Annotated in this window: 50 protein-coding genes and 1 tRNA gene (2 of these 51 only partly in view); 25 read left to right on the forward strand and 26 right to left on the reverse strand. The window is 63.7% G+C overall.

The annotated features are described in order from the left end of the window. The 7 genes from PJE01S_RS01785 to PJE01S_RS01815 all read right to left on the reverse strand — a co-directional run. Positions 1–1,226: the 5' portion of a ribonucleotide-diphosphate reductase subunit beta gene (locus PJE01S_RS01785; protein ID WP_068831409.1), read on the reverse strand. Its footprint begins 10 nt before the window's first position; 1,226 of the gene's 1,236 nt are visible here — the first part of the coding sequence; its start codon is at positions 1,224–1,226; the stop codon falls past the left edge of the window. 134 nt (positions 1,227–1,360) lie between these two features. After that, positions 1,361–4,270, reverse strand: coding sequence for a ribonucleoside-diphosphate reductase subunit alpha (locus tag PJE01S_RS01790; protein ID WP_068831410.1), 2,910 nt, complete (start codon positions 4,268–4,270; stop codon positions 1,361–1,363). A gap of 443 nt (positions 4,271–4,713) precedes the next feature. Beyond that, positions 4,714–5,316: a 1,6-anhydro-N-acetylmuramyl-L-alanine amidase AmpD gene (gene ampD / locus PJE01S_RS01795; RefSeq protein WP_068831411.1), complete on the reverse strand. Its 603-nt coding sequence runs from the start codon at positions 5,314–5,316 to the stop codon at positions 4,714–4,716. Beyond that, on the reverse strand, positions 5,303–6,757 hold the full coding sequence (locus tag PJE01S_RS01800) for a sigma-54-dependent transcriptional regulator (RefSeq protein WP_068831412.1): 1,455 nt from the start codon (positions 6,755–6,757) through the stop codon (positions 5,303–5,305). The genes ampD and PJE01S_RS01800 overlap by 14 nt, the downstream gene beginning before the upstream one ends. A 4-nt stretch (positions 6,758–6,761) precedes the next feature. After that, on the reverse strand, positions 6,762–8,480 hold the full coding sequence (locus tag PJE01S_RS01805) for a sensor histidine kinase (RefSeq protein WP_157090192.1): 1,719 nt from the start codon (positions 8,478–8,480) through the stop codon (positions 6,762–6,764). Continuing rightward, entirely contained in the window at positions 8,481–8,723 is a 243-nt protein-coding gene (locus tag PJE01S_RS01810) for a PP0621 family protein (RefSeq protein WP_068831413.1), read from the reverse strand. After that, entirely contained in the window at positions 8,720–9,520 is an 801-nt protein-coding gene (locus PJE01S_RS01815) for a cytochrome C assembly family protein (protein WP_068831414.1), read from the reverse strand. Before PJE01S_RS01815 ends, PJE01S_RS01810 begins: the two co-directional genes overlap by 4 nt. A 79-nt stretch (positions 9,521–9,599) precedes the next feature. On the opposite strand from PJE01S_RS01815, the gene ffh reads away from it, so the two are divergent. Then, positions 9,600–10,958: a signal recognition particle protein gene (ffh, locus tag PJE01S_RS01820; protein ID WP_068831415.1), complete on the forward strand. Its 1,359-nt coding sequence runs from the start codon at positions 9,600–9,602 to the stop codon at positions 10,956–10,958. A gap of 108 nt (positions 10,959–11,066) precedes the next feature. On the opposite strand, the gene mdoH is transcribed toward ffh, so the two are convergent. The 9 genes from mdoH to PJE01S_RS01865 form a co-directional block, all read right to left on the reverse strand. Further along, positions 11,067–13,037, reverse strand: coding sequence for a glucans biosynthesis glucosyltransferase MdoH (gene mdoH, locus PJE01S_RS01825; protein WP_245660535.1), 1,971 nt, complete (start codon positions 13,035–13,037; stop codon positions 11,067–11,069). Continuing rightward, complete coding sequence (locus tag PJE01S_RS01830; protein WP_245660536.1) at positions 13,034–14,614, reverse strand: glucan biosynthesis protein G; 1,581 nt, start codon at positions 14,612–14,614, stop codon at positions 13,034–13,036. The genes mdoH and PJE01S_RS01830 overlap by 4 nt, the downstream gene beginning before the upstream one ends. 214 nt (positions 14,615–14,828) lie before the next feature. Then, the gene (locus PJE01S_RS01835; protein WP_068831417.1) at positions 14,829–16,217 is read right to left on the reverse strand and encodes a sigma 54-interacting transcriptional regulator; all 1,389 of its coding nucleotides are present in this window, start codon (positions 16,215–16,217) and stop codon (positions 14,829–14,831) included. 4 nt (positions 16,218–16,221) lie between these two features. Further along, on the reverse strand, positions 16,222–16,926 hold the full coding sequence (locus PJE01S_RS01840; protein ID WP_068831418.1) for a hypothetical protein: 705 nt from the start codon (positions 16,924–16,926) through the stop codon (positions 16,222–16,224). Beyond that, positions 16,910–18,331 carry a sensor histidine kinase gene (locus PJE01S_RS01845; protein WP_068831419.1) on the reverse strand — a complete coding sequence of 474 codons (1,422 nt, stop codon included), beginning with the start codon at positions 18,329–18,331 and terminating at the stop codon, positions 16,910–16,912. The genes PJE01S_RS01840 and PJE01S_RS01845 overlap by 17 nt, the downstream gene beginning before the upstream one ends. Before the next feature lie 29 nt (positions 18,332–18,360). Further along, on the reverse strand, positions 18,361–19,704 hold the full coding sequence (miaB, locus tag PJE01S_RS01850; RefSeq protein WP_068831420.1) for a tRNA (N6-isopentenyl adenosine(37)-C2)-methylthiotransferase MiaB: 1,344 nt from the start codon (positions 19,702–19,704) through the stop codon (positions 18,361–18,363). 77 nt (positions 19,705–19,781) lie between these two features. After that, positions 19,782–20,246 carry a hypothetical protein gene (locus PJE01S_RS01855; protein WP_068831421.1) on the reverse strand — a complete coding sequence of 155 codons (465 nt, stop codon included), beginning with the start codon at positions 20,244–20,246 and terminating at the stop codon, positions 19,782–19,784. Positions 20,247–20,316: 70 nt separating this feature from the next. Then, positions 20,317–20,393 (reverse strand) — tRNA-Met (locus tag PJE01S_RS01860). 36 nt (positions 20,394–20,429) lie between these two features. Further along, entirely contained in the window at positions 20,430–21,218 is a 789-nt protein-coding gene (locus PJE01S_RS01865) for an enoyl-CoA hydratase (protein WP_068831422.1), read from the reverse strand. Between the two features lie 132 nt (positions 21,219–21,350). Here PJE01S_RS01865 and PJE01S_RS01870 point away from each other — a divergent pair, with 132 nt between their 5' ends. Further along, the gene (locus tag PJE01S_RS01870; RefSeq protein WP_157090193.1) at positions 21,351–21,911 is read left to right on the forward strand and encodes an enoyl-CoA hydratase-related protein; all 561 of its coding nucleotides are present in this window, start codon (positions 21,351–21,353) and stop codon (positions 21,909–21,911) included. An 11-nt stretch (positions 21,912–21,922) separates the two neighbouring features. Here the strand turns inward: PJE01S_RS01870 and PJE01S_RS01875 are convergent, their stop codons facing one another. The 3 genes from PJE01S_RS01875 to PJE01S_RS01885 form a co-directional block, all read right to left on the reverse strand. Further along, complete coding sequence (locus tag PJE01S_RS01875; RefSeq protein WP_068831423.1) at positions 21,923–23,734, reverse strand: M61 family metallopeptidase; 1,812 nt, start codon at positions 23,732–23,734, stop codon at positions 21,923–21,925. A gap of 160 nt (positions 23,735–23,894) precedes the next feature. Next, the gene (locus PJE01S_RS01880; protein WP_068831424.1) at positions 23,895–24,614 is read right to left on the reverse strand and encodes a DsbC family protein; all 720 of its coding nucleotides are present in this window, start codon (positions 24,612–24,614) and stop codon (positions 23,895–23,897) included. A 35-nt stretch (positions 24,615–24,649) separates the two neighbouring features. Continuing rightward, positions 24,650–25,762, reverse strand: coding sequence for an FAD-dependent monooxygenase (locus PJE01S_RS01885; protein ID WP_068831425.1), 1,113 nt, complete (start codon positions 25,760–25,762; stop codon positions 24,650–24,652). A 122-nt stretch (positions 25,763–25,884) separates the two neighbouring features. On the opposite strand from PJE01S_RS01885, the gene PJE01S_RS01890 reads away from it, so the two are divergent. From PJE01S_RS01890 to PJE01S_RS01900, 3 genes are all read left to right on the forward strand, one after another. Beyond that, complete coding sequence (locus tag PJE01S_RS01890) at positions 25,885–26,781, forward strand: MOSC domain-containing protein (RefSeq protein ID WP_245660538.1); 897 nt, start codon at positions 25,885–25,887, stop codon at positions 26,779–26,781. A 282-nt stretch (positions 26,782–27,063) separates the two neighbouring features. Further along, a complete protein-coding gene (gene ychF / locus PJE01S_RS01895) occupies positions 27,064–28,155 on the forward strand; it encodes a redox-regulated ATPase YchF (RefSeq protein ID WP_068831427.1) in 1,092 nt (363 codons plus the stop codon). Positions 28,156–28,302: 147 nt separating this feature from the next. Continuing rightward, positions 28,303–29,022, forward strand: coding sequence for an rRNA pseudouridine synthase (locus PJE01S_RS01900; protein ID WP_068831428.1), 720 nt, complete (start codon positions 28,303–28,305; stop codon positions 29,020–29,022). Here the strand turns inward: PJE01S_RS01900 and PJE01S_RS01905 are convergent. After that, entirely contained in the window at positions 29,019–29,501 is a 483-nt protein-coding gene (locus PJE01S_RS01905) for a YqaA family protein (protein ID WP_068831429.1), read from the reverse strand. The genes PJE01S_RS01900 and PJE01S_RS01905 overlap by 4 nt on opposite strands. 140 nt (positions 29,502–29,641) lie before the next feature. Between PJE01S_RS01905 and dusB the strand changes: the two genes are divergently transcribed. The 8 genes from dusB to PJE01S_RS01945 all read left to right on the forward strand — a co-directional run bounded on the left by dusB (position 29,642) and on the right by PJE01S_RS01945 (position 37,915). Next, the gene (dusB, locus tag PJE01S_RS01910) at positions 29,642–30,712 is read left to right on the forward strand and encodes a tRNA dihydrouridine synthase DusB (RefSeq protein ID WP_068831430.1); all 1,071 of its coding nucleotides are present in this window, start codon (positions 29,642–29,644) and stop codon (positions 30,710–30,712) included. Next, positions 30,709–30,945, forward strand: a complete 237-nt coding sequence (locus tag PJE01S_RS01915; RefSeq protein ID WP_068831431.1) for a Fis family transcriptional regulator — start codon at positions 30,709–30,711, stop codon at positions 30,943–30,945. The genes dusB and PJE01S_RS01915 overlap by 4 nt, the downstream gene beginning before the upstream one ends. A gap of 60 nt (positions 30,946–31,005) precedes the next feature. Further along, positions 31,006–32,577: a bifunctional phosphoribosylaminoimidazolecarboxamide formyltransferase/IMP cyclohydrolase gene (gene purH, locus PJE01S_RS01920; RefSeq protein WP_068831432.1), complete on the forward strand. Its 1,572-nt coding sequence runs from the start codon at positions 31,006–31,008 to the stop codon at positions 32,575–32,577. 392 nt (positions 32,578–32,969) lie between these two features. After that, positions 32,970–33,749, forward strand: coding sequence for a putative hydro-lyase (locus PJE01S_RS01925; protein WP_245660553.1), 780 nt, complete (start codon positions 32,970–32,972; stop codon positions 33,747–33,749). Between the two features lie 70 nt (positions 33,750–33,819). Further along, positions 33,820–35,076: an MFS transporter gene (locus PJE01S_RS01930; RefSeq protein ID WP_068831433.1), complete on the forward strand. Its 1,257-nt coding sequence runs from the start codon at positions 33,820–33,822 to the stop codon at positions 35,074–35,076. Beyond that, a complete protein-coding gene (gene pxpB / locus PJE01S_RS01935) occupies positions 35,073–35,855 on the forward strand; it encodes a 5-oxoprolinase subunit PxpB (protein ID WP_068831434.1) in 783 nt (260 codons plus the stop codon). The genes PJE01S_RS01930 and pxpB overlap by 4 nt, the downstream gene beginning before the upstream one ends. Before the next feature lie 112 nt (positions 35,856–35,967). Continuing rightward, entirely contained in the window at positions 35,968–37,020 is a 1,053-nt protein-coding gene (locus PJE01S_RS01940; RefSeq protein ID WP_068831435.1) for a 5-oxoprolinase subunit C family protein, read from the forward strand. Continuing rightward, positions 37,013–37,915, forward strand: coding sequence for a LamB/YcsF family protein (locus tag PJE01S_RS01945; RefSeq protein WP_245660539.1), 903 nt, complete (start codon positions 37,013–37,015; stop codon positions 37,913–37,915). The genes PJE01S_RS01940 and PJE01S_RS01945 overlap by 8 nt, the downstream gene beginning before the upstream one ends. A 124-nt stretch (positions 37,916–38,039) precedes the next feature. Here the strand turns inward: PJE01S_RS01945 and PJE01S_RS01950 are convergent, their stop codons facing one another. From PJE01S_RS01950 to thiD, 3 genes are all read right to left on the reverse strand, one after another. After that, on the reverse strand, positions 38,040–38,918 hold the full coding sequence (locus PJE01S_RS01950) for a LysR family transcriptional regulator (RefSeq protein ID WP_068831566.1): 879 nt from the start codon (positions 38,916–38,918) through the stop codon (positions 38,040–38,042). Between the two features lie 73 nt (positions 38,919–38,991). Continuing rightward, positions 38,992–40,329: a glutamate-1-semialdehyde 2,1-aminomutase gene (gene hemL / locus PJE01S_RS01955; protein ID WP_068831436.1), complete on the reverse strand. Its 1,338-nt coding sequence runs from the start codon at positions 40,327–40,329 to the stop codon at positions 38,992–38,994. After that, positions 40,310–41,275 carry a bifunctional hydroxymethylpyrimidine kinase/phosphomethylpyrimidine kinase gene (gene thiD / locus PJE01S_RS01960; protein ID WP_068831437.1) on the reverse strand — a complete coding sequence of 322 codons (966 nt, stop codon included), beginning with the start codon at positions 41,273–41,275 and terminating at the stop codon, positions 40,310–40,312. The genes hemL and thiD overlap by 20 nt, the downstream gene beginning before the upstream one ends. An 82-nt stretch (positions 41,276–41,357) precedes the next feature. Here thiD and PJE01S_RS24240 point away from each other — a divergent pair, with 82 nt between their 5' ends. The 6 genes from PJE01S_RS24240 (at position 41,358) to PJE01S_RS01985 (ending at position 51,490) form a co-directional block, all read left to right on the forward strand. After that, the gene (locus PJE01S_RS24240; protein ID WP_084389300.1) at positions 41,358–41,531 is read left to right on the forward strand and encodes a rubredoxin; all 174 of its coding nucleotides are present in this window, start codon (positions 41,358–41,360) and stop codon (positions 41,529–41,531) included. A 75-nt stretch (positions 41,532–41,606) separates the two neighbouring features. After that, entirely contained in the window at positions 41,607–42,005 is a 399-nt protein-coding gene (locus PJE01S_RS01965; protein WP_068831438.1) for a response regulator, read from the forward strand. Beyond that, positions 42,005–42,370 carry a response regulator transcription factor gene (locus PJE01S_RS01970; protein ID WP_068831439.1) on the forward strand — a complete coding sequence of 122 codons (366 nt, stop codon included), beginning with the start codon at positions 42,005–42,007 and terminating at the stop codon, positions 42,368–42,370. The genes PJE01S_RS01965 and PJE01S_RS01970 overlap by 1 nt, the downstream gene beginning before the upstream one ends. A gap of 20 nt (positions 42,371–42,390) precedes the next feature. Then, the gene (locus PJE01S_RS01975) at positions 42,391–42,921 is read left to right on the forward strand and encodes a chemotaxis protein CheW (RefSeq protein ID WP_068831440.1); all 531 of its coding nucleotides are present in this window, start codon (positions 42,391–42,393) and stop codon (positions 42,919–42,921) included. 30 nt (positions 42,922–42,951) lie between these two features. Further along, positions 42,952–45,246: a methyl-accepting chemotaxis protein gene (locus PJE01S_RS01980; protein ID WP_068831441.1), complete on the forward strand. Its 2,295-nt coding sequence runs from the start codon at positions 42,952–42,954 to the stop codon at positions 45,244–45,246. A gap of 55 nt (positions 45,247–45,301) precedes the next feature. Then, positions 45,302–51,490, forward strand: a complete 6,189-nt coding sequence (locus tag PJE01S_RS01985; RefSeq protein ID WP_068831442.1) for a hybrid sensor histidine kinase/response regulator — start codon at positions 45,302–45,304, stop codon at positions 51,488–51,490. 130 nt (positions 51,491–51,620) lie between these two features. Here the strand turns inward: PJE01S_RS01985 and PJE01S_RS26255 are convergent, their stop codons facing one another. Continuing rightward, positions 51,621–51,722 carry a hypothetical protein gene (locus tag PJE01S_RS26255; RefSeq protein ID WP_369406091.1) on the reverse strand — a complete coding sequence of 34 codons (102 nt, stop codon included), beginning with the start codon at positions 51,720–51,722 and terminating at the stop codon, positions 51,621–51,623. Positions 51,723–51,756: 34 nt separating this feature from the next. After that, positions 51,757–51,858 carry an FAD-binding domain-containing protein gene (locus PJE01S_RS26260; RefSeq protein WP_339374658.1) on the reverse strand — a complete coding sequence of 34 codons (102 nt, stop codon included), beginning with the start codon at positions 51,856–51,858 and terminating at the stop codon, positions 51,757–51,759. 113 nt (positions 51,859–51,971) lie between these two features. Here PJE01S_RS26260 and PJE01S_RS01990 point away from each other — a divergent pair, with 113 nt between their 5' ends. From PJE01S_RS01990 to PJE01S_RS02015, 6 genes are read left to right on the forward strand one after another with little or no spacing between them, the layout of a single operon-like run. Then, on the forward strand, positions 51,972–52,559 hold the full coding sequence (locus PJE01S_RS01990; protein WP_068831443.1) for a YqgE/AlgH family protein: 588 nt from the start codon (positions 51,972–51,974) through the stop codon (positions 52,557–52,559). Beyond that, complete coding sequence (ruvX, locus tag PJE01S_RS01995) at positions 52,556–52,972, forward strand: Holliday junction resolvase RuvX (protein WP_068831444.1); 417 nt, start codon at positions 52,556–52,558, stop codon at positions 52,970–52,972. Before PJE01S_RS01990 ends, ruvX begins: the two co-directional genes overlap by 4 nt. Continuing rightward, entirely contained in the window at positions 52,969–53,475 is a 507-nt protein-coding gene (gene pyrR / locus PJE01S_RS02000; RefSeq protein WP_068831445.1) for a bifunctional pyr operon transcriptional regulator/uracil phosphoribosyltransferase PyrR, read from the forward strand. Before ruvX ends, pyrR begins: the two co-directional genes overlap by 4 nt. A 51-nt stretch (positions 53,476–53,526) precedes the next feature. Continuing rightward, entirely contained in the window at positions 53,527–54,489 is a 963-nt protein-coding gene (locus PJE01S_RS02005) for an aspartate carbamoyltransferase catalytic subunit (RefSeq protein WP_068831446.1), read from the forward strand. Next, positions 54,486–55,784, forward strand: a complete 1,299-nt coding sequence (locus tag PJE01S_RS02010) for a dihydroorotase (RefSeq protein WP_068831447.1) — start codon at positions 54,486–54,488, stop codon at positions 55,782–55,784. The genes PJE01S_RS02005 and PJE01S_RS02010 overlap by 4 nt, the downstream gene beginning before the upstream one ends. Positions 55,785–55,799: 15 nt before the next feature. Next, complete coding sequence (locus tag PJE01S_RS02015) at positions 55,800–56,537, forward strand: lysophospholipid acyltransferase family protein (protein WP_068831448.1); 738 nt, start codon at positions 55,800–55,802, stop codon at positions 56,535–56,537. A gap of 59 nt (positions 56,538–56,596) precedes the next feature. Here PJE01S_RS02015 and PJE01S_RS02020 read toward each other — a convergent pair whose 3' ends face one another. Then, positions 56,597–56,829: the final stretch of an ABC transporter ATP-binding protein gene (locus PJE01S_RS02020; protein WP_068831449.1), read on the reverse strand. Its footprint extends 865 nt past the window's final position; only the last 233 of its 1,098 coding nucleotides appear in the window; the start codon falls outside the window, past its right edge — the gene reads right to left on this strand; the stop codon is at positions 56,597–56,599.

Here is a 56,829-nt window from a genome sequence, read left to right on the forward strand (position 1 = left end):
GAAAGGGCACCACCGGACTGGTACTCGATCACACGGGTTTCAAAAAAGTTGCGCTCTTTTTTCAGGTCGATCATTTCGCTCATCCACGGGAATGGATTCTCCTCGTTGGGGAAGAGAGTTTCAAGTCCAATTTGCGTGGCGCGGCGATTGGCAATGTAGCGAAGGTAGCCTTTGAACATGGATGCATTGAGGCCCAGCACGCCGCGAGGCATGGTGTCTTCGGCGTAACGGTATTCGAGTTCCACGGCTTTCATGAACAGGGCCTTGATCTCCGCCTTGAACTCTGCGGTCCAGAGGTGCGGGTTCTCCAGCTTGAGCTGGTTGATCAAATCAATGCCGAAGTTGCAGTGCATGGACTCGTCGCGCAGGATGTACTGGTACTGCTCGGCGGCACCCGTCATCTTGTTCTGGCGGCCCAGAGCCAGGATCTGCGTGAAACCGACATAGAAGAACAGGCCTTCCATCAGGCAGGCGAAGACGATCAGGGACTTCAGCAGGGTCTGATCGGCTTCGGTGGTACCGGTCTTGAAGTTGGGGTCGGAGATGACTTCAATGAAAGGAATCAGGAACTGGTCCTTGTCCTTGATGGACTGCACTTCGTTGTAGGCGTTGAAGATCTCGCCCTCGTCCAGGCCCAGCGATTCGGTGATGTACTGGTAGGCGTGGGTGTGGATGGCTTCTTCGAAAGCCTGGCGCAGCAGGAACTGGCGGCATTCGGGCGCCGTGATGTGGCGGTAGGTTCCCAGCACGATGTTGTTGGCTGCCAGCGAGTCGGCCGTCACAAAGAAGCCCAGGTTGCGCTTGACCAGGCGACGCTCGTCTTCGGTCAGGCCGTTCGGGTCTTTCCACAGCGCGATGTCGCGCGTCATGTTGATTTCCTGCGGCATCCAGTGGTTGGCGCAGGTGGCGAGGTATTTTTCCCAGGCCCATTTGTATTTGAAGGGCACCAGCTGGTTCACGTCAGTCTGGCCGTTGATGATGCGTTTGTCGGCGGCCCTGACGCGCTCTGCCCTGGCAGGCGCTGCGGCGGCGGACGGGGTGTTGCTCGTGGCGGCCGGTACGGCGGTGGCTTCAGCCTGCGAGATGGCGCCATCGTGCAGCATGCGCGCTTGCGTCTCGGGCTGCGCGGAAGGAACAGGCGGAAGGTCCATCGAGCGGCTGTCTGGCAAGCCGCTGGTGAGAGATGTTTGCAACGATGGTTTGACTTCTTCGTCCCAGGTCAACATAGAGATATCCAATTCTTTGGGATTATGAAAGCAGCGATACAAAATGAAAAGTGTTCATTCACATCGCTACAAGTTAGTGTTGTTCAATAGCATCGAATCGTGCAATGAATTTCATCGCACGATTCGATTATTTTTTATTGGCAGGCCTCGCAACCCGGATCATCGATCGCGCAAAACTTGATGTCGGTGGCGGGTGCTGCATTCATCTGAGCCTGTGCGGCCGCGGCCGCTGCCTCCAGTGCGCTCACGCCGCCCGCAACTTCAGGGCCTGATGACACCGAGTTCAGCTTGCCGGCCTGCACGGTGGATTTCTCGGCATGTGTCGCGCCCATGGTGCGCAGGTAGTAGGTGGTCTTCAGTCCACGCACCCAGGCCAGCTTGTAGGTATCGTCGAGCTTCTTGCCCGAAGCGCCCGCCATGTAGATGTTGAGTGACTGCGCCTGGTCAATCCATTTCTGGCGACGGGCAGCCGCTTCCACGATCCATGACGTTTCCACCTCAAAGGCGGTCGCGTACAGCGCCTTGACGTCCTGCGGAACGCGGTCAATCGGGCGCAGCGAGCCGTCAAAGTGCTTGAGATCCACCACCATCACCTCGTCCCAAAGGCCGAGGCGCTTGAGGTCACGCACCAGGTAGTGGTTGATGACGGTGAATTCACCAGACAGGTTGGACTTGACCGAGAGGTTGCCGAAGCAGGGCTCGATACAGGCGTCAACACCAATGATGTTGGAGATGGTGGCCGTCGGGGCAATGGCGACGCAGTTGGAGTTGCGCATGCCATCCTGGGCAATCTTCTTGCGCAGGGCCTCCCAGTCGAGCGTGGCGGAGCGGTCGACTTCCACATAACCGCCGCGCTCTGCGGCCAGCAGGTTCAGCGTGTCCAGCGGCAGGATGCCTTTGTCCCAGAGCGAGCCCTTGTAGCTGGCGTACTGGCCGCGCTCTTTGGCCAGTTCGGTGGACGCCCAGTAGGCGTGGTAGCAGACCGCTTCCATGGACTTGTCTGCAAATTCCACCGCCGCCTGGGAAGCGTAGGGCACGCGCAGTTCGTACAGGCAGTCCTGGAAGCCCATGATGCCCAGCCCGACAGGGCGGTGGCGCATATTCGAGTCGCGGGCTTTCTGGACGGCGTAGTAATTGATGTCGATCACGTTGTCCAGCATGCGCATGGCCGTGGTGATGGTCTTCTTGAGCTTGTCGTGGTCAACCGCGCCGTCCTTCAAATGCTGGACCAGATTGACCGAGCCGAGGTTGCACACGGCCGTTTCGGTCTCGCTGGTGTTGAGCGTGATCTCGGTGCACAGATTGGACGAGTGCACGACGCCGGCATGCTGCTGCGGCGAGCGGATATTGCAGGCATCCTTGAAGGTGATCCAGGGGTGGCCGGTTTCGAACAGCATCGACAGCATCTTGCGCCACATGTCGGTCGCCTGCAGTTTGCGGGAAGGCTTAAGCTCGCCGCGCTCGGCCCGGGCTTCGTAGGCCGTATAAATCTTTTCGAATTCCTTGCCGAACTTGTCGTGCAGGTCGGGCGTGTCAGAGGGGGAGAACAGCGTCCAGGTGCCCTTTTCCATCACGCGGCGCATGAAGAGGTCGGGAATCCAGTTGGAGGTATTCATGTCGTGCGTGCGGCGACGGTCGTCACCGGTGTTTTTGCGCAGTTCCAGGAATTCCTCGATATCGAGGTGCCAGGTCTCCAGATAGGCGCAGACCGCTCCCTTGCGTTTTCCGCCCTGGTTCACCGCCACCGCGGTGTCATTGACCACTTTCAGGAAAGGCACCACGCCCTGGGATTCACCGTTGGTGCCCTTGATGTGGGCGCCCATGGCGCGCACCGGCGTCCAGTCGTTGCCGAGGCCGCCGGCGAACTTGGACAGCAGGGCGTTTTCCTTGATGGCGTCGTAAATGCCGCCCAGGTCGTCGGATACCGTGGTGAGGTAGCAGGACGACAGCTGCGAACGCAGGGTACCGGCATTGAACAGCGTCGGCGTGCTCGACATGAAGTCAAACGAGGAGAGGATTTCGTAGAACTCGATGGCCCGCTCTTCACGGTTTTTCTCATTCAGCGACAGCCCCATGGCCACGCGCATGAAAAACGCCTGCGGCAGTTCAATGCGCTGCTTGCGCACGTGCAGGAAGTAGCGGTCGAACAGGGTCTGCAGGCCGAGGTAGTCAAACTTCAGGTCGCGTTCCGGCTTGAGCGCCGCACCCAGGCGAGCCAGGTCAAACTGCTGCAGCTTTTCGTCGAGCAGTTCATTCTTGATGCCTTTGGCGATGAACTCCGGAAAGTAGGTCGCATAGCGGGTCGCCATTTGCGCCTGATTCACTTCTTCGCCCAGCACTTCCCGGCGAATGGTGTGCATCAGCAGGCGTGCAGTGGCGTAGGTGTAGTCCGGGTCTTTTTCAATCAGGGTGCGGGCCGCCAGGATGGAGGCCTTGTAGACCTCGTCGATGGGAACGCCGTCGTACAGGTTGCGCATGGTTTCCGCAACAATCGGGTCGGGTTTGACATCGGCGCCCAGGTTGGCGCAGGAGGCCTCAATCAGTGCCTGCAGGTTGCGAACGTCCAGTGCCACCTTTTTGCCGCCATCCAGCACATGCAGCAATGGCGCAGCTGGCGTCTGGGTTTGCGGCTGGCTGGCGCGTTCCTGGTTGCGCTTTTCGCGGTACAGCACATAGGCACGGGCAATCTCATGGTGGCCACCGCGCATCAGGCCCAGCTCAACCTGGTCCTGTACATCTTCGATATGGAAGGTGCCGCCGCTGGGACGCGAGCGCATCAGGGCGCGAATGACCGCCTGGGTCAAGTCGTCGACCGTTTCGCGAACGCTTGCCGAAGCCGCGCCCTGCGTGCCATGCACGGCCAGAAAGGCCTTCATCATGGCGACTGCGATCTTGTTGGGTTCGAACGGAACCACGGCGCCATTGCGGCGAATGATCTGGTAATGGGCGAGCGGGCTGGGCTGCGCGTTGGTGTCGCTGGCGGCCGGGTTGCTGGCCAAGACGCTGGATGTAGCGGGCACTGCCGCCTGTTGTGCTGTTTGCATGACTTCCTCTCTGCTTTGTTGGAATGGCGTGTTTGATGTGCGGTTCGGGGCTGTCTGAATCTGCCGAAGAGCGGTTGGGTCTATGAACTGATTCCTTCGTTCCTGGCCCGAATTGCATCAAACTGAATTAGGGCTAAGACACTATACCTAGGGTGTTTGGGGAACACAAGCCACTACCGGTAGTGTATCGCCGACTGAGTCCCCTGTTACGTTTGGGTGGCTTTCCGACCCCATTTCAGGGCCCAGATCGGACGGGTTACAGCCCGTCAAATTAGCGCCAAAGCCTTGTTGGTTCAGCCTTTAAAAAGAAAAATCCAGAGCGGATGCGGTTTAGCGCAGACTTCCTTGGGCCAGGCCTTGCTGCGGCTGGTTCCGGGAAAATTTTCAGTATTTTTTCACCCGTGAACCTGCCCAGCCCGTAGGCGTGGCGGATCTGAAACAGCTCAGGTGACTGCGGGAAAGTACTGAGTCGGGCAAGCCAGCGAATCCCGCAGCAAGGGCCAGTCAAAACCCGGTCCCGGGTCTTGCTTGCGCCCAGCCGCGACGTGTTCGTGCCCGGCAATGTAGGCGATGGGATAGGCCTGAAGAATCGCCGCGCACAGTCCCGTCAGGGTTTCGTACTGAGCCGCTTCAAAGATGCCGCCCTCCAGTCCTTCCAGCTCGATGCCAATGGAGTCGTCATTGCAGTTGCTGCGGCCACGGTAGCTGGATGTGCCGGCATGCCATGCCCGTTCACTGCAAGCTACAAATTGCCACAATTTGCCTGAGCGGGTGATGAAAAAGTGCGATGACACCTGCAGGCCCCGGATGCCCTGGAAATAAGGGTGTGCTTCCCAGTCGAGCTGATTGGTGAAGAGACGCTGCACGTTGCCGTTGTCAAACTCCCCCGGTGGCAGGCTGATGGAGTGAATGACGATCAGGTCAATCTGCGAACCGGCGGGGCGTGGGCCGAAGTTGGGGGAGGCCAGCGCGCGGGCATAGCGGTACCAGCCGTCTTGCCACAGGGTGGTGCTGGCCGTCAGGCCCTGCTGCTCAGGTGGGGTCATCGGCGGCGCCGGCTGTGTCGGGGGCGTCATCGTTGCCCGGTGTCACGATGTTCAGGCGGGCAATGCGGTAGCGGATCTGGCGCAGGCTCAAACCCAGCTTGGCCGCGGCGGCCGTTCGGTTAAAGCCGGTTTCCTGAAGCACCTTTGTCAAAATGTTTCGCTCCTGCTGGTCCAGGAAATCCTGCAAATTCTCCGGAACGACAACATAGTCTTCGGACGGGGTATCGAAATGCAGTTCGCTGCCTTCTCCAAGCGCCACGGCGCGGTACAGCGTGTTTTCCAGCTCCCTGATATTGCCATTGAAAGCGCGTGAGCGTAGTTGCTCCATGACGGAATCCGCCAGGGCCGGCACGCGGAATCCGGACTCCTGGCAAATTCTTGAAAGCAGGGCATGGCACAGCGCCGGCAAGTCTTCGCGCCGCTCGCGCAGTGGCGGCACCGCAATCTCGATCACGTTGAGCCGGTAATACAAATCCTGGCGAAATGTTCCGGCCCCGACGCCCGCCGCCAGGTCCTTGTGCGTGGCGCTGACGATGCGCACGTCTACCGTGTCTTCCTGCGGCGAACCCAGCGGGCGCACGGTGCGTTCCTGGATGGCCCGCAACAGTTTGGATTGCATGGCCAGCGGCAGGTCGCCGATCTCGTCGAGAAACAGCGTGCCGCCCTTGGCGGCCTGGAAAAGCCCAAGCCGGTCTTGTGTCGAGCCGGTATAGGCGCCCTTGCGTGCGCCAAAGAATTCGGCTTCCAGCAGGTTTTCAGGAATCGCGCTGCAGTTCACCGCCACAAACGGGCCGCTCGCGCGGTGGCTGCAGCCGTGTACCGCTCGCGCCACCAGCTCCTTGCCGGTGCCCGATTCACCCTGTATCAATACCGGCGCCATGCTGCCGGCCACCTTGACAATCCGGGACTTGACGGCCCGCATGACGGGCGAATCGCCCACCAGTTTTTGCAATATGGCCGAGTCCTCGCCCGGTCTGGAGGGCATGGCGGCGGGAGTCCCCGCGCCTGGCTCCGGCACGCTTTTTTCCTCCCTGGCCGGGAGTCCCGGATTTTTGCCGCCTTGTATGGCCGACGCCACCACGCTGCGGAACTGCTTGAGATCAACAGGCTTGGTTAGGTAGTCAAATGCCCCCGCCTTGAGGGCTTCGACGGCATTTTCAGCCGAGCCGTGCGCCGTGATGACCACGCAGCGCTCCTGGCGCTGCTGGGCCGCCATGTCGCGCAGCAGTTCAAGGCCCAGGCCGTCAGGCAGGCGCATGTCGGTGATGACCGCATCGAAGCGGTTTTCCCTGAGCTGTTCGCGGGCCTGAAGCAGGTCGCCGGCCGCTTCCACCCGGTAGCCTTCCCTGAGCAGGGTCAGCTCGTACAGGGTGCGCAGATCCGGCTCGTCATCGATGACCAGAACATGGGCCTGTTGGGGGGCAGGTGTTTGTGTGCTCATGGTTTCAGGCGTTCATTGTGTCAAAGGAAGGCCCGGGAACGCCCAGGCGATGTGCTGCGGATCTGAAGACGACAAAAAATTCATTGCCTTCGGTGTTGCCGCGCAGTACGCGTTGGTAGCCAATCAGGGCACCATAGCGTTCGCACAATTCCCTGCAGATATAGAGACCCAGCCCGCTGGAGCGACTCTCGGAGGAGAAAAAAGGTTCGAACAGATGCGACCGGACCGTTTTCTCCAGCGGCTGACCATCACTCCAGATGGATAGCCGCGCCTGTGCCGGGGCCACGATCTGGGTGCTCACTTCAATTGCATGGGGGGCGGCGCTGGCATAGCGCAGGGCATTGTCCAGCAGGTTGATCATCAGGCGGCGCAGGTGCTCGGCCTCAAACCAGACGCCGGCCTGGGGGGCGGCTGTCGCGACATGCATTCGCTGCGATGCCCCGGTTTGCACGGCCCAGTCCGTGGCGATATGCCGGACCGTTTCGTCCAGCGCTGCGACGGTTGTCTGGGCCGTGGGCGCCGGTTCCTGGGCCCTTGAGAGGTTCAGCACTTCATCGACAATTCTGGCCAGGCGTTGCGCGTTTTGCCTGACCATCCCTGTCAATTGGCGGTGACCGGCATCCTGCAGGTCTTCTTCAAGCAGGGCGTTGGCCTGCGAAATGGCGGCCAGCGGGTTTCGGATCTCGTGGGCCACCGCAGCCGACATGCGGCCCATGGCCGCCATTTTTTCAGTGCGCACCCGCGCTTCCATTTCACGCAGGTCTTCGAGGAACATCACACACAGGCTTTCGTGCGTGCCATTGCGCGAGGTGGTCAGCCGCGTGCGCACCTGAAGGCGGGTGGCATTGCCCTCCGCATGGTCGAGGCCAATGTCCGCCTTCTGTGGCGATTGCATGGTGAAGGTGTGGTGCACCAGGTCGGCCAGTGCCTGCCAGGAAGTTTCCGAGGCCAGCGCAAACGGGGCACTGCGCACGGCCCGCCCCGTGATCAACAGGCGCCTGGCGGCCGGGTTGGCCGAACGCACGACGCCTTTGGCATCCACCACCAGCACGCCGTCGCTCAGCGCCTCAATCACCAGTTCATTGACCTGGATTTGCATGCGCGCAGCCGACTGGCTGGTTTTGGCCCGCTTCTCCTCCCGTGCCAGACGCAGGGCCAGCTGGTTGGCCAGCAGCGCTACCAGGAAGAAGCCCGAGCCGCTGAGTCCTGCCTGGAGAAAGCGCGCACCGAAGTCTCCATGAGTTTGCAGGGCGTTCCACCAGGCGTCGCCAAGCAGCAACAGCGTCACGCTGGCCGCCGTGCCGAAGGCCAGCAAAATCGGCCCGAGCACCGAGGACAGCAGCACCGGCAGCGCAAACAGCGGGGTGTAGTTGATGCCGCTGGACTGCAGGAAATTCAGCAGGGAAAAAGTGATGACGTCCACGCCAATGGTGGAAACCCATTGCGCGTCAAAGGTGCGGCCGGGCGGCCGGGGCCGGGCCCACAGGCGCACGGCCAATGTGGCGCACAGGTAGGCAATGCACACCGCAATGGACCAGCGGTTGGTGATATTGCCCAGGGCATAGATGAATGCCTGCAGAATGACCAGCACGGCGGCAATCGCGACGCGGGCCGTCATGAAGACATGCCACAGGCGGCCAAAGGAACTTAGCGCGGGTTCTGTGACCCAGGCCCCGGACGAGTTTTCCGCGGACTCCAGCCATGAGTGGGCATGCGAGTTCACCTAGTCCCCGGCCTGGCGGCGGTGCGCCTCGCTGCAGTAGATGCCCTTGGCCCCGATCAGGGCTTCAGAGCGCGGCAGATGCACCTGGCAGACGCTGCAGGCCACCACCTCCGTGGCTGCGCCGGCCTGGCTGGAGGGCTTGCGCGGTTGGGGGCGAGCCGCTTCGTCTCTTTCCACCTGCCGGTTGTGGCGCCAAAGCCAAAAAACGACCAGGATGAGCGCCGTGACCAGCAGGTACTTCATGCGCGCCTCAGGATGACTTCCAGCACAAAGCGTGAACCGGCGTAGCCCAGCAGCAGCAGGCCCGAGCCCAGGTAGAGTACACGGACGGCCTTGCGGCCACGCCAGCCCAGGCGAGCGCGGCCGATCAGCAGACCGGCGAAGGTCAGCCAGGCCAGCACGGAAAAAACGGTTTTATGGTTCCATTTCCAGGCCAGGCCCGGCCCATAAAGGGTTTCGGCAAACAGCCAGCCGACGAGCAGGGTGGCTGAAAGCAGTACAAAACCTGCTTCCACGAAACGAAAGGTGAGGCGCTCCAGCGTGAGCAGCGGCACGCCGGCATCGGTTTGCGCGGCCAGCCGCATCGAGCGCTCGGACCGGGTCATCAGCCAGCCATGCACCACCGCGGCCGCAAACAGGCCATAGGAGGCAATGCCCAAGGCCCAGTGCAGCGGCAGCCAGGGCGAGGCAATCACATGGTAGGTGGTGCCAGGGAAAACCAGCGACAGGATGACGGCGGCGCTGCCCAGCCCTGCCAGTGCCCAATGGGCCTGGAGCTGCGGAAACAGCCGGCTTTCAATTGCATAGACGGTCAGTACTAGCCAGACGGTCATGGAGAGGGCGGGCGCAAAACCAAAGCGCGGCGGCTGGCCCAGCAGGCCGTCAGCCAGGACCAGCGCATGCAGCAACCAGGCCAGCAGCAGCAGTCCGCGTATGGTTCGCGCACCCAGCCGGGGCGTGGCCAGCGCAAGGACGGCATAGGCTGTCGCGGCCGCTGCCGCCGTTGCAAGACCCCACCCAGCGCTCAAAGCTAAAATCATGGCTACAGTTTAGCGCCTGGCCAAGTCTCTCATGGCCTTTTCGCGCCCCTCGCAGCGCCCCGTTTCAGGACCCCCACAAATGGCTTCAGCCCTCACCGACAAGTTATCCCGCCTCGTCAAGGAAATGCGAGGCCAGGCCCGCATCACCGAATCCAATGTGCAGGACATGCTGCGCGAGGTGCGCATGGCCTTGCTTGAGGCCGATGTGGCCCTGCCGGTGGTGCGTGACTTCATTGCCCGCGTGAAAGACAAGGCGCTGGGCCAGGAGGTGATGGGCTCGCTCTCGCCCGGCCAGGCGCTGGTCGGCATTGTCAATCGCGAGCTGGCGGCCACCATGGGCCAAGGCGTCAGCGACATCAACCTGGCGGCGCAGCCGCCGGCGGTGATCCTGATGGCCGGGTTGCAGGGCGCCGGCAAGACCACCACCACCGCCAAGCTGGCCAAGCACCTGATTGAAAAGCGCAAGAAAAAAGTGCTGACGGTGTCCGGCGACGTCTACCGGCCGGCCGCCATCGAGCAGCTCAAGACGGTGACGGCGCAGGCCGGGGCCGAATGGTTTCCCAGCACGCCGGATCAAAAGCCCGTCGACATTGCCCGCGCTGCCATTGACTACGCGCGCAAGCACTTCTTTGACGTGCTGCTGGTCGACACCGCCGGCCGCCTGGCCATTGACGAAGCCTTGATGAACGAGATCAAGGAACTGCACGCGGTGCTGAAGCCGGTTGAAACCCTGTTTGTGGTGGATGCCATGCAGGGCCAGGATGCCGTCAACACGGCCAAGGCCTTCAAGGAGGCGCTGCCGTTGACCGGCATCATCCTGACCAAGACCGATGGCGATTCGCGCGGTGGTGCGGCGCTCAGCGTGCGGCAGATCACCGGCGCGCCCATCAAGTTTTCCGGTACCAGCGAAAAGATCGACGGCCTGGAAGTGTTTGACGCCGAGCGCCATGCCGGCCGCATCCTGGGCATGGGCGACATCGTCGCACTGGTCGAGCAGGTAGCCGCCGGGGTGGACATGGCGGCGGCGCAAAAGCTCGCCACCAAGATCAAGTCCGGCAGCGGCTTTGACCTCGAGGATTTCCTGGGGCAGCTGCAGCAGATGAAAAACATGGGCGGCCTGTCCAGCCTGCTGGAGAAGCTGCCGGCGCAAATGGCGGCCAAGGCCGGTCAGGTCGACATGGACAAGGCCGAAAAAGACATCAAGCGCAAGGAAGGCATCATCCAGAGCATGACGCCGCTGGAACGCCGCAAGCCCGAGCTCATCAAGGCCACGCGCAAGCGGCGCATTGCCGCCGGCTCGGGCGTGCACGTTCAGGAAGTCAACCGCCTGCTCAACGAGTTTGAGCAAATGCAGGGCATGATGAAAAAAATGAAGGGCAGCGGCATGATGAAGATGATGAAACGCATGGGCGGCATGAAGGGCATGCCGAAGTTTTAAGGACGCTCCGGTTTTATATAAAAACCGGCTCCAGCCCAATAAGTACGGGCGCAAGCAGCTATCTTTTCAGTAGCTTCTTGCGCCCGTCGGCGTTTCATGAGAGAGGGCTCAGGCGGCTCTCAGCCGTGGTTTGGCCAGCTGGCTGGCGTGCAGCCAGGCGCGGCGCAGCACCGCCGGCGAGCGCGTTTCTTCCGGAATCAAGAGGTAGTTTTGCGCACGCATTGTCGTGCCCACACCGACCTGGCTGGTCAGCACCGTCATCGGAATCGCCAGCAGCAGCGGCAGGCCTACCGGCAGCAGCCAGACCAGGGCGCGTGCGTCAATCATGGCAATGCCTGCTGCCAGCAGCAGGATCACCGCGCTCATGGGGGCGAACTGCCGCAGCGCATGGCGCCAGGGCACGGCCGCCGCTTCGCGCGGGGGCGATTTCCATTCCAGCTTCAGGCCGGTCAGGGCAACGACCACAAACAGTGAGTGGGCCAGCATGCGTATGGGCGCCTGCAGCAGGGCAATCAGGGTTTCGAGCAAGGCGCTGCGCAGCAGGCTGGCGGTGCCGCCATAGCTGTGCTGCTGGCGCTTGATCAGCACGGCGGCAAGGCCCAGGATGCGCGGCAGGAACAGCATGCACAGCGTCCAGGCCCAGAGCGCCATCAGCTCGCCGGGCAGCAAGGCCCAGTCGGCCACCAGGGGCGAGCCCGACAGCCACAGCGCCGTTCCCAGCGTCATGAAGCAAAGCCACAAGGGCGCGGACAGATAGGCCATGGCGCCGGTGCCAAACATGGAGCGGTGCACCGGATGAATGCCGGGCTCGGCAATCAGTCGCGAGTTCTGCAGGTTGCCCTGGCACCAGCGGCGGTCGCGCTGCAGTTCGGCCAGCAGGTCGGGAGGCTGCTGCTCATAGCTGCCCACCAGGTCGGCCACCAGCCAGACGTGATAGCCGGCGCGGCGCATCAGCGCGGCCTCGACAAAGTCGTGCGACATGATGCTGCCCGCCATGCCGCCCGTGCCCTTGATATGGGCCAGCGCGCAGTGCTGCATAAAGGGTTCAATCCGGATGATGGCGTTGTGGCCCCAGTAGTGCGATTCGCCCATCTGCCAGTACTGCATGCCCAGGGTGAACAGGCGGCCGGTGACGCGCGAGGCGAACTGCTGGGCCCTGGCGTGCAGGGTCACATGGCCTATGGCCTGAGTGGCGGTCTGGATGATGCCGGCTTTCGGGTTGGCTTCCATCAGCTTGACCATGGCCACCAGGCAGTCGCCGCTCATCACGCTGTCGGCGTCCAGCACCACCATGTAACGGTAGTCCTTGCCCCAGCGGCGGCAGAAGTCGGCCACGTTGCCGGCCTTGCGGTCGCTGCGGCGTTTGCGCAGGCGGTAGTAGACCTCGACCTGGGGCTGGTCGCCGGACTCGTTGATGTTGCGGGCCAGCTCGGCGCGCAGTTCTTCCCAGGCCGCGCGTTCGGCCTTCTGGATCGCCGGGTCGTAGCTGTCGGACAGCACAAACACGTCAAAGGCCTTGCCGTGGCCGGTGAGGGCCACGGATTCGCAGGTGGCGCGCAGGCCGGAAAACACCGTGCGCACGTCTTCGTTGCAGATAGGCATGATGATGGCGGTGCGCGTGGCGGCGTCCAGCCTGTGGTGCTGGACTTTTTTGGCCGACAGGGTGTGGGCGTCTCCGAAGAGCGTCACATAAAAACCCATCATCGCCGTCATGAAACCCGTCACCACCCAGCCCGACAGCAGGGCAAACAGCGCGAGCTGGCCGTATTGCAGCCAGGCGTTGTCATAGTCCGGCTGCATGTCGGCAAAAATGCCGGTGGCCAGCACCGTGCTGATCACGGTCAGCATGACGAATACGGCCCGGCGGCGTTTGGCGGCATGCTGCCAGGGCGCCAGTTTTTCGGAGGACACCGGTTGGGATGCACCCGGGGCGATCAGCCTGTGAAAGGGCAGCAGGGCGGCCGTGCCGAGGCTGTTCCAGAAACCGCGCCACGGACGCGGCACCATGGCGCCGCGATGCACCGGCGGCGCGGTGACCGCATTGGGATGACGCTCTTCGCGCAGGAGGCTGCGTGTCATTGGGTGATCAGGTTGGTCCATGTTTCCGTCAGGGTGTGGGTGTCGTGTTGCAGGAAGGCGCGCAGCTCAATGGGCTGGGCCGGCTGGGGCGTGTTGTTCAGTCTTTGCACGCGCAAGGTCATGCGCCAGGCGCCGGTCGCGGGGTTTCGGTAGGCCATGCTTTCCAGCACCTGTGCGTTGGCGCTGGCCGTGGCGATGGCCTTGACCTGCGCGTCCTCGGGCAAGGCGTCGAGTGCCGGGCCGGCAAAGTCGATGACGAACTGGATCTGCTGCTTGAGCGCGTCTGCGCCTAGCTTGGCGTAGCCCATGCCGCGGCGCGATTGCGTGACCCAGCCGTTGGGCGGGCGTTGCTGATCATTGCCCTGCCAGGCAACCTGGTAAGCCAGATCGAGCGACTGGCCGGGGGCGGGCATTTTCTCGGGCACCCAGTAGGCCGCCACGTTGTCATGGGTTTCATCCGGCGTGGCAAATTGCAGCAACTCGACTCTTCCGGCGCCAAAGTCGCTCAAGGGCGTGACCCATGCGCTGGGCCGCAGTTCGTAGCGCGCTTCGGTGTCTTCGTAGTTGTGGAAGTTCCGGTCGCGCTGCATCAGGCCGAAGCCCTTCAGGCTTTTCATGCTGAAGGAGGTGACCAGTGTTGAGGCCGGGTTTTGCAGCGGACGCCAGAGCCACTCGCCTTCACCGGTGGCCATCATCAGGCCGTCCGAGTCATGCACCTTGGGGCGAAAGTCACCGGGTCGGGGCTGGTTCTCGCCGAAGAAAAACATGCTGGTCAGCGGCGCCAGGCCCAGTGTGGCCACGGGGGTGCCGGTGGCGCGCATGAAGACGCGGGCATGCACCTGCGTGACGGTTTGCTCGCCTGGTTTGACGTCGAAGCGGTAGGCGCCGGTCATGCGCGGCGAGTCCATCAGGGCGTAAACCGTGAGCTGCTGCGCATCCGGCGCGGGCTTTTCCAGCCAGAACTCGGTAAAGCGCGGAAATTCTTCCCTGGCCGCCCCCACGGTGTCCACGGCCAGACCACGCGCCGACAGGCCGTAGCGTTGGCCGGCGCCCAAGGCCCTGAAGTAGCTGGCGCCCAGAAAGACGATCAATTCGTCCTTGTAGCTGGCCGAGTTCAGGTGGCTGAAGGCGCGCAGCCCGCCGTGGCCGAGGTCGCCCCAACGTTCGGGCGTGAGCTGGTTCTTGCCAAAGTTGAAATGGGCCGGGTCATAAGGCACGGGCCTGATGCCTTCCGGGGTGATTTCATGGATGCGAACGGATTCCCCTTGCCGGCCGACATGGAAAAAGTTGGCTTCATAGGGCAGCTGATCGGCTTTCCACAAGGCACTGTCCGGCTTGTAGCGGATGTCGCGGTAGCCGTCGTAATCCATGGTGGCCAGTTCCACCGGAACGGCATGCGAGGCTTCCTGGAAGGGCGCTTGCGCGCGCTGTTGGGCGAGCCCGGCGACGTCGTCCAGGCTCCAGGCATGGGCTTGGCCCGCAGCCAGGGCCAGCGCGGCGAGGCCGGCCATGGCCACAAAACGGGCCCGCAGCGCCATGCCGCCAGGGGGGGCGAAAGGGCTGAAAAAGATGGGCATGGGCAGACTAGGGCAAACCCTGTGCCAGCTTTGAAAACTCCTTTTAAATCAAGGGTTTGCGGACGAGCTGAAATTCCCAGGCGGTGAAAAACCGGAAATGGCTCAAGAAATCGATGCAAACCGTGATTTTTGTCGCCAGACGGCGACAGCATTCCAGGGGGTGGGGAGGAATCCCTTTGAAATCAAGGCCTTAGGCCTGTCGCTGATGAGCGACTCAGTTCAGGAGCGAGCCGGCGCCGTCTGCCTTGAAGTGTCCCGGCGTCAGCCCGTGCTTTTGCATCAGGCGGTAAAACTCGGTCCGGTTCCGGTCGGCCAGGCGGGCGGCGTCGGCCACATTGCCGTCCGTCAGCTTGAGCAGGCCGACCAGGTAGTCGCGCTCGAAGCGCTGCCTGGCTTCGGCAAAGCTCAGCACCTGAACGCTGGGCGAGCGCAGGGCGCGCTGCACCAGCGCCAGCGGCACCAGCGGCGTGGTGGAGAGGGCGCAAACCTGCTCCACCACGTTGAAGAGCTGGCGCACATTGCCCGGCCAGGCCGCGGTGTTCAAGGCTTTCAGCGCTTCGGGCGCAAAGCCGCTCAGGCGCTTGCCGTACTTGCCGGCCAGTTTGTGCAGGAAGTGGTTGGCCAGCAGGGGGATGTCTTCGCGGCGTTCCGCCAGCGGCGGCAGGGTCAATGTCACGACATTGAGGCGGTAGTAGAGGTCGGCACGGAACTCGCTGTCGGCCATCGCGGCGTCCAGGTCGCGGTGCGTGGCCGAGATGATGCGCACGTCCACCGGAATCGACTGGCTTGATCCCACAGGCCGGACCACCCGCTCCTGCAGCACGCGCAGCAGCTTGACCTGCAGCGCGGGCGGCATGTCGCCGATTTCGTCGAGCAGCAGGGTGCCGCCGTCCGCCGCCTGAAAGAGACCTTTGTGATTCGTCACCGCATCGGTGAAGGCGCCCTTGACATGGCCAAACAGTTCCGACTCCAGCAAGGCCTCCGGAATGGCGCCGCAGTTCACGGCGATAAAGGGCTTGGCGGTGCGTGCGCTGGCCTGGTGAATCGCCTGGGCCAGCAATTCCTTGCCGGTGCCGCTTTCGCCGCGCAGCAGCACGCTGGCGTCAGAGTGCGCCACCATGCGCGCCTCCGCCAGGACTTCGGCCATGCGGCTGGAGCGGCTGATGATCTGGTGTTGCCAGGCCTCGGGGCTGCCCCTTTGAGCCGCATGGGCCGGTGCGCTGAGTGACAGCGCCTGGGCAATTTTGCCCTCCAGGCCCTTGCCGTCAAAGGGCTTGGTCAGGTAGGTGAACACGCCGCGCTCGGTGGCTTCCACCGCGTCCGGAATGGTGCCGTGCGCCGTCAGCAAAATGACCGGCAGCGAGGGATGCTGCGCGCGAATCTCATTAAACAGGGCCAGGCCGTCCTTGCCGGGCAGCCGCACGTCGCTTAGCACCAGCTGGGGCCGCTCGATATGCAGCTGGGTCAGGGCAGCCTCGGCGGAGGCGACGGCCGTCACGCGGTAGCCTGCCGCCGTGAGCCGCATGGTCAGCAGGCGCAGCATGTCGGCGTCGTCATCAACGACCAGCAAATGGGGCGCGGCGGGAGCGTGAGAATCGGTCATGGGGTCATGGTGTTTTGGAGCGGACCCGATCGGCCGGTGCCGATGCCGGGGAAGCGGGCGCCAGCGCGGGGGAGCGGCTGGTCAGGCTGCGCTCAATGGCCTTGAGCGCCTCCAGCCTTTCATTGGTCTGGTCCAGCCGGCGCTGCACCTCGCGCAGCTGCTGGTTCTGTTTCTCAAGCTGTTCTTCGAGGCGGCGCTGCTCGCCATAACGCGCGGCCAGCAGGCGGGCCAGCGGGTGCAGTGCCTGCGCGTCGGCCGCGGTATTGCCGAGCAGGCGGGCCAGCAGTTCCTGGGCGCGTTGCAGTTCAGCGTTTTGATGGAGCTGGCTCAGGACCAATGCCAGCTGAAGCTGGTCGGCGGGACTGGACACGCTGCCCAGCCGCGCGACCTCCTGGTTCAACTCGGCAGGGGGCAGCACGCGAACCCGGTCCGCGTAGCTCAGCATGCGCGCGACGGCATCGGCGGCCGGGTCGGGCAACCAGGCGCCCAATGGGTTGGCCGGGCCGAGCGGGGGCGCGGGCTGGCCGGGATTGGCGCGGGCGCTGCGCTCAGCCGCCGGCTGGGCGGTCGTCGTGATACTTGATTCTTCCGCGCTCTTGCTGGCGGCGGTGCTGCCGCAGGCCGTCAGAGCGGCCGCTGCCAGCGCGGCCATTGACGCCCGCAGGCCGATGCGGCCGCAGCGCGCCCAAAAATCAGGATTTGAAAACATGGGGAAACTCGATTCTGAAATGTGCACCAGGCTCGCCCGGCAGCAGGGCTATGCGCCCGCCATGTGCGGCGATGTACTCATGCACGATGGACAGACCAATGCCGCTGCCGCGGACCACATCGGCCGGCTGGCGTTCGCCCCGGAAAAAAGGCTCAAAAATTCGCTCGCGATCGGCTGGCGCCACGCCTATGCCCTGGTCCTGAATGTCTATGCGCACCAGACCCCGTTGTTGGCTCAATGCCAGCCGGATCATGCCTTGAAACGGTGAGTAGCGAATGGCGTTGGACAGCAGGTTGGCCAGCGCAGTGCCGATTTTTTCGGGGTCTATTTCCATCTGGAGCGGCTCGCCGTCCACCGTGACCGACAGCTCCCTGGCGCGCCATTGCAGGCGTTGCGCGTCCACCTGGGCTTCGATGAGCTGCAGCAGGTCGACGGTCTTTCGATGCAGCTGGCGCGCCTCGAAGGCGGCCGTGTTGAAGCGCAGCAGGTCTTCAATCTGGCCCTGCAGGACCCCGGTGTTGTGCCTGAGGATTTGCGCGATTTCACGCTGGTCATTGCTCAGGGCGCCGGCCACACCGTCCTCCAGCAGCGACACGCCCTCGCGCAGCGAGGCCAGCGGCGTCTTGAGCTCGTGCGAGATATGGCGCAAGAAACGCGACTTGTCGGCATCCAGCTCCACCAGGCGCAGGCGCAGCCAGTTCAGGCGCTGCCCGACCAGCGCCAGGTCGGCCGGGCCCTGGATGGCAATCACCTGGTCCAGCCGGTTTTCGCCCAGGCCGACGATGGCGTTTTCCAGGCGCTTCAGGGGCCGGGTGAACCAGATGCCGAAAGCCAGCGCCATGGCCACGGCCAGCGCGATGGCCCAGCCGACCTGCTGCGCCAGGCGCTGGCGGCTGGCTTCCAGCTTGTCTTGCAGCGAGGTGTTGCGCTGCTGTATGGTTTGCTGCACCTGCACCGCGATGTCCGCATTGATGCCTTCCAGCGCGCGAAATTCCTGTGCCATCTGGCGCTCCCGGTCGAGCGCGGTATCGGGCGGGCCCACCAGCAGGTCGCCAATGGTTTGCAGGTGCGCGCGCCACGGCCGTGCCGTGGCGGCCGGGATGCCTTCCCTGGCCAGGCGGGCCTGAATCGTCGTGGCCTCGCTGGCCTCGTCCTTGAAGTGCGCCCTCAGGAGTCGATCGTCGAGCACGACCGACTGGCGCGAGGTGCGCTCCATGGAAACGCTGCGCTCCCTCAGCGACTGGGCGGCGCCGCTGAGCTCCAGCGCGCGGGCCGCGTTGTCGCGGCTTTGCTGCGTCAGGTCTTCCAGCGTGAACAGGGCGCGCAGCGAAGCGGCGGCCAGCAGGCTGGCAATCAACAGGAAGGCAATGACCAGCAGTTGCCGGAACGAAAATCGCTGCAGCATGAAGGTCCCGTGCCTGGGCAAGCGCTGCCTCAGGCCGGTACGGCGAGGTCCCGGATCAGGACTTCGCCGCGCAGCGAACGCTGGGTGGCCTCGGTGATGCTGACATCTATCATCTGGCCGATCAGCCGCGGCTGGCCCTTGAAGTTGACCACGCGGTTGCATTCGGTGCGGCCCATCAGTTCGGTTGGGTTCTTGCGCGAGGCGCCCTCGACCAGGATGCGCTGCACCGTGCCCAGGCGGCTGGCGCTGATGGCGCGCACGCTGTCGTCAATCGTGGCCTGCAGGTGCTGCAGGCGCTTGAGCTTGACCGCGTGCGGCGTGTCGTCCACCAGATTCGCGGCGGGGGTGCCGGGCCGCGGGCTGAAGATAAAGCTGAAGGAGGTGTCGTAGCCGACCTCGTCGATCAGCTTCATCATCTTGCCGAAGTCCTCGTCGGTTTCACCGGGGAAGCCGACGATGAAATCGCTGCTCATGGCCAGGTCGGGGCGGATGGCGCGCAGCTTGCGAATGGTGCTTTTGTACTCCATCGCCGTGTAGCCGCGCTTCATGGCCATCAGGATGCGGTCCGAGCCATGCTGCACCGGCAGGTGCAAATGATTGACCAGCTTGGGCAGCCTGGCGTAGGCGTCAATCAGGCTTTGCGTGAATTCGTTGGGGTGGCTGGTCACATAGCGGATGCGCTCAATGCCGGGGATGTCGGAGACGTATTCGAGCAGCGTCGCGAAATCGGCAATTTCTGCGGTGCTTCCCATGGGGCCACGGTAGGCATTGACGTTTTGCCCCAAGAGCGTGACTTCCTTGACGCCCTGGTCGGCCAGGCCGGCGACCTCGACCAGCACGTCTTCAAAGGGCCGCGAGACTTCCTCGCCGCGCGTGTAGGGCACGACGCAGTAGCTGCAGTACTTGGAGCAGCCTTCCATGATGCTGACAAAGGCGCTCGCGCCTTCGACGCGGGCCGGCGGCAGGTGGTCGAATTTCTCGATTTCGGGAAAGCTGATATCGACCTGCGATTTGCCCAGCCGGGCGCGCCTGGCCAGCAGTTCCGGCAGGCGGTGCAGGGTTTGCGGGCCGAACACCACATCCACATAGGGCGCGCGCTGGATGATGGCCGCGCCTTCCTGACTGGCGACGCAGCCGCCCACGCCGATCAGCACGCCTTTTTCCTTCAGGTGCTTGACGCGGCCCAGGTCGCTGAAGACTTTTTCCTGCGCCTTTTCGCGCACCGAGCAGGTGTTGAACAGGATCAGGTCGGCCTCTTCCATGTCCTGCGTCGGCTCGTAGCCCTCGGCGGCATGGAGCACGTCGGACATCTTGTCCGAGTCGTACTCGTTCATCTGGCAGCCGAAGGTTTTGATAAAGACTTTTTTGCTCATGATTCGCTACTAAATTGATAGCTTACTTCGCCCGAAAATACTGGGCGGGAAGGTGTTTTTTCTTGAGGGCGCGAAGACTACTGCTTGTAGGCCGGCAACTGGCTGTACGGCGTCTTGCCGTCATCCACGGGCGCTGCAGTCGTGTCGGTGATGAAATTGAAAAACGTATCTGACGAACCAGGCCGTTTTTGCCTGGCTTCCTCGCCGTTGAGTATCCAGACCTCATGCACCTGGCCGGTGTTGTCGCGTACGTAATTCACCACCAGTGTCTGGTTGACGAGCGGGCCTGACAGCACCAGGCGGTCCTCGGTGTCGCGTATGCGCGCGCCCACCGAGAGCCGGTCCGCCTTGCCGTCCATGGAAATCATGGGCGGCGCGAGCATCACCATTTCACCGCGAAGGGCTGCTTTGGGAAATTGCCTGACCTTGGGTTTGGCCTCAGCGGCCTGGTCAGTCTGAGCGAGGGCCGGCAGGCTTGAGAAGCCGGCCGATGCCGCCAGCAACATCAGGGCGGCCATCAGGTGGGGTGCGCAGCGGTTCATGGTATCTATCCAGAGGCTGTGAAGTAATAAAGCCTCAGAGGTCACGACCGCTGAGGCTTTTGGGAATTTGTGGTGGTGATAGGTGGACTTGAACCACCGACATCAGCATTATGAATGCTGCGCTCTAACCAACTGAGCTATATCACCTCGCGACCGATATTATAGCGGTATGCGGCGACTATTTTAGCGGTTCTTGAACACCGGCTTGCGTTTGTTGACAAACGCGTCCATGCCTTCCTTCTGGTCTTCGGTCGCAAACAGCGCGTGAAACAGGCGTCGCTCGAACATCACGCCGTCGCTCAGGCCGCTCTCAAAGGCCCGGTTGACGGCCTCCTTGGCCGCCATGACGCTGGGCTGGCCGTAGCTGCAAATCATCAGGGCCGCGCCGATTGCTTCGTCCATGAGCTGGTCCAGTGGCACCACGCGGCTCACCAGGCCGGCGCGTTCCGCTTCCGTCGCATCCATCATGCGGCCCGTCAGCGCCAGGTCCATGGCCTTGGCCTTGCCGACGGCGCGCGGCAGGCGCTGCGTGCCGCCGGCGCCCGGAATGATGCCCAGCTTGATCTCGGGCTGGCCAAATCTGGCGTTGTCGGCGGCAATGATGAAGTCGCACATCATGGCCAGCTCGCAGCCGCCGCCCAGCGCAAAGCCGCTGACCGCCGCAATCACCGGTTTGCGGACGCTGCGGATCTGCTCCCAGTTGCGCGTGATGTAGTCATTGTTGTAGACGTCGGCAAAGCTGTACTGGGCCATGGCGCCAATGTCGGCACCGGCGGCAAAGGCTTTTTCACTGCCGGTCAGCACGATGCAGCCCACGCTGTCGTCCGCGTCAAAGGCCTTCAGCGCGCTGCCCAGTTCATCCATGAGCTGGTTGTTGAGCGCATTGAGCTGCTTGGGGCGGTTCAGGGTCACGATGCCGACCTGGCGTGTCTCCGGGCCTTCGGTGCGGATCTCAATCATTTCGTAAGTCATGGGGGCTCCTGTTGAGGAAAGCATCATGCCATGTTCCCGGCCCGTCATCGCCGTGGCCCGGGGGCTGAGAGGCGGGAAAACAGGGGCGGAAATGCCCCGGCGGCGATGCTAGATTTGATGCAGGAGAAAACCATGATTGCCCCTGCCTTTGAACCGAACGCCGAATCCACGGTGCTGTATGCCGCGCAAGAAGGCGTCGCCGTGCTGACCCTGAACCGGCCCCAGTCCCTGAACAGTTTCAGCCGCCAGATGCACCGTGATTTGTGGGCGGCGCTGGACCGGGCCGAAGCCGACCGTCAAATCCGCGCCCTGGTGATCACCGGTGCGGGCCGCGGCTTTTGTGCCGGTGCCGATCTGTCCGAGTTTGACCTCGCGCCCGGCCCCCATCTGGTGGAACGGGCCGACCCTGGCCCCCTGATTGAGCAGGCCTTCAACCCGACCGCGCGCCGGCTGCTGAACCTGCGCATGCCCACGGTGGCCGTCGCCATGGCGCTCGCGCAGCGCCTGGCCGCCATGCCGACCCGGGCGCTGGTGGCGACCCGTCATTTGCTGCGCGAGGGCATCACCCGGACGCTGCACCAGCAACTCGACGCCGAGCGCGACCAGCAGTCGGCGCTGGCGCGAACGCACGACTACATCGAGGGGGTGTCGGCATTCCTCGAGAAACGCCCGGCGGTTTTCAGGGGCGAATAGGCGGCAGGCGCTCAGTCTTTGGGCGCCAGCCAGGCATTCACCAGCGCCGCATCCTGCACCGCCAGGCGCCAGGTGGTGAGCGCCGGGGGCAGGGTCAGCTCCAGCCGCAGCAGGCGTTGGTCGCGCGCGACCATGGCGGTCACTTTTTTGGCGCTGCCCGCATACAGCGTGAGGTCGTCGAGCCGGCTCATGCGCCAGCCGTCCGCGCTGGAGGCGTTTCGTTTCCCCCGTCCGCCGGCGATGGCCTCCACGCCCAGCCATTCATCGCCGGCGGCAAAGCCGGCGCGCTCGGCCACGCCGCCGCGCAACACGGTCTTGATCTGCACGCCCTGGGTTTCGCTGACGCGCAGGCCCAGGCGGTGCGCCAGCTGGGCGGGGTCCTCATGCACCGCTACGCCATGCTGCTGCAGCAATTCCTTTAGCGGCAACTCGCCCTTGCCATGCACCCAGCGCGCCAGCTCGGGTGCGAACGAGCGCAAACCCGCGGCCTGCAAGGCCTCGGCAAAGTCCGCCTCGCGCAGGGGGCCACCCTTGCAGCGCAGCCACAGGTCGCGCATCACGTCATCGAGCGTGGCGCCGTCGCTGCCACGGCCTTCGGCGCGCAGCGTCAGGTCAAAGCACAGCGCCACCAGCGCCCCCTTGGTGTAGTAGTTCACCGTGGCGTTGGGCGTGTTTTCATCCTGCCGGTAGTACTTCACCCAGGCGTCAAAACTGGCCTCGGCCACCGACTGCACCAGCCGGCCCGGTGTCTGCATGACCTGGTTGATGGTCTTGTTGATCAGTTTCAGGTAAGCCGCGTTGTCCAGCAAGCCGGCGCGGCGCAGCAGCAGGTCGTCGTAATAGCTGGTGAAGCCCTCAAAAAACCACAGCAGCCCGGTGTAGTTTTCGCGGTCGTACCGGTAGCTTGCAAAGTCGGCCGGGCGCAGGCGCTTGACGTTCCAGGTGTGGAAATATTCGTGGCTGATCAGGCCGCGCAGCGTGGTGTAGCCCTCGGTGGTTTTGGGCTCGCCCAGGCGCGGCAGGTCTTTGCGGGGGCAGATCAGCGCGGTGGAGTTGCGGTGCTCCAGCCCGCCATAGCCGTCGTCCACGGCGTTGAGCATGAAGAGGTAGTTTTTATACGGCGGTTTTTTGGCGCCATGCCAGAAACGGATTTCGGTTTCGCAAATTTTCCGGGTGTCGGCCAGCAGCCGCTCGCCGTCAAAGCTGGCGGCGGCACCCGCCACCACCAAGCGGTGCGGCACGCCGCGCGCGGTGAAGCTGCCGCTCCAGAACGGACCCATCTCCACGGGGCAGTCGACCAGTTCGTCGTAATCGGCCGCCACATAGCTGCCAAAGCCCTGCGGGTTGACTTTCCGGGCGCTCAGGCCGGTGGCCAGCGACCAGCCCGTGACGGCGCCGGGTGCCGGCAGTTCCAGCACATGCGGCGTGTTTTCCTGCCCTTCGACTTTCAGGCACAGGCTGGTGCTGTTGAAAAAACCGCGTTGGGCGTCCAGCCAGGCGGCGCGCACGGAGTTGTCGTTGGCATACACCTCGTAGCTCAGCACCAGCGGTTTGGCGGGCGAGCAGGGGATTTGCCAGCTGCATTTGTCCAGCTGCTGCACCGGCGCGGCCGTGCGCGTGCCCTGGTGGGCACGCAAGCCCTGCAGGTTTTTGGAAAACTCGCGGACCAGGTAGCTGCCCGGAATCCAGACCGGCAGCGATACCCGCTGCAGCGCGGCAGGCTGCGCAATGGTCAGGGTGACGCGAAACAGGTGGGCGTGCAGGTCGCCAATTTCGACGCGGTAGTGAAGAGGGGCTGCTTGGTTTCGGGTGGAAGCTGGCATGGGGGGCAATGAGTGCGCCAGGTCTGCCGCAGCGCCGGCCAGCGCCGGGCCGCGCCATGCCGTGGCAGTGTCCTGGCTTGCTATCGAAAGAGGAGCTTAAAGCGCCCGCTAGGTAAGGGCTGGATGGCGAATTTACTCAAGACAGGCGGGTTGCGGGGGATTACTGGGCCTTGGCACCGCTCAGCAGCTTTTCGACCTGCTGGGCGTTGATGGCGCCCGGCACGCGCGAGCCGTCGGCAAAAAAGATGGTGGGGGTGCCGGTGATCTTGTGTTTTCTGCCGAAGTCCAGGTTGCGCTCCAGCACGGCGGTGTCGCAGCTGGCCTTGGCCGCCGGCTGGTCGCGCACCATCAGGTCGGCCCAGGCCTTGGCCTTGTCTTTGGCGCACCAGATGTTCCTGGCCTTGTCGCTGGAGTCGGCGCTCAGGATGGGAAACAGGAACATGTGAATCGTCACGTCGCTGACTTTTTGCAGGTCGCGTTCAAAGCGCTTGCAGTAGCCGCAGTTCGGGTCTTCAAACACCGCCATCTTGCGTTTGCCATTGCCGCGCACCACGGTGAAGGCGTCCTTGAAGGGCAGGGTCTCGAAGTCGATGGCGCTGAGTTTTTCGACGCGTTCTTCGGTCAGGTTGCGTTTGGCCCTGACGTCAATCAGATTGCCCTGCAGCAGGAAGTTGCCTTCGGCATCGGTGTAAAAAATGTCGCTGTCGTTGACGCGGACTTCATACAGGCCGTTCATGGGCGTCTTGCTGACTTCGTCGATTTTCGAAAAAGCCGGCAGGCGCTCGGCCAGGTTTTTGCGTATGGTGGCTTCCTGCGCCAACGCGGAACCCAGGCTGCACGCCAGAAGACCCAGCAGGGCGACCAATTTAAGAGATTTCATTTTTATTCCTGGTGAACCCATGATTGTTCCAGCATTTACAAGCCAGCCGCCTGGCGCGCCACCCAGTTCTTGAGCAGGGCGCTGTGCGCAAAACCTTTCATGCCCCAGTTGCGCAAGGCCTGCCAGCGGCCATCGGGTTGCGCAAAAAGGCCATGTAAACCGTCGGTCACCGCGCCCATGGCGGCGACGTCAGCCTTGCGTGCCCGTTCGTAGCGGCGCAGCAGCTTTTCGTCGCCCAGGTCGCGCCAGTATTCACGTTGCGCCATCACGCCCGCCAGGCAGGCGGCATCGGCCAGGCCCAGGTTCAGACCCTGGCCGGCCAGCGGGTGCACCGTGTGGGCCGCATCGCCGGCCAGTGCCCAGCCCGGTCCGACCCAATGCTCGGCCTTGGACAGGGCCAGGGGCCAGCCCACGCGTTCGCTGCTTAACTGCAAATGCCCCACTTCCTGGCCACAGACCGCCTGCAGGGCGGCGCAAAATTCTTCCGGCGGTAGTTTTTCCAGCGCGCCAGCGCGCTCCGTAGAGACAGACCAGACCAGCGCCAGGGAGTTCCCGGCCGGACCCGACAAAGGCAACAGCGCCAGGATGTCGCCGCCGGCAAACCACTGGCGCGCCACGCCGTGGTGGGGCTGGTCGGCGTCCAGCCGGGCGGCGATGGCTTTTTGCGGATAGGGTTTGACGGTCCAGTTGAGCGACCCCTTGGGGCCAAATTCGTGGCGGCTGCTGCTTTTCTGACCTTCGCAAATCACGTTGAGGGCGGCCTGGACCGGGGCTGCCACGGTCTCTATCTGCGGCTGGTAGCGAACCGCCTGGATCAGCTGCTGCTCCAGCGCCGGCACATCCACGATCCAGGCCAGCGCCTGCTGCGCCACGCTTTGCGCGCTGAAATCCAGCCGGCCGCCGTCGTCACCCCAGACCTGCATCTCCCGCACGGGGGTGGCAAAGCTGGCGTCGGGCCAGGCCCTCAGGGTTTCCAGCAGGCCGCGGGAAGCGCTGTTCAGGGCGTAGGCGCGCACATCGGCCGTGGCGGCGGTCGGGTGGGGCCGGGCGACCAGGGCCACGCGCAAGCGTTCGCGCGCCAGCAACAAGGCCAGCGTGCGGCCCACCACGCCGTCGCCGCGAATACAGACATCAAAGGGCTTGCTCATGCCCCATTTTAGGAGGCAGTGCAAAATCGATCATTTTTAGGGTTGCCCGGCCGCCGGCCAGGGCCGAATATTCCATCCGGCCCCCTCGCCCTTAACCCCGCAGACTCAAGGACTTGATGCAAGTGAGCGATTCATCTAATGACCCCTTCGACCTGGCGGCCGTGATTTCCCGGCTGTATGTGTACCCGGTCAAGTCCTGCGCCGGCGTTCGGGTGCAGGAGGCCATCCTGACCGAGACCGGGCTGGAGTTTGACCGCGCCTGGATGGTGGTGGACGCCCAGGGGCATTTCCTCACGCAGCGCGAATTTCCGCGCATGGCGCTGATCCAGCCGCAGCTCAAGGCTTATGAGATGGTGCTGCGCGCGCCCGGCATGCTGGCCCTGCACATGGCGCTGGACCAGGTGGAGGCGCCGGCACGCGTCAAGGTCTGGGACGATGAGGTGTCCGCCTATGACATGGGCGCCATCGCGGCCCAGTGGTTCAGCGACTTCCTGGGCACGCCGGCGCGCCTGGTGCGCTTTGATCCCGAGCACAGGCGGATTTCCAGCCGCCAATGGACCGGCGGCGTGGAGGCGCTCAACCAGTTCAGCGACGGCTATCCGCTGCTGGTCATCAGCGAGGCCTCCCTGGACCAGCTCAACGCCAGGCTGGCCGCGACCGGCGCCGCCGGCGTGGGCATGGAGCGCTTTCGGCCGAATATCGTGCTGGGCAACGCGGCGCATGGCAGTGAACTGGCGCCGCACGATGAAGACCGGCTCGAGCTGCTACAGATCGCTACCGCGCAGGGCGCGGTGCGGCTCAAACCGGTCAAGCCCTGCGCGCGCTGCCCGATTCCCAATATCGACCCGGCGACCGCCCTCAGCAGCCCGGAGGTGGGCGACACGCTGCAAGGCTACCGCCAGGACCCCCGCGTCAACGGGGCGCCGACCTTTGGCATGAACGTCATCAGGCTGGGCAGCACGGCCGACCATCTGCTGCAGGTCGGCCAGGCCGTCGATGCCAGCTACCGGTTCGGCTGAGGCACGCCGACCCGCAGGCTTCTTTCGCCACGGGGGCAAGCCGCCAATCGTGCCCCGGACGGCCGGAATCGATGACAGCGGGCGGGCGCCGCGCGGAGCCCGGCTTCGCGACTCATTACAATTGAGGCCGTTCTGCCCGGCCACAGCGAGGACGCGACCCTGCGCCGGTGCATGGTTAGGTATGGCTGGTTCTTACCCCTGCAGCCCCGTGGCGGGCGCACGTCGGGCAGCGCCATGCGGCCCCGTTGGGCGCGATGGTGCAATGATTTCTAAGGAATATTGATGAGTTTGAAGTGCGGCATCGTAGGCTTGCCTAACGTCGGAAAATCCACCCTGTTCAACGCCTTGACCAAGGCGGGCATTGCGGCCGAGAACTACCCGTTTTGCACCATAGAGCCCAATGTGGGCATCGTGGAGGTGCCAGACCCGCGGCTGGCGCAGCTGTCGGCCATCGTCGAGCCGGAGCGCATCGTGCCGGCCATCGTCGAGTTTGTAGACATTGCCGGCCTGGTGGCGGGTGCCAGCACCGGCGAGGGGCTGGGCAACAAGTTCCTGGCCCATATCCGCGAAACCGATGCCATCGTCAATGTGGTGCGCTGCTTTGAAGACGACAACGTGATTCACGTGGCCGGCAAGGTTGACCCGATCTCCGACATCGAAGTGATCCAGACCGAGCTGTGCCTGGCCGACCTGGCGGCGGTGGAAAAAGCCCTGCACCGGGTGACCAAGACCGCACGCTCAGGGGACAAGGAGTCCATCAAGCTGGTGGCCATTCTGGAAAAATGCCAGACCGCCCTGAACGAGGCCAAGCCCGTGCGCACCGTGGAGTTCAGCAAGGAGGAGCGGCCGCTGCTGCAGCAGTTTTTCCTGATTACCGCCAAGCCCGCCATGTTTGTGGCCAATGTGGCCGAAGACGGCTTTGAGAACAACCCGCTGCTGGACCGCCTGAAGGCGTTCGCCGCGTCCCAAAACGCACCGGTGGTCTCCATCAGCGCCAAGCTGGAAGCTGAAATGGCGGAGATGAGCGACGAAGACCGCCAGATGTTCCTTGAAGAACTGGGCCAGGCCGAGCCGGGCCTGAACCGCCTGATTCGCGCCGCCTACAAGCTGCTGGGGCTGCAGACCTACTTCACCGCCGGCGTCAAAGAGGTGCGCGCCTGGACCATCCATGTGGGCGATACCGGCCCGCAGGCGGCCGGCGTGATCCACACCGATTTCGAGAAGGGCTACATCCGCGCCCAGACCATTGCCTTTGACGACTTCATCACTTACAAAGGTGAGCAGGGCGCCAAAGACGCCGGCAAGATGCGCAGCGAAGGCAAGGACTATGTCGTCAGGGATGGCGACGTGATGAACTTCCTGTTCAGCAGCTAATTGCGTGCGCCGATCTGCTGTTCATGCCCACCTGCTGTGGGCATGAAAATTTGATGGTTTTTTTGCCTCCAGCCCTTACGGGTTGGGCGCATCAAGCTATTGATTTGATAGTTTTATGGCTTCCCGCCGGACTCACCAGGACACGCCATGACCGAACCGCAACGCCTTGCCAAACGCCTCGCCGAAATGCTGCCCTGCTCACGCCGGGAGGCGGAGCAGTACATAGAGGGCGGCTGGGTCAGCGTCGATGGCGTGGTGGTGGAAGAGCCGCAATTTCGCGTGCAGGACCAGGCCATTGTGCTGGACAAGGACGCCAGCCTGCTGGCGCTGACGCCGGTGACCCTGCTGCTGCACAAGCCCGCCGGCATCGATTGCGAAGCTGCAATAGGCCTTCTGACGCCGGGCAACCGATCACCGGATGACCGCTCGGGCATCCGGCCGCTCAAAAAACACTTCACGGGCGCCGAGCTGGTGACGCCCCTTGCGACGCCGGCCAGCGGCCTGCTGGTCTTTTCCAACGACTGGCGCGTGGTCCGCAAGCTGCGCGACGATGCCGCGCTGCTGGAGCATGAGGTGATTGTCGAGGTCGCGGGCGACATCAAAGCCGGTGGCCTGGAGCGCCTGAACCGCATCGATCATGGCTTTACCTTCAACGGCAGGCTCTTGCCACCGGCCAAGGTGAGCTGGCAGAGCGAGGCGCGCTTGCGCTTTGCGCTCAAGGGCGAGTTGCCCGGGCAGATCGCCTACCTGTGTGAAAGCGTGGGGCTCACGGTCGTGGCCATGAAGCGCCTGCGCATAGGCCGCGTGCCCATGAGCCAGCTGCAGCCCGGCCAGTGGCGCTACCTGCTGCCGCAGGAGAGGTTTTAAGCGCCGATGATGCCGGGAAACGCCCAGATCAAACTGCCGGTTATGAGCAGATAGCGTAAAAATTTGCCGATGGCCATATAGGCCACGCAGGGCCAGAAGGGGAACTTGAGCCAGCCGGCCACGGCGCACAGCGGGTCACCGATGCCGGGCAGCCAGGCCAGCAGGCAGGCTTTGGGCCCCAGTTTTTCCAGCCAGCGCACGGCGCGATTGTGATGCGAGGAATGCTTGTACTTGTCGACTATTTTGTGCGCGCCCCAGCCCATCCACCAGTCCAGCGCGCCGCCCAGGGTGTTGCCCACGGTGGCGACCAGCACGGCGGGCCAGAACATGGCAGGATTGAGCTTGACGAGACCGAATACTGCGGGCTCGGAGCCCAGCGGCAGCAGCGTGGCCGAGATGAAGGACACCACAAAGACCGTGCTCAGGGCAAATTGGGGCAAGGCCAGCAGTTCGATCAGGTGTTGTATCCATGCTTCCATAGGGGTTCGAGTATAGGCAGGCCGTCTCGCTGTGTGTGCAGTTCAATCAACCCGCATCCCGGGTGTCGAATTTCAATTGCTGAAATTTTAGGCAGTTACAATCATCCCTCCCTTTTTCGCAACCCCAAGTCCCCATTTCCATGAACATCGGCCCCTACGCTTTGGCAAACAATCTGTTTGTCGCGCCCATGGCTGGTGTCACGGACCGGCCCTTCCGCCAGCTGTGCAAGACGCTGGGCGCCGGCTATGCGGTCAGCGAGATGGTCACCTCGCGCCGCGACTTGTGGGACACGCTGAAGACCTCGCGCCGCGCCAACCATGAGGGCGAGCCGGGTCCGATCGCGGTGCAGATCGCCGGCACCGATGCGCAGATGATGGCCGAGGCCGCCGCCTACAACGTCGATCGCGGCGCGCAAATCATCGACATCAACATGGGCTGCCCGGCCAAGAAGGTCTGCAACAAATGGGCCGGCTCCGCGCTGATGCAGGACGAGACGCTGGCGCTGCAGATTGTGGAGGCGGTGGTCGCCGCCTGCGCGCCGCACCGGGTGCCCGTCACGCTCAAGATGCGCACCGGCTGGTGCCAGGCGCACAAGAATGCGCTGACGATTGCACGCGCGGCGGAAAGCGCCGGCGTGCAGATGATTACCGTGCATGGCCGCACCCGCGAGCAGGGCTACAAGGGCCTGGCCGAATACGACACGATTGCCGCCGTGAAGGCGGCCCTGCGCATTCCCGTGGTGGCCAATGGCGACATCGGCAGCCCGGAACAGGCGCGCGATGTGCTCGCCCGCACCGGCGCCGATGCCGTGATGATTGGCCGCGCCGCCCAGGGCCGGCCCTGGATATTCCGCGAGCTGGCGCATTTCATGGCCACCGGCACCCACCTGGCGCCGCCGCTGGTGGCGGAGGTCAAGCGCCTGCTGCTGGACCATTTGCTGGACCACTACGCCCTGTATGGCGACTTCACCGGCGTGCGCACGGCGCGCAAGCACATTGGCTGGTACGTCAAGACCCTGCCGGGCGGCGAAGCATTTCGCGCGCAGATGAACCGGCTGGAAGACGGCGAAGCCCAGCTGCGGGCGGTGGGTGATTTTTTTGATGGCCTGGGCGAACGGATGGACCGTATCCCGGCCGGCACTGAGGGTGAGGGCGCTTCGGCGCAGGAACGAATGAACAAAGATAAAAAACAAGAGGAAGCTGCTGCATGAGCAAGAATCACATAGAAGCGTGCGTACGCACCAGTCTGGAAGGCTATTTCAAGGACCTGGGCGGCACCGAGCCCGATGGCATGTACGACATGATGGTCCGCGTGGTGGAAAAACCGCTGCTGGAAGTGGTCATGCACCACGCCGAACACAACCAGTCGCGCGCCGCCGAGTGGCTGGGCCTGAACCGCAACACCCTGCGCAAGAAGCTGGTCGAGCACAAGCTCCTCAAATAATCAACTCTCCCCTTCAGGGCCGGACTGACCGGCCCTTATCGCTTATTACAGAAGACCACAATGAACGCTTTGATTTCCGTTTCCGACAAGACCGGCATCCTCGAATTTGCGCAGGCGCTGCATGCGCTGGGCATCAAGCTGCTGTCCACCGGCGGCACCGCCAAACTGCTGCTTGACGCCGGCCTGCCGGTGACCGAAGTGGCCGAGCTGACCGGCTTTCCGGAAATGCTGGACGGCCGCGTCAAGACGCTGCACCCCAAGGTGCACGGCGGCCTGCTGGCCCGGCGCGACCTGCCCGAGCATATGGCGGCCCTGAAGACGCACGGCATTGACACCATAGACCTGCTGGTGGTCAATCTCTACCCGTTTGAAGCCACGGTGGCCAAGCCCGGCTGCACGCTGGAAGACGCGATTGAAAACATCGACATCGGCGGCCCGGCCATGGTGCGCTCTGCCGCCAAGAACTGGAAAGACGTCGGCGTGCTGACCGACGCCTCGCAATACGCCGTCGTGCTCGAGGAACTCAAGGCCGGCGGCCAGCTGACGGACAAGACCAAATTCGCCCTGTCGGTGGCGGCCTTCAACCGCATCAGCCAGTACGATGGCGCGATCAGCGACTACCTCTCCAGCCTTCAGGCCGACGGCAGCCGCAGCCTGTTTCCCGGCCAGGCCAATGGCCGTTTCATCAAGGTGCAGGACTTGCGCTACGGCGAAAACTCCCACCAGCAGGCCGCGCTGTACCGCGACCTGTACCCGGCACCGGGCTCGCTGGTCACGGCCAGGCAGCTGCAGGGCAAGGAGCTGTCGTACAACAACATCGCCGACGCCGATGCCGCCTGGGAATGCGTCAAGAGTTTTACCGAATCGGCCTGCGTCATCGTCAAGCATGCCAACCCCTGCGGCGTGGCCGTGGGAGCCGATGCACTGGAGGCCTACGGCAAGGCCTTCAAGACCGACCCGACCTCCGCGTTCGGCGGCATTATTGCCCTGAACTGCCCGCTGGACGAGCGCGCCGCGCTACAAATTTCGAAGCAGTTCGTGGAGGTGCTGATGGCGCCCGCCTTCACGCCGGAAGCGCTGGAAGTGTTCAAGAGCAAGGTCAACGTGCGGATTCTGCAAATTGACCTGCCGCCTGGTGGCGCTACCCCCTGGAAGCAGGGCCGCAACCTGATGGACGTCAAGCGTGTCGGTTCCGGCCTGTTGATGCAAACCGCCGACAACCACGAGCTGGCATTGGCCGATCTGAAGGTGGTCAGCAAGCTGCAGCCCACGCCGGCCCAGCTGCAGGACCTGCTGTTCGCGTGGAAAGTCGCCAAGTACGTCAAGTCCAATGCCATCGTGTTCTGCTCCGGCGGCATGACGATGGGTGTCGGCGCGGGCCAGATGAGCCGCCTGGACTCGGCGCGCATCGCCAGCATCAAGGCCGAGCACGCTGGCCTGTCGCTCAAGGGCACGGCGGTGGCCAGCGATGCCTTCTTCCCCTTCCGCGACGGCCTCGACGTGGTGGTGGATGCGGGCGCGAGCTGCGTGATCCAGCCCGGCGGTTCGATGCGCGATCAGGAAGTGATCGCTGCGGCCGACGAGCGCGGCGTGGTCATGGTGTTCAGCGGCGTGCGCCACTTCCGCCACTGATATTCAAGAGGAAAGTGCCTGTAGCCCTTGAGGGGCGGGTGCTGTAAGCTGCTATTTTGATAGCAGCCTGAAAACCTTGCGAACCATGCCCGCGGTCTCGGCGATGTCCCGCGCGCTACTGACAAGCCCCGCTTCGTCCAGGGCCGGTGCGTTGCCCGCTGGCCGGCAATCGCTTGCGCCGGCATGGGCGCCGCTGCGCCGCGGCTGCGCGCGATGGATTTTCAATCGAAAAAATCGATGGTGACATAACGAAATTTAGCGTTTGTCGCGCTCTGCCCTGCGCTCGATACTGCCTTTCATCTGCCACCGTGCAACCCGGCAGACAGCATAAACAGCAGGAGACAAGCGTGAGCGTCATCGATTCTTCCCCATCGGCTGCTGCCGAGCGTCCTTTGTTCACGAGCGCCCGCGAGGCGCGCCAGGCGATCCGTGCCGGCCGCTGGCGCGAGCACACCAGCGGCCTTGCGCCGGCCAACGTCCAGGGCAATGTGGCGATACTGCCGGCGGCGCTGGCGTCCGACTTCCTGCGCTTCTGCCAGCGCAACCCCAAGCCGTGCCCGCTGCTGGCGGTGTCCGAGCCGGGCGACCCGATGCTGCCTACCCTGGGCGCCGACATCGACATCCGCAGCGACGTGCCGCGCTACCGCGTCTGGCGTGACGGCGAACTGGCCGATGAACCGAGCGACATCGGCGCGCTCTGGCAGGGCGACCTGGTGAGTTTTGTGCTCGGCTGCTCGTTTTCGTTCGAGCATGCGCTGATAGCGGCCGGCATCGAACTGCGCCATGTGCGCCAGGGCAAGAACGTGGCGATGTACCGCACCAACATCCAGACCACGCCGGCCGGCCCGTTCCACGGTCCTATGGTGGTGTCGATGCGGCCGATGAAAGCGGCCGACGCGATTCGCGCGGTGCAGGTGACGGCGCGCGTGCCGGCGGTGCATGGCGCGCCGGTGCACCTGGGCGACCCGGCCTTGATAGGCATCGCTGACATCGGTCGCCCCGATTTCGGTGATCCGGTCGAGATCAAATCCGATGAGCTGCCGGTGTTCTGGGCCTGCGGCGTGACGCCGCAGGCCGTGGTGATGGCAGCGCGTCCTGCGTTTTGCATCACCCACGCACCGGGCTACATGCTGATCACGGACCGGCTCAACAGCGATCTGCCCTTCGCCTGATTCAGCGGGCGCTTGCGCGGCCGAAGCGGCAAGCCCCTTCATGCCAGACAACACTTAAAGGAGACAAACCATGTGGCTACAGGAAACCAGCAAGGCCGAGCGCAAGACCCTGGTCGCGGCGTTCGCCGGCTACGGCGTCGATGCGTTCGATTACATGATCTACACCTTCATGATCCCGACCCTGATCACGCTCTGGGGCATGACCAAGGCCGAGGCCGGCTATATCGCCACCGGCGCGCTGATCACCTCGGCGATCGGTGGCTGGCTAGCCGGCATCCTGGCCGACAAGTACGGCCGGGTGCGCATCCTGCAGCTGACCGTGCTGTGGTTCACCGTGTTCACCTTTCTGAGCGGTTTCACGACCTCGCCGGAACAACTGCTGGTCACGCGCGCATTGCAGGGCCTGGGCTTTGGGGGTGAATGGTCGGTCGGCTCGGTGCTGATCGCCGAGATGATACGGGCGCGCCACCGTGGCAAGGCGGTCGGCCTGGTGCAAAGCAGCTGGGCCGTCGGCTGGGGACTGTCGGCGATCGCGTTCTGGGCCGCTTATTCGCTGTTCGCGCCCGAGATCGCCTGGCGCGTGCTGTTCTGGGTCGGTATCTTGCCCGCCTTCCTGATTCTTTACATCCGGCGCCAGATCAAGGACCCCGAGGTCTATCACGCCACGCGCGCGCAAATGAAGAAGGACGGCGACAGCGGCAACTTCCTTGAAATCTTCTCGCCCGCGCTGCTGCGCACGACGGTGTTCGCGAGCCTGATGGCCACCGGCATGCAGGGTGCCTACTATGCCGTGACGACCTGGCTGCCGACCTTCCTGAAGACCGAACGCCATCTGTCGGTGCTGAACACCAGCGGCTACCTGCTGGTGTTGATCGTCGGTTCCTTCGCAGGCTACCTGACCAGCGCCTGGCTGTCCGACCGCATGGGCCGGCGCCAATGCTTCATCCTGTTCGCCGTGAGTGCCGGTACGCTGGTCGTGGGCTACACCCTGCTCCCGGTGACCGACGCGATGATGCTGGTGCTGGGCTTTCCGCTGGGCTTTTTCCTGTCGGGGATTTTCTCGGGCATGGGGGCCTACCTGAGCGAGCTGTTCCCAAGCCGGGTGCGCGGCTCGGGCCAGGGTTTTTGCTACAACTTCGGGCGTGCGGTTGGCTCGATCTGCCCGGCGCTGGTGGGCTACCTGAGCACGTCGATTCCGCTCGGCACGGCGATCGGTTACCTGGCGGTAGGTGGCTACCTGCTGGTCGTGATCGCCGCACTGGCGCTGCCTGAAACGAAGGGGCTGGAACTGACCGCCGGCGACGAAGCGCTGGCCGGCAGGGCATGAACGCCTTTGCGCCAGCGCTGCCAGATGCGCGCCTGCTGCCGCTCGGCGACGCTGCGCTCACGGTGGAGTTCGGCAGCGCGATAGCGCCGCAGATCCACGCCCGGGTGCTCGGTTTCGCCAGCGCGCTGGCGGGGCTGGCCGCGAGCGGCCGGATCGACGGCGTGCTCGAATGGGTGCCGACCTTCCGCTCGGTCACGGTGCATTTCGACCCCGACCGCATAGCCGGCGAAGCCTTGGCCGCAGACCTGTTGGCGCTCGCGCGCACCAGCACCAGCCTCACGGTGGCCGGCGCGCACTGGCGCATCCCGGTGTGCTTCGAGCCCGAGTTCGCGCCCGATCTGGACGAACTCGCGGCCGCCAAGGCGATGCCGCGCGAGCGGGTGGTCGAGCTCATGACCCAGACGGTGTTCAGCGTCTACATGCTGGGTTTCCAGCCCGGCTTCAGCTACATGGGCGGCCTGCCCGAGGCACTGGAAATGCCGCGCCTGGCGTCGCCGCGCAAGCGCGTCCCGGCGGGCTCGGTCGCCGTGGCGCAGCGCATGTGCGCCGCCTATCCGTGGGAAAGCCCGGGTGGCTGGCGCCTGCTCGGGCGCACGCCGGTGCCGCTGTTCGATGCGGCCGACGCCGAGCGGCCGGCGCTGCTGGCGCCCGGCGACCAGGTGCGCTGGCAAGCGGTCGATCGCGGCGCCTACGAAACGCTGCAGGCGCGCTGCGCGGCCGGAACGTTCGAGCGCGCTAGTCTGCGCATCGAAGCGGTGTCGGGCGAGGTGTTGCCATGAGCCGCAGGACCGCTCCCAAGGCGACAACGAAGTTGCGGCGAAGACTCACAACTGCGCGAAGCGCTTGTGACGTCGTAGCCAATACCGTAGCGCATAGCGCGGAGGTTATCTGATGAGCGCGCAACTCGAAGTGGTCGAGAGCGGGCTGGCCGTGGCGGTGCAGGACCGCGGCCGCTTCGGCTACCGGCGACTTGGCGTGCCGGTGTCGGGCGCGCTCGACCCGTCGCTGCTGGCGGCGGCGAACGCGCTGCTGGGCAACGCGGCCGACGCCGCGGCGCTCGAAATCCTGCTCACCGGCCCCGCGCTCAAGGTGCGCGCGGGCCGCGTGCGGTTGTCGCTCGCGGGCGAGATAGGCGCCAAACTGCAGACTGCCCAAGGCAAGCTGCTGCCGGTTGAACCTTGGTGCACAGTCACACTCGGCCCCGGCGACACCATCAGGTTCGGCGCCGTCGCCGCGCCAAAAGCGGGTGGCCCGGGCATCGCCTATGTGGGCATCAGCGGCGGGGTCGAGGTGCCGGCCATGCTCGCGAGCCGTTCGACCTACGCGCGCGCCGCGCTCGGCGGCGTGCACGGCCGTGCCATCGCCGTGGGCGACCTGTTGCCGTGCCGCGGTATCGCGGGCGACACCCTGCTCGAATTCCGTGGCCCCGGGCCCTTGGTGTACGCTGGCGGGCCGATCCGCGTCGTGCCCGGGCCGCAGGCCGACCACTTCAGCGACGAGGCGCTGCAGGCCTTTTTCAGCCAGCCGTTCACGGTCACGCGCGACAGCGACCGCATGGGCATGCGGCTGGAGGGTCCGGCGCTGCGCCACAGCGCGCTCGGCGCCGACATCGCGTCCGACGGCGTCACGCCGGGTGCGATCCAGGTGCCGGCCAACGGTCAGCCTATCATCCTGATGGCCGATTGCCAGACGGTGGGCGGCTACCCGAAGATCGCGACGGTGATTCGCGCCGATCTGCCACGCCTGGCCCACGCCCGGCCGGGCGCGCAGCTGCGCTTTCAGCGTGTGAGCCTGGCCGAAGCCGCGGCCGCGCGCGCGGCGCAGGCGCAGCAACTGGCGCTCTGGGTCAGCCGCATCGCCAGCTTTCGCCCGCCCGGCGTCATCGACGAAGCCGTGCTGTACGGAGGCAACCTGGTCAGTGGCATGATCCGGGCCGATGCATAGGATTGAACCGCGCGCCGTACCATTTTTTGTTGCAGGGCCGCCCCAAGACAAAAACGCCCCCTTGGGGGGCAGCGACCCGCGCAGCGGCGGAGCGTGGGGGTATTTTTTTGGAGCCACCATCATGTCGAAAATCGTCAACCTGAATGCCGACCTTGGTGAGAGCTTCGGCGCCTGGACCATGGGCTCGGACCGCGAGATCCTGCAGTCGGTCGCCTCGGCCAACGTGGCCTGCGGCTTCCATGCGGGCGACCCGCTGGTGATGCGCAACACGCTGCGGCTGGCCAAGGCGGCCGGGGTCAGCGTCGGCGCGCATCCCTCGTTTCCCGACCTGCAGGGCTTCGGCCGCCGCCGCATGCAGTTCGAGCCGGCCGAACTCGAGGCGCTGCTGATCTACCAGATCGCCGCGCTGGACGGCATGGCGCGCACCGAGGGCTTGCGCATGGCCCACGTCAAGGCGCACGGCGCGCTCAGCAACATGGCCTGCGCCGACCTCACGCTGGCGCGCACCGTGGCCGGCGCGGTCAAGGCCTACGACCCGGCACTGATCCTGCTCGCGCCCGCGCTGTCGTGCCTGTGCACGGCGGGGCGCGAGGCCGGGCTCGCGGTGGTCGAGGAAATCTTCGCCGATCGCGCCTACCTGGACGACGGCCAGCTGGTGCCGCGCGGCCGCGCCGATGCGATGATCCACGGCGCCGCGCGCTCGCTCGCACATGTCGAAGCCATGCTTGAGGAGCAGGCGCTGATCTCGGTCAGCGGCAAGCGCCTGCCGACGGCCATCGGCAGCATCTGCGTGCACGGCGACGGCCCCGAGGCCGTCGCCACCGCGGCCTATCTGCGCGCCGAACTCGAGCGCAAGGGCTACCAGTTGCGGCCGCTGGGCGCACTCGCGGCATGATCCGGCGAGGGTTGTTGATCGCTATGAATAATGTAGCTAAAAACGGCTAACACACGGGGGATTTGGCTCGACTCCATTCGGGACGGCAGATGGAGCGCCGGACCGTGGTCCGGCAAGCGCCCGGCTACTGCGCCCGTACAAACGCCAGCGCCTCGTGCAATGCCTTCGCGAGCTCCGGCGCCGCCGGACCGCTCCAGTAGCTCGCGACCATCGGCAGCGGTGCCAGCGCGGCGTCGCAGCGCAGGATTGCGATCCGGTTGCGCGGCAGCAGCTGCTCGGCTGCGGCGCGCGGCAGGGTGGCGATGCCGAAGCCGCTCTCGACCAGTCGCACCAGCGCCGAAATCGACGACACCGTGTGCACGCGCTTGCCGCCCGCGCCGAGCGAGCGCAGCAGATCGAGCAGCGCGACATGCGGCGCCGAGCCGCGCTGGAAGGTCATCAGGTCGCGCGCCAGCAGCGCGTCGAGGCTCAGCGCTCGCTTGCGCGCCATGTCCTTGGGGCCGACGAACACCATCTCGAACGGTGTCAGCACCTCGTTGGTGATCTGTTCGCCGAGCGCGGGCAGCGCGGCGAACGCCAGGTCCAGGCTGCCGCGGCGCAGTTGCTCGACCAGTACCGGCGTGGTCTCTATGGTGAGCTCCAGTTCGAGCTGAGGGTTCGATTTTTTCAACAGGTCGACCATGGGGATCAGCCAGGTGTGCAGCGCGGTCTCGATGCCACCGATGCGCAGCGACAGCGGCAGCTGCTCGGGGCTGCCCAGCTCGGTCTTCATTTCATGCTGCAGCGCCAGCAAGCGCTCGGCGTACAGCAGGAAGCGCGCACCCGCGGGGGTCAGCTTGAAACCGCGTTCGCGCCGGTCGAGCAGTGTGATGCCGAGTTCCTGCTCCAGTGCGGCCACGCGGTTTGAGACCGCCGACTGCGTCAGGCACAGCTTTTCGGCGCTGCGCGTGATGCTCTTGAGCCGTGCGACCCAGACGAAAGCTTCCACGAAGCGCAAATTCATGGCACCGCTCCCCATCCCCGAAGATCAAGCGAAAAAACGCCTGTAGCCCTTGATCGGTGGTTGCTGTATGCTACTAAGTTGATAGCGAGTTGAAAGCGTCGCGGGCCACGCTGACCGTCTCGGCGATGTCCTGCGCGCTGTGCGCGGCGCTGACGAAGCCGGCTTCGTAGAGCGCCGGCGCGTAATACACGCCACCGGCCAGCATGGCGTGGTAGAAGCGGTTGAAGGCCGGGCCGTCCGTGGTCATGACCGTGGCGTAGTTTTGCGGCAGCTGCCCGAGCAGGAAAAAGCCGAACATGCCGCCTTCGCTGTCGCCGCAAAAAGGCACGCCCGCCTGGGCGGCGGCCTGGGTCAGGCCTTGGACCAGGTCGCGCGTGCGCGCTCCCAAGGCGTCGTAAAAACCGGGCTTCTGGATTTCGCGCAGGGTGGCCAGGCCGCAGGCCGTGGCCACCGGGTTGCCCGACAGCGTGCCGGCCTGGTAAACAGAACCCAGGGGCGCCAGCAGCTCCATCACCGCGCGTGTGCCGCCAAAGGCCGCCATCGGCATGCCGCCGCCTATGACCTTGCCCAGCGCGGTCATGTCGGGCTTGAAGCCCGGAATGCTTTGCGCATAAAGGCTTTGCGCGCCGCCCAGTGCCACGCGAAAGCCGGTCATCACTTCGTCAAACACCAGCAGCGCGCCGTACTGTGTGCAGAGTTCGCGGCAGCGCTTCATGAAGGGAATGCTGGCCCGCACAAAGTTCATGTTGCCGGCAATCGGCTCGATCATCAGGCAGGCAATGTCCTTGCCGTGCAGTGAAAAGGCTTCTTCCAGCTGGGCGATGTGGTTGTATTCGAGCACCAGCGTATGCTGGACGACCTCAGGCGGCACGCCCGCGCTGGTCGGGCTGCCAAAGGTGGCCAGACCCGAGCCGGCTTTCACCAGCAGCGCGTCGGAATGCCCGTGGTAGCAGCCTTCGAACTTGATGATCTTGCTGCGCCCGGTGGCACCGCGCGCCAGCCGGATCACGCTCATCGTCGCTTCAGTGCCTGAACTCACCAGCCGCAGCATCTCGATGGAAGGCAGCAGCTTCACGATCTCTTCGGCCAGTTCGACTTCGCGCTCGGTCGGTGCGCCATAGGAGAAGCCTTCGAGCACGGCTTTCTGGACGGCTTCAACGACGGTCGGATGTCCGTGGCCCAGGATCATGGGGCCCCAGGAGCCGATGTAGTCGATGTAGCGCTGGCCGTCGGCATCCCAGAAGTAGGCGCCCTGGGCGCGCTGCACAAAGCGCGGCGTGCCGCCCACCGCCTTGAAGGCCCGCACCGGTGAATTGACGCCGCCGGGGATCAGCTTTTTGGCGCGCTCGAACAGCGCGTCGCTGCGGGCGGTATTCGGGGCGGTCACGGGCTTAATGTTTGGTGGTTCCATTGGGGGGCAGGTCAAAAGGGGACTTTGAGGTGAGGTCGGCGTCATCGGTGGCCTCCGTGTCGGCCGCGTCATCATCGGACTCTTCGACATCGGCCTGGGCCCAGAACAGGCGGTCCGGCACGATGTTGCCCATGCCGGGGTGAAAGCCGGCATCCAGGCTGTGGTCCAGATAGGTCAGCGCTTCGGCCGTGGCGGCCTGCAGGTCGTGGCCATTGGCCAGCAAGGCGCAGAGGGCCGCAGACAGCGTTTCGCCGGCACCGGCGAACACGGCCTCAAAGCGCTCGAACTTTTCGCTGTAGAGCACCGCTTGCGGCGTGGCCAGCACGTTGTCGATGAATTGGTCGGGCAGCGGAATGCCGGTGACCAGGGTGTAGGGCACGCCCAGGTCGGCGGCGGCTTTCGCAATGTCGCGGGCCGACGGATTGCGCTCGCCAGGCCAGTCGGGCAGCAACCAGCGCCAGAGGCTGCTGTGGTTGCCGACCAGCACCGTGGTTTGCGGCAGCATCAGCTCGCGAAAGGCATCGAGGTAGCTGTCAATCTCGCTTTCATCCCACCAGGACAGGCTGGGCATGTAGGCGATCAGCGGCACCTCGGCATAGTCGGAGGCGATTTCGGCAATGGTGCTGATGTTCTCGGGGCTGCCCACAAAACCCACCTTGATGGCGGCGACGGGCATGTCTTCCAGCGCGGAGCGCGCCTGGTCGGTCACGGCCTCTTCGTCAAACGGATAGTGGTCGAAAATTTCGGCCGTGTCGCGCATGTAGGCGCCGGTCACGACGGCCAGCGGGTGGGCGCCGGCCGAGGTGATGGCTGCGATGTCGGCGGTCAGGCCGCCGGCGCCGCTGGGGTCATTGGCATTGAATATCATGACGCAGGCCGGTGATGCGTCGTCGTCCTCGATTTGGAGTTGCCGGCTTTCCAGCAGAGGGGGAGTGGGGTTTGCCATAGGCTGCGATTTTGCCTTGTACGCGAATTAGCAACGCCGCATCGATACAATTGTTGCATTCTATTCGAAGGCAACTTAAGCTGTGACTCAATCAATGACTTGGATGTGTTTAATCTGTGGGTGGATTTATGACGAAGCTGTGGGTGCGCCCGAGCATGGCATTGCCGCCGGGACCCCGTGGGCCCAAGTGCCCATGAACTGGACCTGTCCAGAATGCGGCGCCCGCAAAGAAGATTTCGAAATGGTTCAGATATGAGCGTTTGGGCGGCTGCCTGAACGGTCGCAACCCGGCGCCACGGCCTCAGGGTCTGTAGAAATAGGAGCAAAGGCAGTGAGCATTCCCAGTTCCGGTCTGAAGGTTTTGGTCATCGATGACAGCAACACCATCAGGCGCAGCGCCGAGATATTTCTAAAGCAGGGGGGGCATGAAGTCTTGCTGGCCGAGGACGGGTTTGATGCCTTGTCCAAGGTCAATGACTATGAGCCTGACCTGATTTTCTGCGACATTTTGATGCCGCGTCTGGATGGCTATCAAACCTGCGCGATCATCAAGCGCAATGTGAAGTTTTCCGGCGTCCCCATTGTGATGCTGTCCTCCAAGGACGGTGTGTTCGACAAGGCGCGAGGTCGCATGGTGGGTTCGCAAGACTACCTGACCAAGCCTTTTACCAAAGACCAGCTGTTGCACGCCGTGCAGGAGCTGGGCAGCGAAAAACAAGGAATAGCGTGATGGCAATCAAGAAAATACTGGTGGTAGATGACTCCAAGACCGAGCTGATGTTCCTGACCGACCTGCTGGTTAAAAATGGCTTCACGGTCAAGACAGCAGAGAATGCGGAAGACGCTTTTCGCCGCCTGGCAGAGGACAAGCCCGAGCTGATCCTGATGGATGTGGTGATGCCGGGACAAAATGGTTTTCAGCTGACGCGTGCCATTTCACGCGATCCACTTTACTCCGACATTCCCATCATGATGTGCACCAGCAAAAACCAGGAAACCGACCGGGTGTGGGGCATGCGTCAGGGCGCTCGCGACTACATTACCAAACCTGTAGATGCCGGCGAGTTGATGGCCAAAATCAAGGCCCTTGGCTGATTACGGCTAAAAACTAAAGCATGGCGAACAGACAAGCCCTCAGGGAGCTGCAAGCCCGGTTGGCCGACAGGTTGCAAATTGCTCGTACGCAGGGCGTTGCCGCATCCTGGCTGGCCGTGGAGGCCGGCGGGAAGAATTACCTGTTCCCCTTGAGCCAATCGGGTGAAATCTTTCCGTGGGTCCATATGCAGCCGGTCCCGTATACCCAACCCTGGTTCGCCGGCGTTGCGAATTTGCGGGGTGGCCTGTTTGGTGTCGTTGACCTGGCAAGCTATGTGAGCGGTCAGGCTCCCCTGCTGAAAAATGAACTGACGCGCACAGACTCAAGACTGGTTGCGCTGAACAGCGCGCTAGAGGTGAATTGCGCGTTGCTCATCGACAAACTGGCCGGATTGCGCAACCAGGAGGCCTTCAGCGATTTCTCCGAAAAAGCGCCTGATGCCCCCGAGTTTTTTGGTAACCAGTATGTTGACCTTCAGGGGGCGACCTGGCAGGAAATCAACCTTCAGTTGCTTGCGCAACAAGCTCATTTTTTGACGATAGGCGCATAGCGCACCCTGTTTCTCCCCGGAAGGCTCACCATGTCTGTTATCGAAAATATCCAGAAGCTATTCAAAACCAAGCCCCTACAGCCCGCGGACAGCATGGACATGGCTTCCGTAGGGACGCCGGGTGATCCCCTGGCGACCAGCGCCATGGATGATGCCTCGCTCAATGCCGCCCCCTTACGCCAGGTGGGTGGCCATGAGGGCGCTTTGCCGGCCAGCCGCATGGCGACGGCCGATGATGGCGTGGCAGTCGATACCCCCGACCTGTTGTCGCTTCCCTTGCTTGGCCGCCGGACCGCCAGTCAGCACCAGAGGATATTGGTGGCATTGCTCGCCCTGGCCGTGGTGGTGCTGGGGACGGTGACCTTTCTGGCGCTGAGCCAGGCGGACAAGGTGGCCCAGCAGGTGGCGGCAACCGGTCAGTCACTGATGCAGTCGCAGCGGCTGGCCAAATCTGTATCCCAGGCCCTGGTGGGCAGTGCGCAGGCTTTCCCCGATGTGCGCGAAAGTTCTGATGCCTTGGCGAAAACCGTGCGCGGCCTGAAATCCGGCGAGGACAGTCTGCGCCTGGCCCCGGTGAATGACGAACTGCAGGTCGGCGTGGAAAAGGTCACGCCGCTGGTGGACCGGGCCGAGAAAAATGCCAAAACGGTGATGGGCCAGCAAAAAATTCTGACGCAGGTGGGCGAGGCCTTGCGTACCATTAACCGCCAATCATCGGATTTGCTGGAAATCGCAGAAACCATTTCTTCGCTCAAGCTCCAGCAAAACACGGCGCCTGCAGAAATCTCTGCATCTGGTCAACTGGTGATGCTGACCCAGCGGATTGGCAAGTCGGCCAATGAGTTCCTGACCATGGAAGGCGTCAGCCCCGAGGCCGTGTTCCTGCTGGGCAAGGATTTGAATTCGTTCAAGGAGATTGCCCAGGGTCTGCAGGAAGGCAGCCCCGAGTTGCGGCTGGGCGCCTCCAAAGATCCTCAGACCCGTGAGCGCCTGGATGCGCTGATGGCGCTCTACGAGCAGACGCGCGTGCAGGCGGGCGCCATTTTGGGCAACTTGCAGGGTCTGGTATCGGCCCGCGAAGCCCAGTCAGCCATCATTGCGGACAGCGAGCCTTTGCGCCGTGGCCTCGAGGAGTTGCAGGGCAAGTTGTCTTCGCAAACCGGCCTGGGTGCCGGCGCACTGACCATTCTGGTGGCGGCTGCGGCCTTCGCGCTGCTCTGTGCGGCCGGTCTGACCCGCTTGCAGGTGCAGGACAGCCAGCAGCGCCAATCGGTTGCCGAGACGCAGCGGCAAGAGGCTAAAAGTCAGGAGCAGGACGCCAAGCGCGTCAACGACGCCAACCAGGCCGCTATTTTGCGTCTGATGAATGAGTTGCAGACGGTCGCCGAGGGCGATTTGACACAGGAAGCGACCGTGACCGAAGACATTACCGGCGCCATCGCCGACTCGGTGAATTACACGGTGGAAGAGTTGCGTCAGCTGGTCGGTAACGTGCAGAACACGGCCGCGCGGGTGGCGCAGACCACGGCGCAGGTTGAAAGCACCTCCACGGAATTGCTGGCAGCGTCTACCGAACAATTGCGCGAGATTCGGGAAACCGGCCAGTCGGTACTCGACATGGCCTCCCGAATCAACGAGGTGTCCACCCAGGCGCAGGAATCTTCCCAGGTGGCGCGTCAGTCGCTGACGGCCGCCGAATCCGGTTTGCAGGCGGTGCAGAACGCCATCGGCGGTATGAACTCCATCCGTGACCAGATTCAGGAAACCTCCAAGCGGATTAAACGACTGGGTGAGTCGTCCCAGGAGATTGGTGAAATTACCGAGCTGATTTCCGACATTACCGAACAAACCAATGTGCTGGCGCTGAACGCAGCCATTCAGGCGGCCTCAGCCGGCGAGGCCGGTCGAGGCTTCTCGGTGGTGGCCGAAGAGGTGCAGCGACTGGCCGAACGCTCCGCCGATGCGACGCGCCAGATTTCGGCGCTGGTGAAAGCCATTCAGACTGACACCCAGGACGCGGTAGCCGCCATGGAACGCTCCACCCAGGGGGTGGTGGAGGGCGCCAAGCTGTCCGATAACGCCGGTACGGCGCTGACCGAAATTGACCAGGTGTCGCGCCGCCTGGCTGAGCTGATTGAGCAGATTTCCAACGCCGCCTCCAGGGAAGCGGCATCGGCCAATGTGGTGGCCGGCAACATCCAGCATATTTTTGCGGTGACGGAGCAGACCGGAGAAGGTACCCGTTCCACGGCGCAGCAGGTGCGCGATCTTTCACGCATCGCAGAAGAGCTGCGCCAATCGGTGTCCCGATTCAAAATCGCCTGATGCCAGCCGCTGTGCGCTGACCGCGAATTCCGATTCCTGAACCGGCCTGTTACTTATGTACTCCAACGTCCTGAATTCAACAGCCGCTGAACCCGATCTCGCCGTCAACGACCTGGGGCCATTGGCCTGGGTGCTTGATGAGCTCCGCAAGTCGCTGGACAGCTCGGCCAAGGCGCTCAAGCGTTTTGTGCGGGAGGCCGAGGCGGCGCGTGGCTCTGATCTCGCGGCACTTGATGCCAGTCATTTGCGAATCGCGCGCCAGCAGTTGCACCAGGCAGTGGGGGCGCTAGAAATGGTGGGGCTTCCAGGTCCTGCGCTGCTGCTCCGGGCCATGGAGGCGGCCGTACAAAAATTTGTGCAGCAACCGGAGCAGTGCAGCCAGGAGGCCGCCGCCAAAATTGAGCGCGCCAGTTTTGCCCTGACGGAATACCTCGACGGTGTGCTGGCGGACAAGCCGGTTTCTGCGGTTTCCCTGTTTCCGCAATACCGCGATGTGCAGGAACTGGTACGCGCTGACCGTATTCACCCCGCTGATCTGTGGCCCCTGGAGTGGCGCTGGGTGGAGCCGGTGTTGGCTGTCGCGGCTGAGCCGCGCAGTTATGACGACAGTGCCCGGGCGATGATGGACCAGTCGGTGCTTCAGCTCATGAAGGGCAAGGCGCCACAGGCCGCGCAGAGTCTCAAGGAGTTGAGCCTCGGTTTTTCGGCCAAACAGACCGAGCGCCAGCCGCGGATTTTCTGGAAGATTGCCGCCGCTTATTTTGAAGCGCTCGCGCATGACCTGTTGCGCCCGGATATCTATGTCAGACGTGCCGCGTCCCGCATCCTGCTTCAATATGCATCGCTGGGAAAAGGCGATGGCTCGATATCGGACCGCCTTGCGCAGGATTTGCTCTTTTTCTGCGCGCAGGCAAATTCTGCCCGGGCCAGCGATATACCTGTTCTGTCGGCGCTACGTTCCAGTTACGCATTGGCGCGGTTCAAGCCCGTGGACTATGAGCTGGTCCAGTTTGGCCGCTTCGATCCGGCTCTGCTGGCACAGGCGCGCAAGCGGATCACCTCCGCCAAGGAAAGCTGGTCATTGCTGTCTGCCGGAGACACCGGCAAGTTCAAATTGGTGGCGGATCAATTCAGCCTGGTGGCCGACTCCCTGGTCAAGCTCCATCCGCCCAGCGAACCGCTTGCGCAAGCCTTGACCCGTGCGGTGGACACCACGGTCCGCTCCGCCCAGGCGCCCCGGATCGAACTGGCGATGGAAGTGGCGACTTCCGTGCTTTACCTGGAAGCGGCCTTTGATGACCTGGATCCCAACGACCCGCAGCTGACGCTGCGGACCGCCAATCTGGCCGAGCGCCTGGAAGCCGTCAGGGCGGGTGGTGAGCCCCAGCCGCTGGAAGTCTGGATGGAAGAGCTGTATCGCCGGGTCAGCGACAAGCAGACCATGGGCAGTGTGGTGGGTGAGTTGCGCGTCTCTCTGGGCGAGCTTGAGAAATCCCTGGATGTGTTTTTTCGCAATCCGCAGGACAAGACGGCCTTGCAGGTCGTGCCTGGGCAGCTTTCGCAAATGCGCGGCGTCCTGTCGGTGCTGGGGCTCGATCAGGCCTCCCAGGCCGTGTCCCGCATGCGGGGCAGCGTCGAGGAGATGCTCGTTACTGAAATTGACGAGCAGCAGGCACGCGCCGCCGGCACCTTTGATCAACTCGGCAATAACCTGGGCGCGCTGAGTTTCCTGATAGACATGCTCAACTACCAGCCGGTGCTGGTGAAAAAGCTGTTTGTGTATGACGAGGAAAAAGGTGAACTCAAGCCTTTGATGGGGCGCGCGAAAAACGTTGCCAGCGCGGCTTCGGCCGTGACGCTGAACAGCGATTTGCTGTCGCAGGAAATTATTTCCGTGGTGCAGGACGCCGGCGTCGGCCAGGCGGATGAAAACCTGACCGACAGGCTGGACACCCTGGCGACCCATGCGGCATTGGCGGGACAGCCTGCGCTCGCCCAGACTGCCCATGATGCGGCGGTCGCCGTCTCGGCAAACAATGCCGATGCCGTGGCCAATGTCTTGACCGACCTGGCCTCAACCGTGTCGCAGCCGCCAGCCGCTCCAACGGGGCCGACCGCCTCGGCCGATTTTGAAGAAGATGACCTGCGCGATATTTTTCTCGAAGAAGCGCGTGAAGTCGTCGGTAATGGTCTGGATGCGCTTGCCACGCTGCAGAGCGATCCGCGCGATGTGGCCCAGCTGACGGTTTTGCGCCGTGCTTTTCATACCCTCAAAGGCAGTTCGCGCATGGTCGGACTCGATCAGTTCGGCGAAGCTGCATGGTCGCTTGAGCAATTGCTCAATAGCTGGCTGGCGGATCAAAAAAATGCCACCGATGAATTCAGGACCTTGTGCGCCGAGGCCATGGCCGGATTCGCCGACTGGATTGGCGATATTGCTGCGAACCAGGATGCCTCATGGTCGGCGTCCGCCTTCTGCAGCAGCGCGGAGGCCATGCGCACTGAAGGCCGCTTCATCGCCCTGAACCTGGCCGCAAAAGACAGCGTCCCGACTGTCTCATCATCCGCCGCATTGGAGGCGACAACTGCTGCTGGCATGTTTGAGCTGCCGGAATTGCCGCAAGCGCTGGAAGTGTCAGCAAACACGGGCGTACATCTCCCGGCCAGTGAAGTTGATGTCTCCACGGAGGAGTTTGACCTCTTTTTCGACTCGGGAACGGCTGTCGCGGCACCGGCAGCGCCGTCACCGGCCTTTGACCCGGCTGATCAACGGGCCGGGGCCGGCCTGGAGATAGAAGGGATTGACTTCAGCAGCTTGTCCGCGCTTTCTGCGGAGAACAGCGCGGCGCCTGAACCTGTTGATCTGCCGGTGGATGTGGATGTGGATGTGGATGGGGAGAGCATGTCCGATGGCTTCAGTGCTGAACTGGAGCCGGCGGAAATGATTGAATTGTCAGCCACCGATTTCGATCAGCATTTCCCGCTTGAACCTGCCGCGCCGCATCAGGCCGGGTTTGCCTCGGCGTCTTCCGCCGCTGTGGACTTGCTTGTGACTCCGCCCGAAATGGTCGACGCGGCGGAGACGATTGAATTTACTCAGTCCCACCTCCCTGACGCCACGCCGACTGCGGGCATCGTGACGCCCGATGAAGCGTTTGAAGCGCTGGACAATGTTCTCCCCGTGGACAGCAGTGGGGATGAGCAGATCAAGGTCATTGGCAGCCTGCGCATAGGGATCCCGCTTTACAACGTCTATTTGAACGAGGCCGATGAGTGGTCGCGCCGCCTGGTGACCGAAGTCGCCGAATGGGCGATCGAGCGCCACCAGCCGGTCAATGAGTCCACGGTGGCGCTTGCCCATTCGCTGGCGGGCAGTTCTGCCACCGTCGGCTTTGACGCCTTGTCAGAAATGGCGCGGGCGCTGGAGCTGGCCTTGCAGCGCTCCAGCGCGCATCACAGCCATGGCGCCGCCAAGTACGGACAGGTGTTTGTCGATGCGTCGGAAGACATACGTCGCCTGTTGCACCAGTTTGCCGCCGGCTTCCTCAAGGAGCCCGATGCCGGCATTTTGGAGCGTTTGAACCAGCTTGATTTCTCTGACTCCCTTTTGCCGCCGGCGAATGATTTTTCTGGTTCCGATTTTGCTGCCGAGGCCTTGAAGACCGACGGCGCTGTTGCAGATTCGGTGCATCGGTTCGAGCCGGAAGCCCAGGCGCCCAAGGCCGACACGCCGGTTTTTCCGCCAGCCGCAACGGTGCAAGCCGCTGCCGCGATGGTTGCGCCGCCCGTGCGATTTGTGCCGCCTGTCGCGGCCACTGTGCGCACCGCCGCAAGGTACGCGGAAGACGGCGATGACATCGACGCGCTTGATGCCATCGACCCGGAATTGTTTCCAATTTTTGAAGAAGAGGGGGCCGAGCTCATGCCCCAACTGGGCGGTGCGCTGCGGCAGTGGTCCGCGCGTCCCGACAATCAGGGCGCGCGCATGGAAGTGCTGCGTGCCTTGCATACGCTCAAGGGCAGTGCCCGTCTTGCCGGCGCCATGCGACTCGGCGAAATGGCGCACCAGATTGAATCGGAGATCGAGCACCTTGGTTCGGAGGCTATGGCCAGCCAGGCGTTCGAACCCCTGCTGAACCGTTTTGACGCGATGCAAGCGGCTTTCGAAGGCTTGCGGCATGCGGATGCGACCGTCATATCGATCTCGCCCGAAGTCACCGTTGGAGCGCTGGCCGAGGCTGATGCCATGTCAACCGCCGAGGCGCCTGCGCCGGCTTTGCCTGAAGCACAGGCCGCCATAGACACCAAGGGCAGGAAGCTGGCGATTCCGGCGCCGCAAGCCATGGCCATGCAGCCCTTGCGGCAGGCGGCCACGGCCACCATACGCGTGCGATCCCAGTTGCTTGACCGCATGGTCAACCAGGCCGGCGAGGTCATGATTACCCGCTCACGCCTGGAGGCCGAGCTCGGTCAGCTGCGCGGCTCCCTCAACGACATGACCGGCAACTTGAACCGCTTGCGCCAGCAGTTGCGCGATATTGAACTGCAGGCCGAAACCCAGATGCAGTCGCGGCTGGCCCAGGCCAAGGAAGCGCAAGCCGGGTTTGACCCGCTCGAGTTTGACCGCTTTACCCGGGTGCAGGAATTGACCCGCATGATGGCCGAGTCCGTCAACGACGTGGCAACCGTGCAGCGCAACTTGCAGCGCACGGTGGAGGCCACCGAGGATGACCTGATTGTCCAGGCGCGCCAGACGCGCGAATTGCAGCGTGACCTGCTGCGCACGCGCATGGTGGAGTTTGAAGGCATTTCCGAGCGCCTGTACCGTGTGGTGCGGCAGGCCTCCAAGGAAACCGGCAAACAGGTCAGGCTGGATTTGCTGGGCGGCACCATCGAGATGGATCGCGGCATGCTGGACCGCATGACGCCTGCTTTTGAGCATTTGCTGCGTAATTGCGTGGCCCACGGGATTGAAAGCCCCGAAAGTCGTGCCGAGGCCGGCAAGGACCCGGTGGGTCTCATCACGGTTCATCTTCGCCATGAGGGCAATGACGTGTCGGTGGACTTCAGCGATGATGGCGCCGGGCTGGACCTTGGCCGCATCCGCGAAAAGGCCCTGAGCCTTGGCCTGGTCACGGCGGACCAGCCGTTGGACGATCACGAAGCGGCCAATCTGATTTTCATGCCGGGCTTTTCCACGGCCGCCCAGGTGACCGAGCTTGCCGGGCGCGGCATCGGCATGGATGTGGTTCGCGCTGAAGTCAACTCGCTCGGCGGCCGCATTGAGACCTCCTCCGTCGCCGGCCAGGGGACGCACTTCAAACTGGTGCTGCCCCTGACCACGGCGGTCACGCAGGTGGTGATGATTCGCGCCGGCCATCTGTCGGTGGGGGTGCCTGCCAACGTGGTGGAAACCGTGCGGCGTGCCTCTGCCAGGGAATTGCAGCAGGCCTACAACACCGGCACGCTTGACGTGGCTGGCGAGAGCGTGCCTTTCTTCTGGTCGGGCGCCTTGTTGCAGGCCTCGCATCACAGCAGCGAGCCACAGGCCAAGACCACGCCGGTCGTGATTTTCCGCAGTGCCGCCCAGCGCATCGCCTTGCATGTGGATGAAGTGCTGGGCAACCGGGAAGTTGTGGTTAAAAATCTCGGACCCCAGTTGTCTCGCCTGGCGGGACTGGCCGGCATGTCGGTGCTGGCATCGGGGGCGGTGGTGCTGATTTACAACCCGGTTGCCCTGGCTTCCGTGTATGGCCAGCAGGCACGCGCCTGGAGCGCCGACCGCGCCGAGCCGCATGTGCTCGAGGCGTCCGGCGGCAGTGCGGGCAAGGCGCCTGCGCTGATGCCTACGGCACCGAAAATTCCGCTGATTCTGGTGGTGGACGATTCCATCACGGTGCGCCGCGTGACGCAGCGACTGCTGCAGCGCGAAGGCTACCGTGTGGCCATGGCTGCTGATGGTTTGCAGGCGCTGGAGCGTCTGCAGGAAGAGCGGCCAGCCGTCGTGCTGTCGGATATTGAAATGCCCCGCATGGACGGTTTTGACCTGGCGCGCAATATCCGCGCCGATGTGCGTCTGAACAGCCTGCCCATCATCATGATCACCTCACGCATTGCCGGGAAGCACCGTGAGCATGCCAAGGAGCTGGGGGTTGACCACTATCTGGGCAAGCCTTACTCGGAAGAAGAACTGATGAGCCTGGTGCGGCACTACTGCACCGAGCAAACCGCTGCCGTTGCTTGAAAATGCCTCTAGACCTTATGGGGCGGGTGCTTGTAGCTATTAAATAAGTAGCTAATCAGGGTGGAGGGTTTTTCACCACCGCGTAGCGCTGCAATGCCGGTACGTGCGCCTCAGCATGCTGCACGACGGGTCATGGGTCGCTGTGACCCAGTTCCGCACCACCGGCGCCAGGCTCAATCGGTCTGGCCAGCCAGGGGCTGTGCAAGCCTGAGGTGGGCAGTTTTGCCAGCACCGGCAAGTATTTACGGATGAATGTCCCTTCCGCATCAAATATGCATGTAGCCGGTCTGGTTAATTTGGGCCATGACCGCGTCGACCAGTGGGTAGCCTGTTTGGCCCTTCCTCTTGCTCCCGGACAATCGCGTCATGGTCAGGCTGGAAGGCGCTGGCTGCGGCGCCTTCGCTTCCCTTTTACTGCTGCGCCGGCGCTGCAGAAGCTTTTTGCGCCCGCCGGCCTGATCAGTACGCGTAAAATCCCGGCATGGCCATGGATTCCGCACCGATTAACCTGACGAACCACTTCCTCATCGCCATGCCCGGGCTGGATGACGAAGCCTTCGCCAAAAGCGTGGTGTATATGTGCGAGCACAGCGAGCGCGGTGCTCTGGGTCTGGTCATCAACAAACCCAGCGACATCAGCCTTAAAAACCTGTTTGACAAGGTTGAACTGCCGCTGCATCGCAGCGACCTCACGGACGCTCCGGTGTTTCAGGGCGGCCCGGTGCAAACCGAGCGCGGTTTCGTGCTCCACGAGTCCATGATGCCCGGCAACGAGTCGGTCTACGCCTCGACCATGACCATTCCGGGAGGCCTGGAAATGACCACCTCCAAGGACGTGCTGGAAGCGCTGTCAACCGGCGCCGGTCCGCGCAAGGTGTTTGTTTCGCTGGGTTACTCCGCCTGGGGCGAGGGGCAGCTGGAATCGGAACTCTCGGACAACAGCTGGCTCACCGTGGCCGCCGATGTGGCGGTGATTTTTGACACGCCGGTGGAGCAGCGCTACGACAAGGCCCTGATGCTGCTGGGCCTGCAGAGCTGGATGCTGTCCCCCGATGCCGGTCACGCATGAGCCTGGCGGCCATGCCTTCGCAGACCGCGGGTCTCCAAACCTTTCTGGCTTTCGATTTCGGTCTCAAACGTACCGGCGTGGCCAGCGGCAATGTCCTGACTCGTACCGCCACCCCGCAGGCCACCATTGCCGCCGAGGGCAATGCCCGTTTTGGGGTGATTGAACGCCGGATCAAGGAGTGGCAGCCCGACGCACTGGTCGTCGGCATTCCGTTTCATCCCGATGGCGCCAGCCACGACAATACCGTGCGCGCGCAAAAATTTGCCCGCCAGCTGCGCGGACGCTTTGGCCTGCAGGTGTTTGAAGTCGATGAGCGCTACAGCACGACCGAGGCCCTGGCGGGCGGCGCCAGGGACGCCGATGCGGCATCGGCCTGCATCATTCTGGAGCAGTTTTTAAGGAGTCTTCCATGAGCAGTCTGACACTGGACGCCGAAGCGCTGTACAACGACATGTTGCGTGGCATGCGGCTCCAACTGGCCTCCTACGAGCAGCCGCCGCGGCTGGTGGGTGTGGCTTCCGGCGGGGCCTGGCTGGCCCAGCGTTTGCAAAAGGATCTGGAGCTGGCCGACGAAATCGGCATTCTGTCTTCAGCCATGCACCGCGACGACTTTTCCCAGCGCGGCCTGGCTTCCAGCGGGCAAACCCTGCTGCCCTTTGATGTCAACGGCGCCCATCTGATTGTGGTCGACGATGTGCTCTATACCGGGCGCACGATACGGGCCGTTCTCAATGAGCTGTTCGACTATGGACGGCCCGCTAGCGTCAAGCTGGTGGTGCTGGTCGATCGGGGCGGGCGCGAGTTGCCGGTGCAGCCCGATCTAGCCCTTGCGCGAGTGACCTTGCCGGCATCGCAAACGCTGGAGCTGGCGCGGGCGGAAGACGGCCGGTTCAGCTTTCAGGTCCAGGACCGCTGATCCCCAGAAAAACCCAGAGCGGAAATTCAAGGCCGAAGAGGAGCCCCTAACGTGTTGTACCAACGAAATCCCCAAGTGAATAAAAATGGTGAGCTGATCCACCTGCTGTCGGTGGAAGGCCTGCCCAAGTCCATCCTGACGCAGATTCTGGACACGGCGGCCAACTTTGCCAGCGTGAGCAACCGCGAGGTCAAAAAAGTCCCGCTGCTGCGCGGCAAGAGCGTTTTCAACCTGTTTTTTGAAAATTCCACGCGTACCCGCACGACCTTTGAAATTGCCGCCACGCGACTGTCGGCCGACGTCATCAACCTGGATATCGCACGCTCATCGGCCTCCAAGGGCGAGTCGCTGCTGGACACCATCGCCAACCTGAGCGCGATGGCTGCCGACCTGTTCGTGGTGCGCCACAGCGAGTCGGGCGCGCCTTACCTGATCGCCCGGCATGTGGCACCGCATGTGCATGTGATCAATGCCGGCGACGGGCGCCACGCCCACCCCACGCAGGGCTTGCTGGACATGTACACCATTCGCCACTACAAGAAAGACTTCAGCAACCTGACGGTCGCCATCGTCGGCGACGTGCTTCATTCGCGCGTGGCGCGCTCCGACATTCATGCGCTCACCACACTCGGCTGCCCCGAGGTGCGCGTGGTCGGCCCCAAGACCCTGGTGCCTGCCGATATGGCGCAGATGGGCGTGCGCGTCTGCAACACGCTGGAGGAGGGCATCAAGGGCGCCGATGTGATCATCATGCTCAGGCTGCAAAACGAGCGCATGTCGGGCGCCCTGCTGCCCAGCAGCCAGGAGTTTTTCAAGAGCTTTGGCCTGACCACCGAGAAATTGCAGCTGGCCAAACCTGACGCCATCGTCATGCACCCCGGGCCCATCAACCGGGGTGTGGAAATCGATTCGGCGGTGGTCGATGGCAAGCAGAGCGTCATCCTGCCGCAGGTTACCTTCGGCATCGCCGTACGCATGGCTGTCATGGGCATTGTTGCAGGGAATGAAGCATGAAAATACTGATCAAAAACGGCCGGGTGATGGACCCCGCCTCCAGCTTTGACGAAGTCTGCGACGTGGCCATTGCCGCCGGTCGCATCCTGTCGCTGAACAGCACGGCCGCCGATTTCGCGCCCAACAAAGTCATAGACGCCACGGGCTGCATCGTGGCGCCCGGCCTGATCGACCTGTCGGCCAGGCTGCGCGAGCCCGGCTACGAACATGAAGGCATGCTGGAAAGCGAATTGGCCGCGGCCGTGGCTGGCGGTGTGACCAGCCTGGTCTGCCCGCCGGATACCGACCCCGTGCTGGATGAGCCTGGCCTGGTGGAAATGCTCAAGTTCCGCGCCGAGAAGCTGCACCAGTCGCGCGTGTTCCCGCTGGGCGCGCTGACGCGCGCGCTCAAAGGCGAGGCGCTGACCGAGATGGTCGAATTGACTGAAGCCGGCTGTGTGGGCTTTAGCCAGGCCGAAGTACCGCTGGTCAACACCCAGGTGCTGATGCGTGCGCTGCAGTACGCGGCCACTTTTGGCTACACCGTCTGGCTGCGTCCGCAGGAAATGCACTTGGGGCAGGGCGTCGCCGCCAGCGGCGCGCTGGCCACGCGCCTGGGGCTCAGCGGCGTGTCCGTGGCCGCCGAAACGATTGCCCTTCACACGATTTTTGAACTGGTGCGTGCCACAGGTGCCCGCGTGCACCTGTGCCGCATCAGCAGCGCCGCAGGCGTGGCCCTGGTGGCCAAGGCCAAGGCGGATGGCCTGGCGGTGACCTGCGACGTGAGCATCAACAGCCTGCATCTCACCGATCTGGACATCGGCTACTTTGACAGCCGCATGCGGCTGGACCCGCCGCTGCGCCAGCAGCGTGACCGGGACGCCATTCGCCAAGGCTTGGCTGACGGCACGATCGATGCGCTGGTCTCCGACCACACGCCGGTCGACGAAGATGCCAAAACCCTGCCGTTTGCCGAGGCCGAGCCGGGCGCGACCGGTTTGGAGCTGCTGCTGGGCCTGGCCTGCAAGTGGGGCGGCGACAGCCAGGCCGGCATGGGGCGGGCGCTGGCGGTGCTGACCAGCGAGCCGGCACGTGTGCTCGGCAACGCCCTGGGCACCCTGCAGGCCAGTGCCGGCCGTCTGGTCAAGGGTGGGGTCGCCGATGTCTGCGTGTTTGACCCGAACAGCGTGTGGATGGTGGCGCCGGCTGCCCTGCGCAGCCAGGGCAAGCACACGCCTTTTTCCGGTCACCAGCTTTCGGCGCGCGTGCGCTGGACGGTGGTGGGCGGCCAGGTGGCCTACGAAGCGTCACATTAAAGCGCCGGCCACTGTATGAAACTGCTGGGCTTGGTCTGGAAGCTGCTGCGTGCCCTGGTGCACGCGGTGTGCGGCTTCTGGACGATAAAAACTGTTTTTCACAAGCTTGAACAGGTCGAGCAAGAGGCCCGCGTTCACGCATGGGCCGCGCACATGCTGCGCATCGTGGACATCCGGCTGGAGGTCCTCGGCACACCGCCCGCGGCAGGGCCTATGTTGCTGGTGGCCAACCATATTTCGTGGCTGGACATTCTGGTGATGCATGCCGCACGCCATTGCCGCTTTGTCTCCAAGTCCGATGTCAAGGGCTGGCCTTTTGTCCGTACGCTGGCCGATGGTGCGGGGACCTTGTACCTTGAACGCGAGTCGCGGCGCGATGCGCATAGGGTGGTGGTGCAAATGGCCGAGCGCCTGCGCGCGGGCGACATTCTGGCGGTGTTCCCTGAAGGCACGACCGGCGATGGCATCACGCTCAAGCCCTTTCACGCCAACCTGATCCAGGCGGCGATCGAGGCGTCCGTGCCGGTGCAGCCGGTGGCGCTCAAATTCATCGACGCCGCCACGGGCGCCACGAGCTTTGCCCCCAGCTATGTGGACGACGAGACCCTGATGGGATCGATTTGGCGAACCCTGACCGCACACGGACTGAAGGCCGTGGTGACTTTTGGAGCGCCCCAGGAATCGCAGGGGAAAAACCGGCGCGAATGGTCCCATGCGCTGCGCAAGGAGATCGAGCACCTCAGGCGGATGTAGCCGGCGCCGCCAAGTTTTGGCGAGCTTGCAGGGGCCGCGCGCTGCGGTTCTTGCCGGCGTCAGCGCGCCGTGACGGCGGGCGATGCGCCTTGCGCCTCGCGCGGGAAGGTCACGACGTGATCGACCTCGGGGCGTATGCCTATCCATTCACCCAGGGCATGGTCGTGGTGCGACGGCACATGCGCGACCACGCGCTCGCCGGTCTGGAGTCGCAGCGTGTACAAAAACTCGGAGCCGCGAAACGCCTTGCGCAGAATCTGCGCTTTCACCGCTGCGTTGTCGTCATGCACGA

It is taken from the genome of Polaromonas jejuensis NBRC 106434 (assembly GCF_001598235.1).
Taxonomy (GTDB): domain Bacteria; phylum Pseudomonadota; class Gammaproteobacteria; order Burkholderiales; family Burkholderiaceae_C; genus Polaromonas; species Polaromonas jejuensis.

Bases quoted from the DNA above. Each gene is read 5' to 3' on its own strand.
- PJE01S_RS01830 (WP_245660536.1), bottom strand. From the start codon at position 14,614: ATGCCCATCTTTTTCAGCCCTTTCGCCCCCCCTGGCGGCATGGCGCTG.
- PJE01S_RS01875 (WP_068831423.1), bottom strand. From the start codon at position 23,734: ATGCCAGCTTCCACCCGAAACCAAGCAGCCCCTCTTCACTACCGCGTC.
- miaB (WP_068831420.1), bottom strand. From the start codon at position 19,704: ATGAGCAAAAAAGTCTTTATCAAAACCTTCGGCTGCCAGATGAACGAG.
- PJE01S_RS01870 (WP_157090193.1), top strand. From the start codon at position 21,351: ATGATTGCCCCTGCCTTTGAACCGAACGCCGAATCCACGGTGCTGTAT.
- PJE01S_RS01855 (WP_068831421.1), bottom strand. From the start codon at position 20,246: ATGAACCGCTGCGCACCCCACCTGATGGCCGCCCTGATGTTGCTGGCG.
- pyrR (WP_068831445.1), top strand. From the start codon at position 52,969: ATGAGCAGTCTGACACTGGACGCCGAAGCGCTGTACAACGACATGTTG.
- PJE01S_RS01915 (WP_068831431.1), top strand. From the start codon at position 30,709: ATGAGCAAGAATCACATAGAAGCGTGCGTACGCACCAGTCTGGAAGGC.
- PJE01S_RS26260 (WP_339374658.1), bottom strand. From the start codon at position 51,858: ATGACGCGATTGTCCGGGAGCAAGAGGAAGGGCCAAACAGGCTACCCA.
- PJE01S_RS01900 (WP_068831428.1), top strand. From the start codon at position 28,303: ATGACCGAACCGCAACGCCTTGCCAAACGCCTCGCCGAAATGCTGCCC.
- ampD (WP_068831411.1), bottom strand. From the start codon at position 5,316: ATGACCCCACCTGAGCAGCAGGGCCTGACGGCCAGCACCACCCTGTGG.
- PJE01S_RS01970 (WP_068831439.1), top strand. From the start codon at position 42,005: ATGGCAATCAAGAAAATACTGGTGGTAGATGACTCCAAGACCGAGCTG.
- PJE01S_RS01880 (WP_068831424.1), bottom strand. From the start codon at position 24,614: ATGAAATCTCTTAAATTGGTCGCCCTGCTGGGTCTTCTGGCGTGCAGC.
- PJE01S_RS01885 (WP_068831425.1), bottom strand. From the start codon at position 25,762: ATGAGCAAGCCCTTTGATGTCTGTATTCGCGGCGACGGCGTGGTGGGC.
- PJE01S_RS01815 (WP_068831414.1), bottom strand. From the start codon at position 9,520: ATGATTTTAGCTTTGAGCGCTGGGTGGGGTCTTGCAACGGCGGCAGCG.
- PJE01S_RS01980 (WP_068831441.1), top strand. From the start codon at position 42,952: ATGTCTGTTATCGAAAATATCCAGAAGCTATTCAAAACCAAGCCCCTA.
- PJE01S_RS01845 (WP_068831419.1), bottom strand. From the start codon at position 18,331: ATGCTGCAGCGATTTTCGTTCCGGCAACTGCTGGTCATTGCCTTCCTG.
- pxpB (WP_068831434.1), top strand. From the start codon at position 35,073: ATGAACGCCTTTGCGCCAGCGCTGCCAGATGCGCGCCTGCTGCCGCTC.
- PJE01S_RS01865 (WP_068831422.1), bottom strand. From the start codon at position 21,218: ATGACTTACGAAATGATTGAGATCCGCACCGAAGGCCCGGAGACACGC.
- PJE01S_RS01950 (WP_068831566.1), bottom strand. From the start codon at position 38,918: ATGAATTTGCGCTTCGTGGAAGCTTTCGTCTGGGTCGCACGGCTCAAG.
- PJE01S_RS01835 (WP_068831417.1), bottom strand. From the start codon at position 16,217: ATGACCGATTCTCACGCTCCCGCCGCGCCCCATTTGCTGGTCGTTGAT.
- PJE01S_RS01975 (WP_068831440.1), top strand. From the start codon at position 42,391: ATGGCGAACAGACAAGCCCTCAGGGAGCTGCAAGCCCGGTTGGCCGAC.
- PJE01S_RS01945 (WP_245660539.1), top strand. From the start codon at position 37,013: ATGCATAGGATTGAACCGCGCGCCGTACCATTTTTTGTTGCAGGGCCG.
- ffh (WP_068831415.1), top strand. From the start codon at position 9,600: ATGGCTTCAGCCCTCACCGACAAGTTATCCCGCCTCGTCAAGGAAATG.
- PJE01S_RS01840 (WP_068831418.1), bottom strand. From the start codon at position 16,926: ATGTTTTCAAATCCTGATTTTTGGGCGCGCTGCGGCCGCATCGGCCTG.
- PJE01S_RS01790 (WP_068831410.1), bottom strand. From the start codon at position 4,270: ATGCAAACAGCACAACAGGCGGCAGTGCCCGCTACATCCAGCGTCTTG.
- ruvX (WP_068831444.1), top strand. From the start codon at position 52,556: ATGAGCCTGGCGGCCATGCCTTCGCAGACCGCGGGTCTCCAAACCTTT.
- PJE01S_RS01810 (WP_068831413.1), bottom strand. From the start codon at position 8,723: ATGAAGTACCTGCTGGTCACGGCGCTCATCCTGGTCGTTTTTTGGCTT.
- PJE01S_RS01905 (WP_068831429.1), bottom strand. From the start codon at position 29,501: ATGGAAGCATGGATACAACACCTGATCGAACTGCTGGCCTTGCCCCAA.
- thiD (WP_068831437.1), bottom strand. From the start codon at position 41,275: ATGGCAAACCCCACTCCCCCTCTGCTGGAAAGCCGGCAACTCCAAATC.
- PJE01S_RS01800 (WP_068831412.1), bottom strand. From the start codon at position 6,757: ATGAGCACACAAACACCTGCCCCCCAACAGGCCCATGTTCTGGTCATC.
- PJE01S_RS02010 (WP_068831447.1), top strand. From the start codon at position 54,486: ATGAAAATACTGATCAAAAACGGCCGGGTGATGGACCCCGCCTCCAGC.
- PJE01S_RS01985 (WP_068831442.1), top strand. From the start codon at position 45,302: ATGTACTCCAACGTCCTGAATTCAACAGCCGCTGAACCCGATCTCGCC.
- PJE01S_RS02015 (WP_068831448.1), top strand. From the start codon at position 55,800: ATGAAACTGCTGGGCTTGGTCTGGAAGCTGCTGCGTGCCCTGGTGCAC.
- purH (WP_068831432.1), top strand. From the start codon at position 31,006: ATGAACGCTTTGATTTCCGTTTCCGACAAGACCGGCATCCTCGAATTT.
- PJE01S_RS01940 (WP_068831435.1), top strand. From the start codon at position 35,968: ATGAGCGCGCAACTCGAAGTGGTCGAGAGCGGGCTGGCCGTGGCGGTG.
- PJE01S_RS01930 (WP_068831433.1), top strand. From the start codon at position 33,820: ATGTGGCTACAGGAAACCAGCAAGGCCGAGCGCAAGACCCTGGTCGCG.
- PJE01S_RS01990 (WP_068831443.1), top strand. From the start codon at position 51,972: ATGGCCATGGATTCCGCACCGATTAACCTGACGAACCACTTCCTCATC.
- mdoH (WP_245660535.1), bottom strand. From the start codon at position 13,037: ATGACACGCAGCCTCCTGCGCGAAGAGCGTCATCCCAATGCGGTCACC.
- ychF (WP_068831427.1), top strand. From the start codon at position 27,064: ATGAGTTTGAAGTGCGGCATCGTAGGCTTGCCTAACGTCGGAAAATCC.
- hemL (WP_068831436.1), bottom strand. From the start codon at position 40,329: ATGGAACCACCAAACATTAAGCCCGTGACCGCCCCGAATACCGCCCGC.
- dusB (WP_068831430.1), top strand. From the start codon at position 29,642: ATGAACATCGGCCCCTACGCTTTGGCAAACAATCTGTTTGTCGCGCCC.